Source organism: Mesorhizobium sp. B1-1-1, from assembly GCF_006442955.1.
In the GTDB taxonomy this organism is placed as follows: domain Bacteria; phylum Pseudomonadota; class Alphaproteobacteria; order Rhizobiales; family Rhizobiaceae; genus Mesorhizobium.
On record NZ_VFWW01000016.1, the window covers coordinates 1 to 56,509 of the forward strand.

Genomic DNA, 56,509 nt, shown 5'->3' on the forward strand with positions numbered 1-56,509 from the left:
CCCAGCCTCCATCCGCTGGCGATAAAACCGGACAACTCACGTGCTACCTAATCCGGACAACTCATCTGCTTACGACATTGCAACCGGATGGGGTTGCGTTATTCCTTGCGGCGTGTAGGATAAAAAAGATGCTGGGAGGTCGATCGCGACGATCGTCCAACGCAGATGGCGCCCTCTGCTTCTTTAGCCTTAGTCAGCCTCACCGCGTTGATGGAACGCGGCAGCGGTAGCCCGGAAGTGAAGATCGGGCTCATCGATGGACCTGTCGTTACCCAACATCCCGATCTGACAGGCGAACACCTCCACGAGATCCTCGGAAGCAGCGGTGGCACATGCACCCAAGCTAACAGCGCGGCGTGCCTACATGGAACGTTTGTGGCCGGCATCTTATCGGCCCGGCGGAGTTCCGCTGCGCCCGCCATTTGCCCCGATTGTACCCTACTCATACGCCCTATTTTCACCGAGACGACCGCCGGGCGCGAACATATGCCCAGTGCAACACCCCGGGAGCTTGCCACGGCGATTGTCGAATGCATTGGCTCAGGCGCGCGAGTAATCAATTTAAGCCTCGCCCTTGCGCAACCTTCGGTTAAAGACGAGCAGGCGTTGGAAGAGGCGCTCAATCTCGCCGTCAGCCGCGGCGTCATAATCGTTGCAGCTGCGGGCAACCAAGGCACGCTTGGAAGTTCCGCCATCACCCGCCACCCGTGGGTCATCCCGGTGGTGGCCTGTGATTTTCGAGGTAGGCCGATCGACGAATCGAACCTGGGTAGTTCCATCGGCAGGCGGGGTTTTCGCGCGCCCGGCGACAGCATTACCAGTCTCGGCAGCGAGGGCCAGTCGCTTGCGCTCGGTGGAACAAGTGTTGCGGTGCCCTTTGTGACCGGTGCGATTGCACTTCTATGGTCGGAATTTCCTTCTGCGACCGCGGTACAAATCAAGCTCGCCCTGACCCAAGCCTCCACCTCGCGACGTGCTTCCGTCGTTCCACCTTTACTGGATGCCGCGGCGGCCTACCAAGTACTATTGGTGACAAATGGGAGGAGGCGAACAGCGTGACAAAGGCAAATGAAGGCAACGACTCGCCAAACCAGAGCGAACATCCGCCTTACCGGGTACGCCTGCCTGGATTTATCACCGACGAGGAAATCGGGTTAGGCGATGCGGTTGGACGAGCTACCTCCTATCTGGGGATACAATCCTGCGGAGGCTGTGAACGCCGGGCGGCCGCGCTAAACCGCCGGTTTGTCTTCACCGGCCGTGCCCATTAACCCAGATCCATTGATCTGTGATGTGATGAATGAGGATTACTATGGAACAAGAATCGACAGAACGGTCGACAGGTCATGATGAGGCAAGATGCGATGCCGCTGTGTTCACGGCCGCCTACGGTCCCGCTGGGGAGGAAAACCTCCGATCGTCGTCGACCTCTCCACTCTCGAGGGAGACGCCCTGCCCAACCTGCGCAGGAGGCGCGAACTCCATGTCCCTCTCTTATGTTTACGCCATTGGTCGGGTCGAAGCGCGTTTCCCGAACCTCGCCGCGGAAAAGGAATTTGCCCAGGCGACAGGACGCACGGAGACCGCCGGGAAGACCGATCAACAGACCTTCTACGCCGTGCTATCCAAGCGCGAGCACCGCTACCTAGTGCGCCAACTATGCTGGGTCCTGACCATCCAGGGGCTGGAAACTTACCTACTGCAGCCACGCGATCCGGCGGACATTGATCTGCTGGTGGAAGCCACTCGTCCCGCCCCTAGCCCTAATGACATCGATGTTGTCATCGGTATGCGCGGTCCCATCGCGCCGCCGCAAATGTGTAATGGCCTGATGGTACCCATCGTCGCATTCGATCAAATCTACTCCTTCGACCGCGACGCCCTTATCAAAGCCATCCCGAAGCCGGAGAAAACCACTGCCCAGCAGTTCGGACCGGCGGCCGAGGAACTGTTCGGCAGGATCATGCAGCTGACGGACAATGCCGGCGCGACCGACGAGCACCGCGCCTTGAACTACCTGGCCATGCGCTATCCCGCTATCTATGGCAAGGCCGCTGAGGAATTTGGGCGGGACTTTTCGTTGACCGGGGTGGAAGTGCGCCCCTCGCCCTTGAGCGCCACCCGCAACATCGTTGACGTGATCTTCTCTTATACCAACCGCAACAGCGATTTTACAGAGAAGTTCTCTACGCGCTGCGACGTAACCGAAGAATTTCCGTTCCTCGTCGCGAAGATGTCGCCGTACTATGACCGTTAAATCTAGCTAAGTGTAAGGAGATACAAAATGAATATGCCTGGATTTACTGCAGAAACATCGCTATGCAAGACGAGAGGTCACTACCAATCTGCAATAAACCAACCCTACAACAATATTGGAGAAGGAGTGATGGCTCAATTGCGCGGCGGCGGCGGAGGCATGATTGGGGGAGGTGGTGTGCTCTTTGGGTTTTGGTCATGCCTTGCATGTACTACTGCTTGTTCAATACTTACTGCTGGCGATATACCGGCATGTTTGACCGCATGTTATGCGTCTGGCTTCTGCTAAGCGCAATTCAGAAGGTTCGTTCGCAAGATCCGGATCGCCCGTTCATGCGGGCGCTCCTTGGTTAAAGCGTTCCTGCATGTTGGCGGACTGAAGTTTGTGTCGACAAATCGGGAGTTAGTCTGGTCAAATGCTATGATCGATAAAACCAACAAAGGAGGCGATCAAAATGAATATTCCTGGATTTGCTGCAGAAGCCGCTCTCTTACAAGAAAGAACCGGGCGCTACCGACTCATGCGATTTCCGATTCAAGCAGGGCCAATTACGCCGAGTCATGAAGGACGTTTGCGCAAACCGGTGAATCCCCAAGCGCTGAATTGGGGAGGAAGTCGACCGGGGAGCTGTGTGGACCGTTGTTTGGCGTCGTGCCCAAGGGACTCCGTCGGTGGAATCGAGGTCGCGTGTGCCCTCAACTGCCTTTGGATCTGCTCCGGATCTCGAGTTCTTGGGTATGCTTCCTTTGCCGCCACCTGAGTGCCGGTGCCCGTGGGCAAAGTTGGCGTCCGCGGACCCCACCCTAGTGGCAATCCGCATCGACATTTTCTTTTGAGGTATTTTGATAGTCACTTCCTCCTCTCGGCCAGCCAAACCGGTTGAGAACCGCTTCTCCATGCCGATCTCGATGTCGACCATGTTGAGCCAACTGGCGTGCTTGGGCGCATAGTGGAATTCGATGCGCCTGAGCAGGCGGCGCGCTTCCGATGACGGGAAGGCCGCATAGAGGACGGCGGGCGTGTGTCGACAGATTGACCAGCACGATCTGATGTACTCGGCCTTTGGGAAGTGGAGATCGACGAGTGCATGCAGAGCGCGAAGTCATCGGAGGTTCGCCGCTCGGTCACCTTGACGTTCCCCCATGACCGATGGGCATCGAGGCAAACGAAGAGATTGGCGGTGCCGTTGCGGCGATACTTCGTAATCGATACGCTGCGGCTTTCGCGATGCGGCGCCGTTCGGCTGGCGAAGTTCGCCGATGAGCTGGATCGGGCTCTTGTCGAACAAACGACCGGTCGTCGGGGGATCGGGAGCTGAGACGCTCGAGGCGCAGCGCCAGATGACGCATGATCCCGTCCGGTTGCAGATTTCCGACGCCGAATTCCACCACGCCATCTGTCGGGCCGGCGGCAATCCGCTTCTGGCCGATTTTCTGCACAAGATGTATTCGTTCGGCCTGGAATTCCGCCGCCGGGGCTTTTGGCGAAGGGCGCCGTGTCACTGAGCGTCCGCGATCACACCCGAATACTCGACGGCCTTGAAAAGCGCGATGCCGCCGCAGCCGTTGGAGCAATGGAGAAACACCCTTATCAGAATCCGCCGCAAGACGCTGGATGGGATGAACTCCTGATCGGATTACGGCCATTTTCCTGGCGCGATGGATCGGCACCAAGTTCAAGGCCAGGATACTGCGCGTCGACGCGCTTCATATCGGTGGTGAATTCGGTATCTATCCAATCGCAGATCTCGGAAACTACAGGAGTCTCCTGCTTGCGGGCGATGACCAGTTCGCAGGTCCGGCCGGTCTTCATGACCGGGCCTACCGGCACCAGGACACCGCGCGCCAGGTGATGCGACACGACGTTGAGCCAGCCGAGAGCGACGCCCTGCCCGAGCAGGGCGGCCTGGACCACGACTGTATAGTCCGAAAACTGCAGCCCGCCCGCCGTGCCATTTGCCGTGTTCTCCGAAAACAGGCCCGACCAGTCCGGTTCTGCCGTGCTGAGATTGATGATCCTGTCGAGCGCCGGCATGAACGTGCCGGTGGGCGCCTGTTTTTCCGGCAGGTGAGGAGCGCGGATCGGCACCAGCAATTCCGGCATCAGCTTGCGCGCGACGTGCCGGGCGTTGCTGCCATGATCGAAGCGCATCGCAATATCGACACCGTCCACGGCTCCGCCAAGCGGTCCGCTGATCAGCTGAAAGCGGATATCGACTTTCGGGAATCTCGACTGGAACAGCGCTAGCCTGGGCATGAACCAGTGCGTGGCGAAGGCAGACGACACCGAAAGAACCACTGTCCGCATTCCCGACTGCCTTGACTGCTGCACCCGCAGGACTGTTCGCTCGATTTCGTCGAAGCTGCCCGAAATTCCCGAAAAAAGCACGCTGCCCTGCTCCGTCAGGACGGCGCCGGAAGCGGTCCGGTGGAAAAGCGCGACGCCCAGATGGGCCTCCAGCCGCCCGATCGTGCGACTGACAGCCGGGCCGGTGACGCAAAGTTCCTGTGCGGCACGAGCAAAGGTCCCGCAGCGTACGGCCGCCTCGAAGGTCACGAGCGCATTGAGCGAAGGAAGCAGGTGTCGAAGGCGGGACATTACAAAATGTAAGCTCCCCGATCAGCATTTGTGGAATTGCGGCGACGCATCCTCTTCTGTTCATTGAACGCAAGCTTCCGCCGGTCGGAAGCCGGTTTCAGCGAGGAAGAGAGGCAGGTCTGATGTCCTTCAAGCAATTCAAAATTTTGACATTCGACGTCGTGGGGACGCTCATCGATTTCGAGAAAGGCATTCTCGACGCGTTCCGCTCGATCGGGGGAAAGGCTGCCGAGGGGCTGAGCGACGACGATCTCTTCGCCCCCTATCTTGAAGGGCGCGTCGATCATCCCGGCCGCTCCAGCCAGGTGATGGCGGACGTCTACCTCCATGTGGCCCATAAGCTCGGCCTGCCTGCGGACCAGCGCTCGGCCGACGCTTTCCAGATTGCCGTGCTGCGCTGGCCGGCATTCGAGGATTCCGCCGAGGCACTCAAGCGGCTGCGCCGGCATTTCCGCCTGGTCGCCATGACGAACGCCGACCGCGTTGCCTTCAGCGCCTACTCGCACACGCTGGGGACCCCTTTCCACGACGCCGTCACGATGGACGACGCCAGATGCGCCAAGCCTGACCCACGCTTCTTCTCGCATAATCTCGGGCGGCAATCCGCCTTCGGCTATCGCCAGGAGGACATGCTGCACGTTGCACAGAGCCAGTATCATGATATCGGCGTTGCCCGCTCGCTCGGTTACAAGGTCTGCTGGATCGAGCGGCGGATGCACCTGGAAGGCTATGGCGGCACACCGCATCCGGGCGAAGTGACGAAGCCGGATTTCCATTTCGCCACACTGCGCGACCTCGCCGACGCCGTCGAGCGGGAATAGCTCCGCCGGCGCCCAAGGGAGGACGATGCCGATGCAGGACCTGGCACATCCACGATCGCTGTGGCTGGAAACGGCCTCGCCGGCGCCGCCGCCGGTCGCGCTTGGAAACGCGGTCCAGGCCGATATCGCCATCATCGGCGGCGGATATACCGGCCTCAATGCCGCCTTGCGCGCCATCGAGCGCGGCCTGCATCCCGTCGTTCTGGAAGCGGTCGAAATCGGCTGGGGCGCTTCCGGCCGCAATGGCGGGGTCGTTTCCACCAAGTTTCGCGCCTCGCTAAGCGACATCGCGGCGCACCATGGGCTTGAAGCGGCGCGGCGCATGCACCGCATCGGCCATGATGCGATGGATCGCGTCGAACGGAATATCCAAGAACTGGGTATTGCCGACGCCGGCTTCATCCAGACCGGCAATTTGCGTTGCGCCCACAACGAACTTGCCCAGAAAAGGCTCGTGGCCGAAGCGGAGACGGCGCGGGGTATGTTCGGCGATGCCAGCCTGACCATACTCAACGCCAGCGCGGTGCGCGAGGAAACCGGTTCGGCCGATTTCGTCGGCGGCGTGCTTTCCACCCATGCCGGCATCGTTCATCCGCTGAACTATGCGCGGGGGCTTGCCGGCGCAGTGCGCAGCGGGGGCGGCGAGATCTTCGAGAATTCGGTCGTGGTGGCACGCCGGAAGGACGGCGACCGCACCGTTTTGACGACGGCGCGGGGCCAGGTCGCAGCCAGGCATGTCTTGATCGCCACCAACGGCTATTCCGACATTACCGCCGCCACTGCGCCGGTGCGCGGAACGGTGATCCCCTTCCGCAGCGCCATGATCGCGACCGAGCCGCTTGGCGCCGACCTCAGGGCCACGCTGATGCGGCACTGCCGCAGCTACAGCGAGACGCGGCGCATGATGCGCTGGTTTCGACCCGCCGGCGACCGGATGCTGTTCGGCGGGCGCGGGGCCTTCGGGCGCGAAGATTCCGCCTCCGCCTTCCAGGCGCTCGAAAGGGCGCTGAAGGAGATGCTCCCCCAGCTTGCCGGCACCGCGATCACCCACCGATGGTCGGGGCTCGTGGCCATGACCATGGATAGCCTGCCGCAGATCGGCATGCTCGACGAGCGGACCGGTTTCGCGCTCGGCTACAACGGGGCCGGCATCGCCATGTCGGGCCTCATGGGCCGCCGCGCCGTCGACCTGATGCTGGGAGACAGGCCGGAACTCAGCCTGATGCAACGCAACGAGCCGCAATCCATCCCCTTCTATTTCCTGCGCGAGCCGGCGGTGCGCACAGTGGCGGGCTGGTATCAGTTTCTCGACCGCATCGGCCGCTGACACCGCCGGCGCGCGCACCGTCACAGCGCGCTGCATATGCGCAAGGCGTCCAGCACCGCGGCATGGATGTTGCGGCTCGAAACCGCGTCGCCGATACGGTGCAGTTCGAAGCCGCTTTCCCGCAGGCGCGGTTGCGGCGCCGCCTTAACCATGGCGTCGAGATCGGTGACGCCATCATTCGCCGAGTGGCTGCGCAGCGCAAAATAGGTTTCGTCCATGGGAATGCTGCCCTGCTCGACGATGACCTGGTCGACAAGGATACTCGTCACCTCCCGCGAGATTTCATTGACAAAGCTGGCTTCCAGCCGGTTGTCCTTGCGCTGAACCGCGAAGAGTCGGCTCTCGAAGACTGGCCTCACGCCAAGCTGCAGGAAGCGCTTCTTCCAGCGCAGCCGCTCGGCATAGGTCAGTTCCTCCGAAAGCTGCGCGTCGATCGAGACATAGGCGACCTCCGCACCTGCATCTCTGGCTTGTTCGGCGGAAAGCGGGCCTGGATGCCGTCCGGTTCCGTCGTAAATCAGCACTTCGCCATGCAGCGGCACCTGTCCGGTCAGGACGTCCCATGTGTTGAGACAGAGTTCCGCGCCCTCCTGCAGGTCGATCTGCGGCAGGCCGCCCGTGGCGAGGATGACGACATCCGGTTCAAGCGCGGCGATATCGGCGCTTTCCATATAGGCGTTGGTATGGACGGCAACGCCGAGACGCTGCAGTTCGGCTTCGCGCCACTCCACAATGCCCATGAGGTCGCGACGCCAGGAGCCGGTCGCGCCGATCCGGATCTGCCCGCCGAGATCGCCAGCCGCCTCGTAGAGCGAAACGGCATGGCCGCGCTCGGCGCTGATACGCGCCGCCTCCAGGCCGGCCGGTCCGCCGCCGACGACGACTACCTTGCGGGCAGGTCCGTCAGTCTTCTGGATGATGTGGCGCAGCGTCAGTTCGCGGCCCGTCGCGGCATTGTGCAGGCAGGAGGGGCGATACGGCGACTGGCAATGCGTGGCGCCAACGCAAGGGCGTATCTCGGCCTCGCGGCCGCCGGCGAGCTTCTCCACCAGATGGGGGTCGGCGATCTGGGCGCGCGTCATGCCCGCCATGTCCAGCCTGCCTTCCGCCACCGCGAAGCGAGCCGAAGCGACATCGGCAATGCGCGCGGCGTGAAAGACGGGCAACCCGACCTCGTGGCGGAAGGCGCCGACCGGTTCGATCCATGGAGCCAGCGGCGAGCCCATGCCGGGCATGTTCTCCTCCGCAAGCGCGCGTGTCGTATCCATCGTGCCGTAAATGGCATTGAAGAAGTCAACGCCTCCCCCCGCCTTGAGCATCAGGGCCGCCTTGACGCATTCCTCGAAGTTCAGGCCGCCATCGGGGCCTTCGTCGACGACAAAACGTATGCCGACGAGGAAATCATCCCCCACGGCCTTGCGGATCGCTTCGTGGACCATCAGGCCGAAACGCAGGCGGTTCTCAAGCGCGCCGCCGAAACGATCCGTGCGGCGATTGGTCAACGGCGACAGGAATTGGCCGATCAGGTGCCCGGCCGCCAGGGTCTCGATCCCGTCCAGACCGCCTTCCTTGCAGCGCAGGGCAGCCTGGGCGTAAGCCTTCACGACACGGTCTATGTCGTGCTCGTCCATCTCCTTGGGGATGCTGCGGTGGAGCGTCTCGCGCACTGGCGAGGGTCCGATCGTAGAAAGCCGGTCGCCGGCATAAGGATCGCCGCGGCGGCCCAGATGGGTGATTTGGCACATCAGCGCCGCACCGAGATCATGCATGCGCGCGCTGAAGCGCTGGAAGTGCGGGATGATCGCGTCGGTGCCGACATTGAGCTGCCGGAAGATGTTGGGGGAATCCAGGTCGACGTTGGACGAGCCGCCGAACATCGATAGCGCCAATCCGCCGCGCGCCTTCTCCTCGTGATAGCGCTGATAAGCTTCCTCGGGCATGCCGCCGACTTCCAGGCCACAGGCATGACTGGTGCTTATGATACGGTTGCGCAATGTCAGCTTCTTGATGGTCAGCGGCTGCAGCAGCGGATCCCTGGTAATGGTCTTGACCGGCCCGTTCATTTCATTCTCCTGCCGAATTCCGGCCGAGCACGATCGCTCGCGCAGACGGATCGGTCCGCGCGTCGCCGTTGCCGGCCTGTTGGTTCAATTTCCGAGGCCCAAGGGTCTTGGGCCTAAACTCCTAGTCCGAGGGCCTGCGGCCCTAAAGAACCTGACTCAGGAACTGCCTCGTCCTGGGATCCTTCGCCTTGGTGAAAAACTCGTCCGGTGGGCCGTGCTCCACGATCACGCCCCGGTCGGTGAAATAGATGTGGTCCGCCACCTCGCGGGCGAATCCCATCTCATGGGTGACGAGGATGCAGGTCATGCCCTCTGCCGCCAGTTCCCTGATCGTGAGCAGCACCTCCTTCACCGTCTCGGGATCTAGCGCCGCCGTGACTTCGTCGAACAGCATGATGTCGGGGCGCATGGCCAGGCTGCGCGCAATGGCGACGCGCTGCTGCTGGCCACCCGACAGTTCTCCCGGATAGGCGTTTTCCTTGCCCTGCAGGCGGACTTTGGCGATCAGCGCGCGGGCGCGCTCCTCGACTTCCCTCTTCGGCTCCTTCAGCACCAGGACCGGCGCCATCATGACGTTCTGCAGGGCCGTCTTGTGCGGGAAGAGATTATATTGCTGGAACACGATGCCGACTTTCTTGCGCAGCGCGAGAAGATCGAGCTTGGTGTCGTTCACCTCCTGCCCTTCGACCTTGATCGAGCCCTTCTGGACAGGACTGAGCCCGTTGATGCAGCGGATCAGCGTCGATTTACCCGAGCCGGACGGGCCGATGACGCAGATCACCTCGCCTTTGCGGACATCGAAGCTGATCCCCTTCAGCACCTCCAGGGCGCCGAAGGACTTGTGCACGTCGCGCAGCGATATGATCGGCATGTCCGGCGACCAGCCTGATTTCAGCTTTGCTTCGTCGGTATTCGATTTAACTTGCAACGACATATTTTCGCTCGAGCTTCCGCGTCCAGATTGCGATCGGATAGATGTAGGCGAAGAACAGGCACAAAAGAAAAAGATAGAACGGAATGAGGAATTCCGGCCGCGCGCCCGCCGCTTCCATGGCGGCCTGGGCATTGCCGACCGCCTCGTGCACACCGAGGATCGAGGCCATCGGCGTCGCCAGCGCCAGCAATGCGTACCAGTTCATCCATGGCGGAATGGCGCGCCTGACGCATTGCGGCAGGATGATCCAGCGCAAGGTCTGGCCACGCGTGAAGGCAAGGCTCTCCGCCGATTCCCACTGACCCTTCGGGATGGAGTTGATGGCGCCGCGCAGCACCTCGCTGATATTGGCCATCACCGGTAGCGAAAAGGCGAAGGTGGCCTTGATCCAGTCCGGTATCGCCACCGTTCCGGCGCCGGGCAGGCGCATCTCGAACGGCACCAGCAGCATGACCGTGAACAGGATCACCAGCCACGGCGAATTGCGGAACAGATGCGTCACGAACCATGCGGGCGTTCGCAACAGCTTCGAGCGGCTGACCCGCAGCAATCCCAGCCCGATCCCCAGAAGGGTTGCGACCGCCATGGCGATGAAGCTCATCAGGAGATTGAGAGCGAAACCCTTGAGAATGAAAGGCAGCCACAGGATCAGCGTGGCGATGGCCGACGGGGCCTGCTGCTGGGGGTCCGATTGGGCATAGGCGAAGGCAAGCGAGCCGAAGAAGGCGAGCACCAGCCACAGCCCGTGCCGCCAATGGATGCGCGAGCAGAAGCTTTCTTCTGCGAAGCGGCCCCTTTCGATACGGAAAGCCGCGCCGCTCATTGGCCGTATCCCGGCAGGGTCAGCCTGTGCTCGATGAAATGGAGCCCGGCGGCCAGGAGCGAGACGACGAGCACATAGAACAGGAACAGGAGCAACATCATCTCCGGCACGTTCACATTGTCCGACCACACCTGGTTCAGCGTATAGGTCATCTCCGGGACGGAAATGACGTAGGCGAGCGATGTCGTCTTGGCGAGACTGACGAGATTGTTGGTGAGGGCCGGCAGGCTGATGCGGAAGGCCAGCGGTAGGGTGACATACAGGTATATCTGCCACTTGCTCATGCACAGGCTCTCGGCTGCTTCCTTCGTCGATCCCGGCACCGCCTCCAAGCCGGCGCGGAAGATCTCGACATTGAAGGCGCCGCCGAAAATGCCGAGCGAGATGATCGCCCAGGCGAAGGACGAGATCAGCGGCTGGTAATAGCCGCCAACATCGACCTGCGGCGTGAAGGCGCCGAGAGCGAAATAGAAGAACAGGAGCTGGATCATCGGCGGCGTGTTGCGGAATGCCTGGATATAGGCATCCATCAGCACCCGCAGGACGGGAGACCGGGCGCTTTGCGCCCAGGCCCCCAAGACGCCGATCACCAGCGACACGACGATCGACCAGAAGATCAGCTGTAGCGATATGCTGATGCCGGACAGGAAGCGCCCATATTCATAGCTGTCGTAGAAGACGATGAAATTGAGGCCCGTGCGGTCGTAGAGATCCTGGAAGAAGGGCGCGATCAACTGGAACATTTTAGCTCCGGCAGCCGGTCATCGATCAGCGTTTCGCAGAGCATCGGCTCAGTTGCCGCCCTTCAGGTAGCTCGTGTCCCACTCAGCCTTCTTGTGCTGCTCGGCGATCCACTGCGACGGCTTCACCTTCCATTTCTTTTCAAGCTCGACCAGCTTTCCGGACGCTTGCCAGCGATAGGCCATGCCTGCCATGAACACGCCCAAGGCCTTGTCCACTTCCGCCACGGGCACCGCGGCCGCCCAGGGATTGTCGAAGAGAACGGAAACAGGCATCTCATAACCCTTCCACTCGCCCGAAGCGAGGTCGGCCATAATGCTCGCATCGTCATAGACCCAGGCGATGCACTTGCCGGAGCGCAAGGCTTCCTTACCCTCCGTGTTTCCGGTGAAGGCGACGACCTTGGCGTGATATTCCGTCTCCACCAGCTTGTTGTAGTAGACGCCCTGCTTGGCGCAGACCGGCTTGTCGGCGATGTCCTTCCAGTCCTTGATGACACCCTCCTTGGCCAGCAGGGTCGGACCGGACGTCCAATAGGCCGGCTCGATGATGCCGACCGCCTTGCGCCGCTCAGTGGTGTCGTACATGCCGCCGATGATGACGTCGATCTTGCCCTGCTGCAGGAACTGCATGCGGTTGGCGGACGTGACCACGACCGGCTCAAGCTTGACGCCGAGCGCATCGGCTACCGACTGGGCGAGGTCCACCTCGATGCCTTGCATCGAACCATCCGGCGATGGGAAGGACCAGGGCTTGAACGCGCCGAGAACGCCGACACGCACGGCGCCTCGTTCCAGAATCTGCTGCAGATGCGATTCGGCCGCCTGCGCGCTGCTGGCGGGAAGGATCGCACTTGCGGCCAGCGTGACTGCAAGGGCGGCGATGGTTTTCAGTGCTGATCCGATTTTCATGCTTCTACATCTCCCATTTTGTGTGTTGTCGGCTGAATTGGAAGGTCCGATGCGGCGCGGAACGCCGTCTTCTGGTATCGGATGAACCCGTCGATTTCACTGACGGTCCGCTCCGGCGCCCAGCCGACCAGATCGGCAATGGCATCGGCAGCCTCCTCAACCTCGGCGCGGTCGAGATGGCGGCGCCAGGCGAGGCCTGTCCTCGTATAGAGAATACCTTTCAGGTCGCGGGCATGCTCGACCGAAACCGCTGTGCGGAAAGCGGCGCGCCTGCCTTGCGAAAGCGGCCTCGAAATTGCGAACTCCGCACCGCTGTCGCCTGTCTCCGGGATCCGCCTCGCCACGGACTTGCGCGTCGGCTTCAGTTGCTTCTCGACGATCCGCAGCATCTCGCGCCCTGCGCTCAGATGGCTCATGACCGGCCCTGCCGTCATCGCGAAGATACCCGGCCTGCCGGCAGATGCGAGATCGTGGATCTGACGCGTGCGCCGCCCCATCGGCTCGGCTGCATCGAAGGTGAGCGGCCGCACGCCGGCCCAGGTGAATTCGACGTGGCGGCGGCCGAGCCGCAGGCCGGGAAGCATGTGACTGGCTTCCGCAAGCAGGAAATCGATGTCTTCGTTGGTGGCTGCGGCACCGGCGGCGTCGCCGTCGAAAGGCGTCTCCGTCGGCCCGAAATAAAAGCAGTCGTCATGCGAAGGCAGACAATAGAACGGCATACCGCTGCGGTTGATCGTGGCGATGCCGTAGCCGCGATAGGAATCCGGCAGCCTGACCGCGATATGAGCGCCCTTGGTGCCGCGAACAAGGCAGGGCGCTGGCTTGCCGGCGACGGGATTGGCGTTCACCGCGTCCACCCAGGTGCCGGCCATGTTCAGCACGACGGACGCGCGAACCTCGGCCGCTTCCCCCTTACCGTCGCGCAGTTCGACGAGCCAGCCTTCCGGCTTCCTACGTATAACGGAAGCTTCGCAGAACAGGCGTATTTCGGCGCCGTTTCGCTCGGCGTCGAGGGCGGCATCCACGCACAGCCTGTCCGGCCAGTCCATGATGTATTCACGGTAGGTGGCAATCGACCGCAGACTTTCGGGGTCCCGCAGGTCGTTTGCGAATGGCAGGTGGGTTTCGAAATCACTCTTCAGCCGACGATAGGCGAGCGCCGGTTCCGGTGGCCCGAGACGGCGCAGGATGCGGAAACCGAGATCCAAATGCCAGCCGCGGACGGGGCTCTCCGGATAAATCGGAAAGCACATGGTGAAGGGCTTGCACCGTTGCGGGCTCCGCCCGACAAGTTCGGTTCGCGCTTCCATCCCCGCCCGCGCCATGCGCAAGGCCGCGGCGAAGCGCTGCGGATGAAACGCAAAGGTGCGGATCGGGTTGGGCGTTTCGAAATATCGAAGGCCGCAATGCAGGATGCGCGAGGATCGGCTGGAGGCGCCGGCGGCGAAATCGCTCCTGTCGACCAGGAGGACGCTGTAACCCGCTGCGGCCAGTTCTCGCGCCGCGCTCGAACCGTTGATGCCGGCGCCGACCACGACGACATCGTAGTCCCGGCCCTGCATCTCGATAATTCTAGGCGACATTGGCGGCCTGTTTTCCTGGACGGTCGATCACGCCAATAAAGCGCTGATACCGAAATGTTCAAAATAGAATTATCGGCGATTGATATGCGTAGTGTGCATATCGTCCTGGTCCGGCAATTGTCTCAGGATCCGATCGCGCTTTTGCGCCATCAGCTCCAGCAGGGCATCGGCGGCGGGGTTGGGCCCGCGCGACTCCGGGCGCAGCAGGGCAACGTTAAACGGGATCTTCGGCGCGAAGGGGATCAGCCTGACCCGGTCGTCCAACTGCTCGACCGCGGTGTAGGGATCGATGATCGCAATACCGATCCCGTGCTTGACCATTTCATAGGCCGACACCGAAAAGGTCGTCTCATAGGCGGCATCCACCTTGACGCTACTGGACAGCAGCGCCTGATCGAGGAGATGCCGTGCCGAGACGAAGGAAGTCCAGGAAATGAATGGCCCCTGGCGCAGGTCGGCCGGGCCGAGCCGGCTGCGCCCGGCGAGCGGATGATCGCGCGGAACAGCCGCGATATAGGGCGCGTCACTGAAGACTTCGGTCCGGAACCCGGAGCGCTTGAACGGTGTTTCCGCCAGTCCGAAATCAATCTGCTGCGCGGCCGCCCATTCCTCGATCTTGACGGACATGCGCACGTTCAGCGTGACCTTGGTCTTCGGCCAGTTCTTCCTGAAATCGGCCAGCAGATGCGGCACGAAATTGATGCCCAGCGCCGGCATGACCGCAAGGCTGATCTCGCCGCCTTCCCCGCTTGCCAACCGTGCTGCGAAGCTGCTCAACGCGTCCAGCGAGACATAGGCTCGCTCGATCTCGTCGAGTAACAGGTGTGCCACGGTGGTCGGCGTGATCAGGCCCCTGCGGCGCTCGAAAAGCGAAACGCCAAGCTCGTATTCCAGCTTGTCGAGAAGCCGGCTGACGGCCGGCTGGCTGCGCCCCAGCAATTCGGCCGCGCCGCTGACGGTGCCGGTGAGCATGACGGCGCGAAATGCCGAGTAGTGCAGAAGGTTCAACGTACTTGTCATGGCGCACCGGTCTTCCCCGGACTCCCTGCAAAGCCATTCGTCCCGTAATCGCGATTCCCGCGATCGCGTACCGGCTGTGTAGCATCTATCCATCAGCAGGCTGTCATTATCTTTGACGGCTTCAAGGCGCGGACTGTCCTGCAAAGAGGGCATGAAACACTGCCTCTGGTGGCAGGTGGGCCCGATATTGGGTCAAGCGGGCGGATCAATGTGCAGCCGATGGGCGATAGCCTCCCGGGCGGAAGCAGCCTCCTGCCGCTTCCTCTGCGCCGACCATGAGCGCGCCTTGGCAAGCACCTCGGCTGCCAGGTCCACGTCTTCGCCAAGCGGGTCGTCGTTCCAGACGAGGCCGCTGCGGCGTACCAGCAGATCGTCGATGGTCTCGGCATGCTCGCTCTCCACGCCCCGTTGCATGATCGAAAGCTTGTCCTCGCGTGAGCTGTTCCCGGTTTCGCGCGGAACGCTCCTGGAAGCGAAATCCGGCTGCTGGCTCGGCCGTGACGGTGCCAGTCCCTTGCCCAGTGCCGTCAATGCGAGCTGCCCTGCCGAGCGATGGCTCATGATCGGCCCTGCCGTCATGGCGAACAGGTTGGGCGCTCCTTCAGGACCGAAGTCATGCAGTTGCCGCGAACGTGCGCCCATGGGCTGCGCCGGATCGTAAGTGAGCGGCCGCACGCCCGCCCAGCCATAGAGAATGTCGGACCGCCTGATATCGAGCGTCGGCAGGAGATGATTGGCTTCGCCGAGCAGGAACTCGAAATCCTCCTCGGTCGGATGGATGTCGTCGGGATCGCCGTCATACAACGTTTCGGTCGGTCCGAAATAATGCAGGCCACGCCACGGGATACAGTACAGCCCCTCATTCAGCCGGTTGAGCGTTGCGATGCCGAAACGGCTGCATTCGGGCGGCAGGCGGACCACGATATGCACGCCCTTGGTGCCGGTGATGCGACGACCGATCCGCCCAGCCTCGACGCGCGCATTAATGCGGTCGATCCATATCCCGCCCATGTTGAAAACACTGCGCGCGACGACGTGAACGGGCCGGGCGGCAGCATCCAGCGTATCGCCGAGCTCCAGCTGCCACAGATCGCCCTGCTGCGCCGCATGGGTGACTTCGGTATAGTTGCGTACCGACGCACCCAGACGCTGCGCTTCCAGCACCGCATCCACCACCACCCGTTCGGGCCAGTCGAACTGGTATTCGTCGAACATGGCGACCGACTGGAGCGCCTGCTTGTCGCGCAGATGCTGGAGAAGCGGCATCTGCGCGACTTCTGCGCCCGATAACCGGCGGTAATTCAGCGGCACCTCGCGGCCGCCCAGGGATTTCAGGATGCGGAACGCCGCATCGATCTGCCACCCGCTATAAGGGCCTCCACGGTAGACGGGAAAGCAGAACCTCATGGAGCGTATACGGTCGGGCGTGTCGCGGACGAATTGCGCCCGTGACTGCATCGCCGCCCGGGCCATCCGGCACGCGGTCAGGAAGCGCTGCGGCTGGCGCACGAATTCCCAGACGGATTTTCCGGGCGCGAGATAACGCAGACCACAATGAAGGAGCCGCGAAGACCGTCCGCTGGCGCCGGCGGCGAAATCACTCTTGTCGACGAGCAGCACCGAATAGCCGGCAGCACTGAGGCAACGCGCTGTTTCGGCGCCGTTGATGCCGGCACCAACGATGGCGACGTCGAAGACTGATCCGGAAAGTTCATCGAGTGAAAGGCGCATGATATCCCTGCTTGTTTGCAACTATGGATCCGCTTGGCGCAGGCGCCCGCGCCGGGCCGATCGAACCAAGAGTTGAAAAAAATCGACCGGAGGACCGCGTCCACCGGTCTCAAAATGGAGCTTTTCCGTCTCCGGCCGGCGGCTCGACAAAGGCTGTCTGTCGACCGCCAACCGGCCTGGCGGCGCGCCTGTCGCGTTGAGACTACTGGCTGTCCATTTTCGTGTTGTCAGCCTCAAGCAGCTTTTCGTGTTCGGCTTCGAACCACGGATCCGCGACCACTTTCCATTTCTCGGCAAGTTCGATGAGCTTGCCGGAGGCATGCCAGCCATGGCTCATGCCGGTCATGAATTTTCCCCAGATGCCGTCGCGCTCCTCCAGTGGAACGCCTGCCGCCCAATAGCTGTGATAACGGGATTTCAGGGGCATTTCGTAACCATCCCAGCCTTCGGTTCTCAACGACTGCTGGATCGCCGTATCGTCCGACAGCCACGCTGCGCATTTGCCGCTGCGCAGGGCCTGTTTGGTTTCCGTATTGCCGGAAAAGGAAATGATCTTGGCGTCATAGGCCTGAGCGATCACGGTATTGTAGAAAAGGCCTTGCTTGGCGCAAAGCGGCTTGCCGCTGAGATCCTCCCAACTCTTGATCAGTCCGGCCTTGGCCATGACATTGGCGCCCGATACCCAATAGGCTGGCTGCACCATCCCGACGACCTTGCGTCGCTCCGGCAGGTCGGACATCGCCCCGAGGATGAGGTCGATCCTTCCCTGCTGCAGGAGTTGCATGCGGTTGGCGGATTCGATCTGAACCAGTTCCAGCTTGACGCCCAGCTTTTCGGCGACATCCGCAGCGAGATCAGGCTCGATCCCGACGAGCCTGCCATCGGGGTCACGATAGGACCAGGGCGGATAGGCACCCTGCACTCCGACCCGCAGCGTGCCGCGTTCAAGGACTTCCTTGAAGCGATCATTGGCCGCGTCCGCCTTTGCGGCAACTCCCGCAAGGACCGCGCCAGCCACGACGGCGATCGACGTGAACTTCACCCATAAATCCATTGCCCAATCCTCCCATTGCAATTATTGGCGACAAATGTCGCGGTCCGGCGATTGGTCACCGCCTCATCAATCGGACTTCGCGCCGATCCCATTGTCAAATAAGGGGAATTATGGACGCTATGCAGTTCCGTTATAGGCTGCAAAGGAGAGGCGGCTTGAACATCAGGCAACTCGAAGCCTTCAAGGCAACGATGACTGCAAAGACCACCATCGGGGCCGCGGAGCTTCTCGGCGTTTCCCAGCCGGCCGTAAGCCGGCTTCTGGGTCAATTGGAAACATCTTTGTCAGTGACCCTGTTCGACCGGTCCGGCGGGCACCTCAATCCCACGCCGGAAGCCCTCCTGCTGCATGAGGAGGTTCTTCGTGCCTTCGTGTCGATCGACAAAATCCGCGAGATCGCCCGCGAAATGCAGGTCGCCAATTCCGGGATGGTCTCGGCGGCGTCGCTGCCGATGCTGGCAATGGACTTCATGCCTTCGGCGATCGCCCGCTTCACGGCAAGCCGGCCGGAGAGCCGCATTTCGCTGCGTATCCAGATGTCGCCGCGCATAGAAGAACTCGTCGCCAGCCAGCTTGTGGATGTCGGCATCGCCGAATATCCCTTCGACCGCTCCGGCATCGAAATCGAGGAATTCTGCTCCGCGCATTATCTGATGGCGGTTCCAAGCCATCATCGGCTGGCGCAGAAGGCACGGCTGACGCCGGAAGATTTACGCGACGAACGCTATATCTCCATCACCCACAATCATCTGGGGAGGCAACTCGCCGACCAGATTTTCGACCGCTACGGCGTTAAGCGCCGCATTGTCCTTGAAGCCCAGCTTTTTAGCACCATCGCCAACATGGTGGCCAAGGGGCTGGGAATCGGATTGATCGACCCCTTCACGGCGTTCGATTTTCGCGAGCATCCGGGAGTGCGCTCCATTCCCTTCGAGCCCGCGGTCAGCCTGCGTCTCGGCATGCTTTATCCGACACACCGTTCCCCCTCGCGCGTCGCGCGCGAATTCATTTCCAGCCTCAAGGCATCGCGCCGCGATGTCCTGCGTCAGATCGACGATATCTTCCACCGCAATTGAAGCCGGGCGCGCATCTATGCCGATCCGGCATAGCCCTATGCCACGCGCGGCTGCCTTCTCCTGTTATTGTCGCGGCGAAGGATCGGGCAAGGAACATAGATGGGCACCTTTCAAACGGACGTGGCCATTGTCGGTGGAGGAATTGTCGGCTGCTCGACCGCTCTTTCCCTAGCCCGCAAAGGGAGGTCGGTAACAATCTTCGAGCGCGGCAAGATCGCTTCCGAACAATCCAGCCGTGCCTGGGGTTTCATCCGCCGGCAAGGACGGCATGAAGCCGAGCTGCCGCTCGCGGTCGAAGCCTTGGAACTGTGGGCGGACTTGACCTCGAGATACGGCACACAGGCGACGCAGTTCACCCGCAGCGGAATCCTGGTCCCCGCGGAAACCGCTGCCGATGAGGATCGGATCCGCAGCGGCCACGATATTGCGCGCAGCTTCGGCCTTTCGACGCGCCTGCTGGATGCCGCGGACGTTCGTCAGACAATCCCCGAATTGGCTGGGCAATGGCGCGGCGGACTTTTCACCGCCGACGACGCCCATGCCGATCCGGCTCTTTCGACCCGGACCATCGCGGCTGCGGCACGCGAAGCCGGAGTCACTATCCTGGAAGATACACCGGTTTTCCGGCTCGACCTCGACAGGCAGGACAGACCGAGGCTCCTGGCGTCTAACGGGATCTTCGAAGCAAAAACCGTCGTTTTGGCAAACGGCATCGGCGCACCGGTGCTGGCCGCTTCGGCCGGCCTGCACCTGCCTATCCAGATCGTCAAATCCTCCGTCGGCCGCACCCGGAAGGCAGCACCCTTCACCCGCATCGCGATGTGGGGTCCCCGCGTTGCATTCCGCCCCTCTATGGGCGGCGATTTCATTATCGGTAACGGCTATCGCGGCATGGGAGTCGATTACGAAATCACCGTCGACTCATTTCGCTGCATGCGCCATTTCATACCCGCCTATCGCAACAACTGGCGTCAACTGCACCTCAGCATCGGAGCCGATTTCCGTCATCAATTAGCCGCGCGCTTCAGCCGCCGCAATGCCGTGCAGGCGCTGCCGGAGCCGAAGCCCAATATGCGCAAGGTGATGGCCAACCTTGCTGGCTTCCGGCAGATCTTTCCGCATCTGAATACGATCGAACTGCAGAACGCCTGGGCCGGCAGGCTGGATATCACGCCCGACGTCATTCCAATCATCGATCGGCCCAAGCCAGAGCTCGAACTCTTCGTGGCGGCCGGCTTCAGCGGCCACGGCTTTGCGCTTGGACCTTCCATCGGCAAACAACTCGGCGAATGGGTCACACAGGGCAGCCCCTCGATCAATCTTTCCGCCTTTGCTCTTTCCCGGTTCGAAAAGGGCATCGTTCACAAAGCGCAACAGGCGCTTTGAGATCGTGTTCGTTCACGCGGCCTCGCCTTAGACTTAACGGCGGAGCCGGGCTTGACGGACTTGTCAGACAGGCCGGAGCCGAGCTCACCGCGATAGGAAGCGCGGCCGGCAGCATGCGGCTCGCCGGCCGCGCCGAGGACGCCCTGCGCGACCCCTGGTACCTGCGCCCGGCCGGCGCCGATCCCGGCCCCGCCGGCGCGGTTCTTGGCGCCTGGCGGCAGCTGTCCGTGCAGCCGCCCGCTGGCAGCGCCGACCGACTCGAAAAGATCGTCGACCAGCTCGGGCTCCATTGCCACCGCGCGGCGCTCGCCGACCTTTGCACGGAGATCGAAAAACTGGCGGGATCGCAGCGGCCGGTGCCGTTCGCTGCAACGGCAATCGCCGCCCGCGTCGCCGCGATTCGGCCCGACCCCGAGCTTTTGGCCTGGTGGCTTGCCGACCTGGTGCTGGCAGCACCAGCCCACCCTGGAGGCTGTCGTTTCCTGTGACAACTCAAATCGCTTGCAGTATCGTTCCCGGCGTCGGCTGAAGCCGATCCGGACCCGCAAGAGTAAATACCTGAGTAACCGGATCGAACAGGACCATCGGCGCATCAAGCGCCGCATCGGGTCAATGCTCGGCTTCAAATCACCGGGATCAGCCGCGATCATCCTAAACGGCATCAAAATGGTTCACATGATCAGCGGCGGTCACGCGGTGCCTGATTGATCGGCGCGGCTCCAGCATCGTTGGCGGTAGCATTGGCCAAAGCCGGGCGCATCGATCGCCATGTGTGGCATGACGGGTCTGCGTGAACCCTGGATGATGCGGCGGCGTTATAAGATTTCTGCAACTGTCTTATAACCACCGCTTGCGTCGCTTGAGTTCATCCTGTTATAAGAGAAACTCATTTTTCTTATAACGGAGCCGGCGCATGAAGACGGTCGATCTCGTTTATCGCACGATGTATGCGGAACTCGTTCAGCGCTGCCTTGGTGCATCGTTCGAAACCGACTTCTCAACGGCGGGAAATTTCGTTCGGGTTCCGGTGAAGGGGCGGGATTATTGGTATTTTGAGGAGACCCAACCCAAGAAGACGCGGAAGTATGTCGGCCCGTCCGATGATCCCGAGATCGCGAAACGCGTTGCAGCCTTCCAAGAGATCAAGGAAGACCTCCGCGGGCGACGGAAACTCGTCTCCACGCTGACTCGCCAAGCAGGGCTGACTGCACCGGACCGGTTCACTGGCGATGTCGTTGGAGCAATGGGAGCAGCAGGAATCTTCCGCCTGAGAGGCGTGCTCGTCGGTACGGTTGCCTTCCAGACGTATGCGGGACATCTCGGCGTGAGATTGCCCGGTGCCTCATTGCAAACCGGCGATGCCGATTTCGCGCAGCACTACTCGATCTCCTCGTCAGTCGACGACAGCCGGCCGCCGATCTTGGAAATCTTGAGAGAGATTGACCCGACCTTCAGGGAGATCCCGCACAGATCGGATCCCGCACACGCGACGCAATTCGAGAATGCAACGAGATACAAGGTCGAATTCCTCACGCCGAACCGGGGATCCGATCACTACACCGACCATGCCACTCCGATGCCAGCACTGGGCAGAGCTTCGGCGCAGCCCTTGCGTTTCCTTGATTTCCTCATCCACGAGCCCATCCGGACCGTGATGCTGCATCGGTCAGGGGTGCCTGTAACCGTGCCGTCGCCGGAACGCTATGCAGTTCACAAGCTCATCGTCGCCTCTCGCAGGCAATCAGATGCAAACGGCGTCGCCAAGCGCGAAAAGGACGTCTATCAGGCCAGCCTCCTTATCGAGGCACTGGAGGCCACCCGTCGCCAGGACGACCTTGCAACAGCGCTCGCGGAAGCGTGGGGCAGGGGGCAGCACTGGCGCGAGGCGATGCTGAAGGGGCTGAGCCTGATGCCGCCGAAGAAACGACAGGAAGTTGAGGAGACAGTCAGAAAGGCCCTTGTCGAGATCGGCGAGGAGTTGGACGGCTTCAACTCGGCCGTGAAGTCGTCGCCAGAAAAAAGTGCGACCCGAAAGCCGCCCTGTCGCTTGGACTGAGGAATATCCTCGTTGATCAGGATCGCGTACGAGGGAATATACCGTAGCTGAGGTCTGTTCGCCGTGTTCGTCTAAAACAAGGCACTAAGGAACTATAAGCTGGATTGCCTCGGGCGATCGCTTGCCTACCTGGCCAATACGGTAAAGAACCCTGCCTGACCAGCCGGAAAAGTGCGTAGATCGCACCACGACCGCAGCGGCCGTATGGTGGTTTTGCGTCTTCACCACGCTGGCGAGTTGGAGCGCGACCTGACCCGTGAATGCGCCAGCTGGTCTTCCTACCGCCAGAGCACGCGGCCGCAAAGGCGGACGGAAATTCGCGCTCACCAAAGCGCGGATACGCCTCGCCCAAGCTGCCACGGGCCCGCCAGTTCCGCAATAGCATTCCGAACAGCCCGATCGACGAGAATGCTGCGCTTCGGTGGAGACGAGCGTTTGCTTTTTTCAACCCATAGCCGTGCCAGACAGCTCTACCGACCCTGCGGGGAGCCGCGCAAAAGTGTACCAATTATAGATCTGCTCGCCCGTCCAGAATGCCACGTCGCGATGAGAGGAGATATAATCCAGCAATTCCTCCAGATAGCCAATCCGATGCGGAACACCGCTAAGATAAGGATGGACGCTGATGGACATGATCCGGGGCGAGGTCGCGCTCTCCCGATACAGCCGGTCGAACTGGCGCTTGCCGCGCTCGAGCAGTTCCGCCGACGAGTGCTGCGCCACAGCCATTATTGCGACATCGTTAATCTCCACCGTATAGGGGAGTGTCACCAGCCGGCCGGCCGTCGTCTTCAGTTCGCAAGGCAGGTCGTCCATTACCCAATCGGCGACGTACCGAATTCCTTCTTCAGCGAGGATGTCGGCCGTGTCCGAGGTCTCCGTAAGCCCTGGGCTTTCCCATCCCACCGGCGGCTTACCGGAAATCTTGGACAGCGCGCCGATTGTGCGCCGAATTGCAACGCGCTGGTCTTCGAGGTTGTGCATCGGCCCTTGGAGCCAACCGTGACCCATCAGTTCCCATCCGGCGTCGTGCGCGGCATGCGCGATCCTGGGATAGACCTCGCACACTGATCCATTGATGGCCAACGTCGGAACAATTGTTCGGGATGTCAGGCTCTCGTGGATGCGCCAGAAGCCGACCCGCATGCCGTATTCGTGCCACGACCAATTCGGAATATCGGGTAGCATCGGCATGCCCATCGGCGGCGGCAAGACGGTGCGCGGCATCGGCCGCCTCGCGTCCCAATGTTCGACATTGACGATCAGCCACACCGGCATCCTGACGCCGTCAGGCAATTTCAGCGGCTGTCTATCGACGATGGCCTGGTAGTCTATTCGTTCGCGAGGGCTCAGCGGCATGCGACGGTCCTAAGGGCTTGGAACGCACTTGGATTGATCAGCTTCATAGGGTGACTCGCCGTCAACCCAGTCGCACCACCAGTGGGCCGATACGTATAGACCTCCACCACGCCGCCGCCAAGCGGATGCAACGTGGGGCGCCTTGGCTTGGCACAAAGGACGACCAGTTGCACAAGCAAGCAGACGCATGATGATGTTTAGCCTTGTTTGATCGTCAGCCCGCCGTCTACCAGCAAAGTCTGGCCCGTCACGTATCGCGCTGCGTCGGAAGCCAGAAACAGGATTACATCCGCCACCTCGTCGGGTTCGCCGATGCGACGCAATGGAATGGAAGGAGCCTGAGCCACCAGCCGCGCTTCACCCATCGAGTGCTCCTCGGAGAGGGATTGTGCCGTGCGGATGAAACCGGGCGCGACGCCGTTGACCCGGATCCCGTCGCCGCCCAACTCGGCGGCCAAGCCTCGCACCAAACCCAGAACGCCGGCTTTGGCGGCGGAATAATGGACATGCTCGGCCCAGCCATAGCTCATGCCTGAAATCGACGATACCGCCACGATGGCGCCTTTGCGACGCTCTCGCATGCGCGGCGTGGCAGCGCGTGCCATCCGGAACACGCCTTTTAGGTCAATGTCGACTGTGATGTCCCACTTGGCATCGCTCATCTGCGCCAGCGGCACCTTGTGGGCGATACCCGCATTGGCCACCACGACGTCCACGCCGCCATACTGCTTGTCGATTTCCCCCACGACGTCGTCGACCTGATCCGATCTGGTCACATCGAGTTTGCGGAAATAAGCATCCCCGCCGCCCGCCTTGATCTCTTCGGCCACCTGCTTGCCTTCGGTCTCGAGAATGTCGGTCACGCAGATTCTGTAGCCAACCCTGGCGAAAGCGAGGGCCGTGGCGCGGCCAATGCCGATGCCGGCGCCGCTGATGATTACGGTAGGCTTGGTCATGACGATCTCCCGGACACTGCGTGGTTCGATGCGATTGTGGACATGAGGCGCATCACTCGATGACGCCGATCTTGCCGTGTTCCAGCGAAAGAAACACCGCAAGGATGAGAATTAGGCCGGTGATGATCTTCTGCTTCTCGCACGAGATGCCGAGAATGATCAGGCCATTGCTCCGCATGGCCATTATGAGGGCCGATATCACACTGAGTTCGAAGGAGGTTGCGGTTGTCGGCGTCGCCGCACCCAATCTTGCGGCGACGACGCGCGAAGTCACCGAAGCAGTCTGCAACGCCATAGGCGGGTGCAACGTCCTGACAGGCTGAAAACTGTCGTTCGGCACGGCCGGCGTCTCGCTCACGGCTGGTGCAATTGTCGGAACAGCTTGAACAGTTCGGCTTTCTTCTCGAAGCCGACACCGGGAACATCGGGTAGCCCGACATAGCCATCTTCGACCGCGATGTCGTCGGCGAAGCCGCCAAAGGGCTGGAAAACGTCGGGATAGGATTCGTTGCCGCCCAGATGCAGCCCTGCGGCAATGTTGAGCGACATCTGGTGTCCACCATGCGGCACCACGCGTCGTGACGACCAGCCAAGCGCCTTCATCACCTCCAGCGTGCGCAGGTATTCCACCAGGCCATAGGAGAGGGCACAGTCGAACTGAAGATAGTCGCGGTCGGGCCGCATGCCGCCGTAGCGCAAGAGGTTGCGCGCATCCTGGTGCGAGAACAGGTTCTCGCCTGTCGCCATCGGCCCACCGTAGTGGTTCGCCAGTTCCGTCTGCAACGCATAGTCCAGCGGATCGCCGGCCTCCTCGTACCAGAACAGGCCGTATGGCTGCATCGCCTTGGCATAGGCGACGGCGGTCTTCAGGTCGAAGCGTCCGTTGGCATCGACAGCCAGATACTGGCCCCCACCGACCACCTCCAGCACGGCCTCGATGCGGCGCAGATCCTCATCCAGGGGCGCCGCGCCGATCTTCATCTTCACGACCTTGTAGCCGCGGTCGAGATAGCCCCGCATCTCCGCCTGAAGCTTCGAGTGATCCTTGCCGGGATAATAGTAGCCGCCTGCCGCGTAGACCCAAACTTTCTCGTCCGCCACGCCCGCCCGGTAACGGTCCGCCAGCAGGCGCCACAGCGGGACGCCGGCGACCTTGGCGACGGCATCCCAGACGGCCATGTCGATGGTGCCCACCGCCACGGACCGTTCGCCGTGGCCTCCGGGCTTCTCGTTGGTCATCAGCGTCTTCCAGATGGCGAACGGGTCAAGGTTGTCGTTCTCATGGTCGATCAGTGTTTCGGGATCGGCCTCGAGGACGCGCGCGAGGAAACGGTCGCGCATCAGCGCGCCCTGCCCGTAGCGGCCATTCGAGTTGAAGCCGTAGCCAACCACCGGCTTGCCATCACGCACCACGTCGGTGATCACGGCGACGGCCGAGCAAGTCATCTTCGAAAAGTCGATATAGGCGTTGGCGATGGGGGAGGCGATCGAGACGGTCTTTTCCCTGATGTCGACGATGCGCATGCTTGGTCCTATCCTTCGAGTGCCTCCGCCACCGCCTTGCCGCAGGTGACGGTATCGGCCTTGCCCCCGAGATCACCGGTGCGGGTGGCTTCGCTCTTCAGCGTGGCTTCGATGGCTTCCACGATCGCGCGGCCAGCCTCCTCGTGACCAAGATGGTCGAGCATCATGGCGGCCGTCCAGATCTGTCCGATCGGATTGGCGATGCCTTTCCCGGCGATGTCCGGAGCCGAGCCGTGTACCGGCTCGAATAGCGACGGAAAGCGGCGTTCCGGGTTGATGTTGGCCGACGGGGCGATGCCGATCGTGCCGGTGCAGGCGGGTCCGAGATCCGAGAGAATGTCGCCGAACAGGTTCGATGCCACCACAACGTCGAAACGGTTCGGATTGAGCACGAAATGGGCTGCCAGAATATCGATGTGGTACTTGTCCCAAGAGACATCCGGGTATTGGGCGGCCATCGCCTCGACGCGCTCGTCCCAATACGGCATGGTGATCGAGATGCCGTTGGATTTGGTGGCCGATGTGAGGTGCTTGCGCGGACGCTTCTGCGCCAGATCGAACGCATAACGCAGGATGCGATCGACGCCGACGCGCGACATCACGGTTTCCTGGATGACGATCTCGCGCTCCGTGCCCGGATACATCCGGCCGCCGATAGATGAATATTCGCCCTCGGTGTTCTCGCGCACGACGTAGAAATCAATATCGCCGGGCTTGCGGTTGGCGAGCGGCGAGGGCACGCCCGGCATCAACCGGACGGGGCGCAGGTTGACGTATTGGTCGAACTCGCGGCGAAACTGCAGCAGCGATCCCCAAAGCGAGATATGGTCGGGAACCATGGCCGGCCAGCCCACCGCGCCGAAGAAGATGGCATCATGGTTTCCGATCCGGGACTTCCAGTCCTCCGGCATCATGCGGCCATGCCTGGCATGGTAATCGCACGACGCAAAGTCGAAATGGTCGAGCTGTAGGTCGATGCCGAAGCGCCTTGCCGCCACTTCCAGTACACGAAGTCCCTCGGGGACGACCTCCTTGCCGATCCCGTCACCGGGAATGACCGCGATCCTGTGCTTCTTTGCTGACATCATGGTTCCTCGGCTGCAGGAATGGGACGGCGGCGATGGACGGCCGCCTTACGGAAATCAGGCGGTGGAAGAGCGGGCATCAGCCGCCGAAATATTCGATCTCCTGGCGCAGGCGTTCGCCCTCGATGCCCATGCCGAGCAGGACGGCCACGAGCACTCGTGCTTTCTGGCCGCTCAAGTCGCCGGCAAAGATCACGCCCCCGTCGGAGAGTGTCTTGCCGCCGCCATTGCCATAAATCGGCTTGACCCGGCCGCGCTGGCAACGACTGGTCATGATGACGGGAGTACCATTGGCGACAAGCGACGTCGCGGCGGCAGTGACGGCGGGCGTCGCGTTACCCCGCCCGAAACCCTCCAGAATGATGGCCTTGGCACCATCCTGGGCGGCGAAGCGGATGTAGCGGTCACCGATCCCCATGACCAGCTTGATAAGATCGACATCAGCGACAATGCCTTTTGCGTCGTAGGTGCGGCGCAGGACCGGCTTGCGGTGCAATACGATGCGGTCGCCGTCCACTTCCCCGAGCTTGCCGTGCTCGTAGGAGATGAAGGTATCGGTGCGTGAACTGTGCGACTTGCTCACGTCACGCGCAGCATGGAATTCCTGCTCGAAGCAGATCATCGCGCCCAGGCCCCGCGCAGTTTCGGACGCGGCTAGCCGGATGGCATCCGTGAGGTTGCGTGGGCCGTCGGGGTTCGCCTCATCGGCCGCGTGCTGTGCGCCGGTGAACACTATCGGCTTGTTAGTCGCGACAAGGAGATCAGCCAAAAAGGCGCTTTCCTCCATCGTATCGGTCCCGTGGGTCACCACGACCCCATCGAAGTCACCTTGAAGGTGGTGTGAAATCCGCTGGGCCAGTGCAAAGCCGAGCGGGAGGTCGATGGCATAGCTGCCGACGTTGCAGAACTCGTCGATGGCGATGTCAATGCCATCGAGCGGATCGTGCAGCATGGCGCGCAACTCCGATCCTGTGACGCTTGCGGTGACATGTCCGCTCTCGGCTTCCAGCTTGGATGCGATCGTCCCTCCTGTTGTCATCAGACAGATTTTTCGCATTTCGGTTCCTCGCTGCCGTACCCGACGTTGAATAATTTGGTCAGACCAAGAAATCAAGAAGCTATTTTTTTGTGCATGAAATGCACGAATTTTTCGCATTTTTTGTGATTGACGGTCAGGCCAATTTGTCCATTAATGTCAGTTACGCTCTTTGGTCTGTCCAAAAGCGGAAAGATAACGAAGCGTATTCGCGCAACCAATGGGGAACGAGAGATGGTTGATGATTTTACCAGAATTCGGTTGGCGCCCACGCGCCGTCAGTTCCTGAAAACGACTGCCGCCTTCGGCGGTGCCGCACTTGCTGCATCGACCGGCCGCTTGGGGGAAGCCTTCGCGCAGGACGCAAACAGTACGCTGGTGATCGCGGCGCCCGCGACGCCCCAGGGCCTCGACATCGAGTTCGACGTCAGCCTGGGCTCCATCGATTCCCTCGGTGCGCTCTACGAGTACATGCTTGGCTATGAGAAGATGGATGATCCCAATGCACCCGGCGTGCTGCGGGAGGATACCGGCGTCCATACCGACAAGCCGAACAACCTCGCCTTGCGCGGCCGGTTGGCGGAAAGCTGGGAAGTGGCCCCCGATGGCCGCAAGGCGACCTTCAAGCTACGCGAGGGTGTCGTCTCCAACTGGGGCAACAAGTTCACGTCCAAGGACGTAAAATGGACTTGGGACCGCAAGTTCAACCTCAAGGGGCAAGGCCTGTTCCAGACCGCGGTGCTCGGTCTCAAGACGCCTGACCAGATCAAGGTGGAAGGCGACTATGCGGTCTCCTTCAATCTCGAACAGCCAAATCCATTGCTTCTCAAGCAGCAGTGTAACCTCGCCAACCCGATCTACGACGCCACCAAATGCGCCGAAGCCGGTGGCTCCGACGACCCGTGGGCGGTCAATTTCCTCAAGAACGATAGTGCTGGCTTTGGCCCATATCGCCTTGCCCAGCTCGTGCGCGGTCAACAAGCCGTGTTCGAGGCGCGCGAAGACTACTGGGATGAAAAGCCCTTCATGAAGCGCGTCATCATGCGCGAAGTGCCGCAGTCGGCCAGTCGTTTCTCGCTGCTGCAGGGCGGCGCGGTCGACATCGCACAGTTCCTGCAGCCGCGCGAACTGGAGGCGCTGAAGAAGCAGCAGAACGTGGCGGTGGATGCCGTCAATTCGTCCTACATGATCTGGCTGGAGCTCAACTCCAAGATCGCTCCATTCGATAATGTCGACGTGCGCCGTGCCATCAACCTCGCTATCCCGCGCGACGAGATCATCCGCACCATCTACTACGGCTATGCCGACGAGCAGAAGGCGCCGATGCCCTATATCTACCCGATGGCGGATGAAAGCTTCTTCGCGTACGGCTATGATCTTGCCAAGGCCAAGGAGCTTCTTGACAAGGCAGGCGCCAAGAACCTGGCGACCACCTTGTCCTACAACGCCGGCGACCCGACGCAGGAGCCGATCGCATTGCTGATCCAGACCGCGCTAAAGCAGATCGGCGTGGAGCTGACGTTGGAGAAGCTGCCGGCCGGCGTGTTTTACGAGAACGTCACCAAGCGCGCCAAGCCGATGATCTTCTATCTGGATTCGCCGTGGACGCCGGATCCGGGCTACTCGACCTACCTCTACTTCAACTCCGAAAGCTACGTGAACTATTCCAATTATGACAACAAGAGCGTCGATCAGATGATCAAGGACGGTCTTGCCACGCTTGATGACAATGTGCGTAAGCAGAAATACTCGGAGGTGCAGAAGACGTTGATGGACGAAGCGCCCTGGGGCTTCATTGCTTATCCGAAATACACGCTGGCGCGTAAGGCGAACCTCAAGGGTTACACTTACTACACGTCCAATAATCTTCGGTTCCAGGATTTCAGCCGCGGCTGATGAGGTCTTGTCCCTGGAGGCTGCCGCCTCCGGGGACAAGTTAGTGTATCGGAAAGATCTTAGATGTCTTCGAAGCTTAGCCTTCTCCTGAGGCTGGCGGTCATCCGGCCGAGATTTGCGATCGGCTATCTGATCGTCATCGCGATCACCCTGCTGGCGATCTTCGCGCCGGCCATTGCACCCTATTCGCCGACCGAGGCGGATTCGGCCAGCTTCCTGCAGCCGCCGGATGCCACCCATCTCTTTGGCACCGACAATGTCGGCATGGATATTTTCAGTCGTTCCATCTACGCGCCCCGCATCGACCTGACGATCGCGATACTGGGCACGCTCCTGTCGGCGCTGATTGGCGGCTCGATCGGTGCTGTTGTTGGTTTCTACAGCAGCGGGCGCGGCATTCGCGTGTGGCTATCCTTCGCCGTCATGCGCGCGGCCGACGTGCTGCAGGCATTTCCCATTTTCGTCTTCGCCATCGCCCTGGTTGCCAGCCTCGGTCAGAGCATCCAGACGGTGGTTCTGGCCATAGCCTTCGTCAATGCGCCGATCTACTTGCGTCTCATGCGCTCGCAGGTGCTCAGCATCCGCTCCATGCGCTATGTCGAGGCTTCGCAGGTCAATGGCCTGTCGGACATGCAGACCATTCGGCGCCACATCATTCCCAATGCGATGGCGCCGGTGCTGGCGCAGCTATCGGTCAATGTCGGCTGGGGCATCCTGCTGACCTCGGCGCTGTCCTTCGTTGGTGCCGGCGTGCGCGCGCCGACACCTGAATGGGGCAGCATGATCGCCATGGGCTTTCAAAACGTGGTGACCGGCCAGTGGTGGCCGTCCATGTTCCCCGGCGCGATGCTCGCGATCACCGTATTCGGCTTCTCGTTGGTCGGCGCGTCCATCGAGGTCCTGGCCGATCCGTCCAAGCGCCGGCAGCTGCTGAGCGATGCACGCGAGCATCGCCGCCGGGTCGACCGGCCGGCGGAGGGCGCCTGATGCGCATCCTGGCCTATCTCGCCAAGCGCCTGATTTTCGTGATCCCGCAGTTGCTGGGCATTGTGCTCGTGAGCTTCCTGCTGGTGAAGAGCATTCCGGGTGACCCCGCTGTGCTGATGCTCGGGCCCACGGCGACGCCTTCGGCCATCGCCTCACTGCGCCAGCAGCTCGGGCTCGACCAGCCTCTCTACATGCAGTTCCTGATCTATGTGCGCAATCTCTTGCATGGCGACCTGGGAACCTCCTGGCAGACAACGCGGCCGGTGCTCGAGGATCTGCTTCAGCGCTTCCCGGCGACCCTCGAACTCGTCACGCTTTCGCTGCTCCTGGCTATCATCGTTGGGGTAACGCTGGGCGTCTATGCGGCGCGCAAGCCAAACGGCTGGATCGCGCGCCTGTCCGATCTCTATGGCTTGAGTGCCGGTGCGCTACCGGACTTCTGGTTCGCCCTCGTGCTGATCTTCATCTTCTATACCGTGCTCGGCTGGGCGCCTGCGCCTCTCGGCCGTATCGACATGATCGTCATACCGCCGGCGCCGGTCACCGGAGCCCTCACCATCGACGCGCTTCTCGCCGGCGACCTGCAGGCCTTCTGGTCTGCCTGCGCGCATCTGGTCCTGCCGGTGATGACGCTCGGGCTCCTGAATGCCGGTCCCATCCTCAAGATGACGCAGGCGACGATGGAGAAGATGCTGGACTCCGATTTCAGCCGCTTTGAAGTTTTGTGCGGGGTGCCGCAGAACCTTGTCGTGCGCCATGCGCTGCGCAATGCGTTGCCATCGATCGTCACCATTATCAGCGTGCTCTACGGCTTCCTGATCGGCGGTGCGGTGCTCGTCGAGATCGTGTTCTCGTGGGGAGGGGCGGGGCAATACGCGGTGCAAGGTGTGCTGAATTCGGACATCTATCCGGTTCTGGGCTTTGTGCTCTTCTCCGCCATCTTCTCCCTCATCGTCTACATCGCGGTCGACCTCATCTATTTCCTGCTCGACCCGCGGATCAGCAATTAATGTGAGAATGTCATTGGGCGCAGCAGAAATCATAAGCAAAACGCGCAACGCGTCCGGCGGCGACAAGCCGCCGTTGATCGACATCAGGAACTTGCGCGTGACGTTCCCGTCCGGAAGCGCCGAACCGAAGGCGGTGCTGAAGGGCATCGACCTTGCAGTACAGCCTGGCGAGATCGTTGGCCTGGTCGGTGAGAGTGGCGCGGGCAAGACGACGCTCGCCCGCTCCATCCTCGGGCTGCCGCCATCGCCGGGCCGCATCGCCGGCGGCGAAGTCCACTTCGAGGGCCGCCAGATCCTCAGCCTGTCCGAATCCGAACTCCGCCGTCTTCGCGGCCGCCGTCTCTCGGTCGTGGTGCCGAATCCCCGCGCTGAGCTCAATCCGCTGCTCAAGGTCGGCGACCAGATCGCCGCGATGGCGAGGATCCATCTCGGCGTCGGCGGCAAGGAGGCGCGGCGCATGGCGTTGAAGATCCTGCACGACGTGCAGATACCGGACCCGGAACGGCGCATGGATGCCTATCCTCACGAACTGTCCGGCGGCATGGCGCAGCGCGTCGTCATCGCCATGGCGCTGATCTGCAGCCCGGCCTTTATCATCTCGGATGACGCCACCAGCGGACTCGACGTCACGGTGCAGGCGCAGATCCTGGCCCTGCTGACCAAGCTTGCCTCGGAGCATGGCAGCGCCATGCTGTTCATCACCCGCGACGTCGGCATCACCGCGCATTTCTGCAATCGCATCGCTGTGCTGTTCTCGGGCGAAATCGTCGAAATCGCGCCGCGCGAGGCTCTCTTCCTCGCGCCCGCGCATCCCTACACATTGATGCTGCTTGCAGCCTTCTCCCATAGCCCCAGGCTGCGCGACAGCTGGAGCGTGCCGGACACTGGCCGGCGGCGCGAACCGCCCACCGGCTGCCAGTATGCCAACCGCTGTCCCATCTCTCAGCCGGTTTGCCGCGCACAGCGGCCACCTTTCGCCGAGATCGGTCCGGGCCACTTCGTCCGCTGCCATTTCCCCGTGAGGCACGCATGAACGCCGTCCTGACCATCGACAACCTCTACAAGCGCTTCCCCATTGCCGGCTCCAAGCAGGTGGTACAGGCGATCAACGGCGTCAGCCTGACCATCGAGCCGGGTGAGACACTGGGGCTCGTGGGCGAGAGTGGCTCAGGCAAGACCACGGTCGGCCGCTGCATCGTCGGCCTGATCGAGCCGACCGCCGGAAACATTCGCTTCCGCGGCACCGACCTGGCGCAGCGCCATCAACACAAGAGCAAGCTGGCTGGCAAGATTCAGCTTGTATTCCAGGAACCGAACGAGTCGCTCGACCCGCGCATGAAGATCGGCGACACGATCTGCGAGCCGCTCCTGCCGCTAAAGCTCGACCGCGAAACGAGGCGCCGCCGCACGGCCGACGCCTTGCGCCTGGTGCGGCTGGATACCGACTTGCTCGACGCCTATCCTTCCGAGCTGCCTTCCGGGCAACAGCAGCGTGTCGGCATAGCGCGCGCCATGGTCACGGAGCCCGAACTCGTCGTCCTCGACGAACCGACCTCGGCGCTCGACCCGACCGCCCGCGCCGAGATCATCGATTTGCTGCGGCGCATCCAGAGCGAACGCAACACCGCCTATCTGTTCATCTCCCACGACCTCTCCACGGTGCGCTTCATCAGCCACCGCGTCGCGGTGATGTATCTCGGCATGATCGTTGAGCAGGGCAGCGCCGAAACGGTCTTCAATCGCCCGCAACATCCCTATTCCAGTGGTTTGCTGTCGTCGGTCATGCTGCCGCATCCGCATCTCAAGATCGAAAGCAGCGTCAGCCTCAAAGGCGAGATCCCGAGCCCGATCAATCTGCCCCAGGGCTGCTTCCTGGCATCGCGCTGCCCGTTCGTCATCGATCGCTGCCGCCGTGAGATGCCGCCGGCTGAGACGGTCGGCGAACGGCACACGGTCCATTGCTTTCGCCACAAGGACGTCGCCGCTTCGGTGCCGGCCTCCGACACCTTCAACGTGTTCATGAAGGAAGCCGAACGCATCCTCGGCCGGCCGGCGCCCGGTGGTCTCGCGTCTTCGCTACGATAGTCAATCAACCAGGAAATGGGAAACCAAGCATGTCAGGACGTCTCGCTGGAAAGAAAGCACTGGTCACGGGAGGCGCACGCGGCATCGGTGGCGCGATTGCCACGGCCTTCGCGCGCGAGGGCGCCGACGTGGCCGTTCTCGACCTGAAACTCGAGGCCGCCGAGGCGCGCATCTCCGCCCTTGCTGATTTCGGTGCAAGGACCTTCGCCGTCGCGGCCGACGTCAGCGACGAGGCGCAGGTCGAGGCAGCCGTCAAGAAGGTGGAGGCGGCGCTCGGCCATATCGACATACTGGTCAACAATGCCGGCATCGACACGACGTCCGTCGTCGCCGAAATGAGCACCGGCATGTGGGACCAGATGATGGCCGTCAACCTGCGCAGCGTCTTTCTTTGCACGCGCGCGGTGCTGAAGCCGATGATTTCCCGCAAGTTCGGCCGCATCATCAATATCGCCTCGCAGCTCGGTCACAAGGGCGCGCCGGAAATGGCGCACTATGCGGCCGCCAAGGCCGGTGTCATCGGCTTCACCCGCTCGCTCGCCTATGAGGTGGCGCGCGACGGCATCACCGTGAATGCCATCTGTCCCGGCCCGATCGAAACGGAGCTATTCAAGGCGCTGCCGGAGGAATGGAAGAAGCGCAAGCTCGGCGAACTGCCGATCGGCCGCGCCGGCCATGTCGACGAAATCGCTCCCACCGCCGTGCTGCTGGCGTCGGAGGAGGGCGCTTACTACATCGGCGCGACCATGAATCCGAACGGCGGCGATGTCATGCTCTGATCAACCGCGGGCTGAATGGTTCCATCCAAATGTATCTTGTTCTAGCTATGTGGCGACAATTCCTGCTGACGCTGGGGCCTAGCCATGATGAAACGCAATCTTAGTGATGATGGAAAGACGGCGGCCTTACAGCCGCCCGACCTGCGGCGCGAGCGCCGGGAAGCCAGCGGCGGTGTGGCCCAGGCAACGGTGGCCGCCTTGCAGTCGATGATCCGCGACGGCAGGTTGCGACCAGGCGATACATTGCCGCCGCAGCGCGACCTGGCCCGCGACCTCAATGTGAGCCGCGCCACGCTGCGCGAGGCTCTGTCGATCCTCGCCACCATCGGCGAGATCGTTGCGCGCGAGGGAGGGCGGGGCTTCGTTTGTGCCGACCCTTCCGGCGCACCGGCAACTCCGTCCTGGCGCTTCGCGGCGCGTTATTCGCTGAGCGAGGTCTATCAGTTCCGCTACATCGTCGAATCCTACGCCGCCGAGCTCGCGGCGCTGACCCATACCGATCAGGAGATCGCCGACCTGAAGGAATGCACGATCGCCTTTCGCAACGCGGCGCGCGAAAAGGACCTCAATTCCTACGCGCAGACGGACTTCGATTTCCACAACCTCATCATGCGCATCTCGCGCAACAAGCTGCTGGTGGACATGCACCAGACATTCGCGAGCGTGCTGCTGGAGAGCCAGCGCCTGCCCACCGAGCGGCGGGGCAATCTGCTGTTCGCGGTGCAGGAGCATGATCGCATCCTGGAGGCGATTGCCATGGGCGATCCCGATGGCGCCAACTACTACATGCGCAAACATATCAGCATGGCGGGAAGCCGGGCCGGTCTTCCACCCTCGCAACTACCCTAGACGCCCTTCGGCCGGGGACATGAACAACGAAAGGAAGAGAGATGCCGAAAGAAATGTTTGTATCCTACGGAGTGGACGTTGACGCTGTCGCCGGCTGGTTGGGTTCCTACGGCGGTGAGGACAGCCCTTGCGACATCTCTCGCGGCGCCTTCGCAGGCAAGGTCGGCAGCCTCCGGCTGCTTCGGATGTTCGAAAAGTGGGGGATCAAGACGACATGGTTCATCCCCGGTCATTCCATCGAGAGCTTTTGGGACGAAATGAAGGAAGTGGCGGACGCTGGCCACGAGATCGGCATGCATGGCTACAGCCACGAGAACCCGATCGCCATGTCGCCCGAGCAGGAAGAGGCCATCTTCAACAAGTGCGTCGACCTGATCACCAAGCTTTGCGGCAAGGCGCCTCGCGGCTATGTCGCTCCCTGGTGGGAGTTCGGCTCGAAAACAAATGAGCTTTTGAAGCAGAAGGGGCTGCTCTACGACCACTCGCTGATGCATAACGACCATCACCCCTACTATGTGACGGTCGGCGACCAGTGGACGAAGATCGATTATTCCAAGCATCCATCCAGCTGGATGAAGCCGTATTCGCAAGGCGAGGAGACCGATCTCATCGAGATACCGGCATCCTGGTATCTCGATGACCTGCCGCCGATGATGTTCATCAAGGCCTCGCCCAACAGTCACGGCTTCGTCAACCCGCGCGATATCGAGCAGATGTGGCGCGACCAGTTCGACTGGGTCTACGAGAACTACGACTATGCCGTGTTCCCGCTGACGATCCATCCCGACGTGTCGGGCAAGCCGCATGTGCTGAAGATGCACGAACGGCTCCATGACTATATGAAGGGCTTCGAGGGCGTGAAGTTCGTCAAGATGGAAGAGATCGCGGCCGATTTCGGCAAGCGCTTCCCGCGCAGCGGCAAGGCACGTCCCAAATCCTGAGCGGCTTCGGCGTACTATGCCGGGATCGCCGCGCGGTCTCCGGCCCGGTTCGCTTGAGTGGTCAGACCCGATAGATCGGATTGATTATACTTTCTGTGTCATCTCGCCGATGGCAGCTCCCGTCAATTCTGCTGGAAACAGCAGAATTGATGGTGGATTTGGTGCCCTTCGCATTGCTTTTCGACCACCCATTTCCGGTCAGACCAAATGTGCTGAAAATTCAAGCTTTCTTGCAAGTTTTCTTAATTGTCATGGCGGGTAAGGCGTGCTAGCTCCAATCTTGGTCTGACCAAATAGGGAAGACTGGGAAGAGGTGGAATGAAGGATAGAACGCACAACGTCCTTGATTTCCGATCCGTGTCCAAGCGCTACGGTGCCACGATTGCGCTTGAGGATATTTCGTTTGAAATGCGCTCCGGCGAAGTGTGCGGTCTGCTCGGCGAAAATGGCGCCGGCAAGTCGACACTCGTGAAGATACTGAGTGGCGTCGTCACACCTGATACCGGCTCCATCGAATTGCGCGGCGCTCCTTTCAAGCCGCAGGGCATTGTGGACGCCCGCTTGGCCGGCATAGCAACCGCCTTCCAGGAACTCAGCCTGATTCCGACATTGTCAGTGGCCGCGAACCTGTTCCTGCCGCGCCCGGCACTCAACCGCCTTGGTCTGGTGTCGGCGCGCAACATCGAGCGTGAGGCGGCTGAGATTCTTCAAGCCCATGACGTGGCGGATATCGCGCCCCGGCGGCTGGTCGAGGATCTGCCGCTCGGCATGCGCCAGAAGGTCGAGATCGTGCGTGCGCTGCGGCACCGCCCGGCCGTGCTGGTGCTCGACGAAGCGACCGCCGCGCTCTCCGACCGTGAATGGCTTTTCAAGCTGGTCGATGCCGCTGTTCGTGGCGGCACGTCAGTGCTCTACATAAGCCACAAGCTCGACGAGATCCGCCGCTTGTGCCAGCGCTGCGTTATCCTGCGTAACGGCCGCAAGGTGCTGGAAAGCGATGTTGAATCCATGAGCGACGAAGCGATATTCAGCAGTATGGCCGGTCGCTCCGTGGTTGAATCCGCGGAGAAGGCGCCGTCGGCGGTTCGCGTCGGCGCCACGCCGGCGCTGGAGGTCGGTCACCTGATCGGCCCTGGCGTCAATGATATCAGCTTCTCGCTGGCTCCCGGCGAGATTCTTGGTGTGGCGGGTCTGGAGGGTCACGGGCAGTCCAGTCTCTTCAAGTCGCTGGTGGGCTTGTCGACGCTGCGAGAGGGCACGATCTCGATCGCAGGCAAGGCGACTTCGGTCGGCTCGCCTCGCGCGGCGCGTAGGCTCGGCATGGTGCTGGTGCCGGAGGAACGAAAGTCCGAAGGACTGTTTCACGATCTCACCACGCAGGCGAATATCTCGCTGCCGGTGATAGACAAGGTGAGCCCATTCAAGCTCGTAAACAGATCTTCCGAGCTGCGGCTGGTGGAGCAGGTAACCCCGGCAGTGAACCTTTCGAAGCAGCTCCTGCCCCTCAACGTCGGCGCGCTTTCGGGCGGCAACCAGCAGAAGGCGGTGCTGGCGCGGGCGCTGATAACGGGCGCGCGGTGCCTGCTGTTGTTCGATCCCACGCGCGGTGTCGATGTCGGCGCCAAGCGCAACATATACGCCATGATGCGCGCGTTCGTGCGCGATGGCGGCTCGATCCTGTTCTATTCGACTGAACTGGACGAACTCGTTCAGCTCTGTGATCGCTGCCTCGTTCTCTACCGCAATTCGATTGCCGGCGAGCTGGGCCGCGACCATCTCTCACAGGACCGTATGCTGTCGCTGGCATCCGGTTATCGCGACGGGTCGCGGCGGCCTGCCGCCCAAGGGGCGTAACGATGGCATCCGATACGCCTCGCGGCCGCTTGACAATTCTAGGCAACGGAGCGGTCGCCGCCATCGGCCTGCTTATCGTCATGTTCGCCGTCTATGCCGCCCACGAGCCTTCGGCACTCTCGCTGTTCGGCATCGGTAACCTCCTCAACAACGCCATCGTACTCGCCCTCGCCGCAACGGGACTGACGCTCGTCGTGGTATGCGGCGAGCTGGACCTTTCGGGCCCCGGTGTGATCGCCATCGCGAATGTGGTGGTGGCGACGGTGAGTGGCGGCGATGCGGGCGCCCTTGGCAGCTTCGGCCTGGTTCTGTTGGTCGGCCTCGTGGTCGGTGGTCTCAACGGCATACTGGTCGCCTATTTTGGACTGCAGTCGCTCGCCGTGACGCTCGGTTCTCTGATCGCATGCCAAGGCATCGCGCTCCTCATCCTTCCGGCACCTGGCGGCGAGGTGGTGGAATCCATCGCTTATGGCATCACCGGCGACATTCTACGCATTCCCGTGCCGGCGATCCTGTTGGTGCTGGTGCTCGTCTTCTGGTTTCTGCTCAAGCATTCGCGCATGGGCATAGCAATGTACGCGGTCGGCACGGATCAGACGGCCGCGCGGCTCTCGGGGCTCAATATCCGCGCCACCAGGCTATTCGCTTTCGTGGCCGCCGGCCTGTTCTATGCCATGGCCGGCTTCGTTTTCAGCGCCGAGATCGGTTCGGGCGATCCACGCATCAGCGATTCCTTCTTGCTGTTCATGTTCGCGGCGGTCGCGATCGGCGGCACGTCCCTGTTCGGCGGTCGCGGCGGGGTGGTCGGCACGCTGGCCGGTGCAGGTATTTTGACGGTGTTGCAAAAGATGCTGTTCGCGCTCGGCGTGGCTGACTTTTACACCAACATCTTCAACGGACTTATCATGATCTTGGCAATCCTTTTCGGCCAAGCCTCCGTCTATTTGGCGCGCCGTTCCGCGAGAAGGGAAGCCTGATGACCGACAAGGACATTACGACCCCGGCACAGACGTCCGAGCACGGCGCGCAGAGCGCGCGCCGCGCACTTGTCTCATCGGACCTTGTGCCGCCGATCACCGTGTTCGCCGCCACGGCGCTGCTGGTCATCGGCACGAAGATCGCCAGTCCCAATTTCGGTTCGTTCGACCAGCTCACCGCCATACTGGTTACCGCCATCTTCCTGGTGGTCGCTTCGTTCGGGCAGGGGCTGGTGATCCTTCTGGGCGGCATCGACTTGTCACTGGGCGTGGTCATCGGTGTCGGCGGCATGATGATCGCGGAACTTACGCGCGGCAGCAACGACGCGCTGCTGTACGCCATTCCGCTTACCCTCTTGTGCTGTCTTGGCATCGGTCTCATCAACGGCATCGGTGTGGCGATTGCCAAGATCCCGCCCTTCATCGTGACGCTGGCGTCCGGCATCACATTCTTCGGGGTGGCGCTGGGTTTCACCGCGGGCAATTCGCAACAATCGGTCGCTCCTGCGATCCAGCAGTTCATGAGCTCCCGCTGGCTGGGGGTACCCTACCCCGTCTATTTCATAATCGTCTTTGCGGTGTTCGCCTGGCTGTTCCAGAACAAGAGCGCGGAAGGCCGCAAGCTCTACGCCATTGGCAGCAGCCCTGGCGCGGCCAACGTGCTGGGCCTGCCGATCGCCGCGCTCACCATCGCAGTCTATGCCATCAGCGGCCTTTGTGCCGGAATGACCGGCATCCTCTTGGCCGGCTATTCCTCGAGCGCGACGCTTGACATGGGCGATGCGCTGCTGATGCCCTCCATCGCCGCCGTCGTCATCGGCGGCGCACGGGTCACCGGTGGCTCCGGCATCTATCTCGGAACTCTTGCCGGCGCGCTCTTCCTCAGCACGTTGTCCACCGTCATCACCACGCTCAGCCTCTCGCAGGGATTCCGCGACCTGGTGCAGGGCGGGATCATCATCATCGCTTTGCTGCTCCAGCGTGGGCGGCTCAATCTGCGAAGCCGTTAGTCGGCGGTCGCTTCAAATGGGAGAAAGAACATGAAGAACGCTTCGCGTAGACTGACTTACGGCCGGGCGGCCATCGCCGCCACGTTGCTTGGTCTGGGGACATCCAGCGCGAATGCCCAGGATACCTACAAGGTGTTCCTGAACATGAGCTACAGCGGCAACACCTGGCAGGCGAGCGCCGCCAACGGCATCAAGGCACTGGCTTCGACCCCGCCTTACGACAACCAGGTAGAGTTCAAGACCATTATCTCCGGCACCGACGTGCAGAAGCAGATATCTGACCTCCAGAGCATGATCGCGGCAGGCGCCAACGCCATTCTTCTGTATCCGCTCTCGCCGACTGCGCTCAACCGCACCATCAAGCAAGCCTGCGATCAAGGCGTCGTGGTGTTCACATACGACAGTACGGTTACGGAGTCCTGCGCGCACAACGTCTCCAACATCACCGCCCGTTACGGCGCCAATACGGCGCAGTGGATGGTGAACCAGATGGGCGGCAAGGGAGAGCTGATCTTCAACCACGGCGTCGCCGGCACGACCGTGACCAAGACCTATGACGAACAGGCCTATGGCGTGTTCAAGAAATATCCCGACATCAAGATCGTCGGCGATTTCTATGGCAACTGGAACGACGCGACCTCGCAGGAGGAGGTTGCCAAGATCCTAGCCGCGCACCCCAACGTCGACGGTATCTGGACGGTTGACGGCACCTTTGGCTCTTTGCAAGCCGTCATCAACAGTCGTCCCGACAAGCTGGTCGTGATTGCCGGCCAGTCCAACAACGGCTATCGTCTCGCGATGGCGGATCCGGCAATGCAGGCCAAGGGCCTGAAAGGCGTCTCCTCGAGCGCGGGTCCGGCCGTTGGCGGCTACGCCTTCAAGCTCATGATGGAAGTCGTGACCGGCAAGAAGAAGCTAACCGCTAACAACATCGAATATCCGCTGCCATGGGTTGAGCCGCAGGATGTGAAGCTCTGCCAGGGTGAGACCTTCGTTGACGGCTGCAACACTTTCCCTGCCGACAAGGTGCCACCGCTCTTCATCGACACCTCGCTGAACGGCGATCTGCTGCCCGAACTCAGCTTGAAGTCGGTGCAAGATGGTACGCCCACGCCGGGCGCAACCATCAAGGATCTGCCCGACGTGACCTACGCCGACAATTTGCCCGGCATCAACTGCGGAAAATGTGAGCCGACCAAGGGCTGGCTGGAGCCAAACAAGGTTAAGCCGATCCCGGCCCCTTGAGTTCCTCGACAGAAGAACGCGGCCTCGGCATTTCCGAGACCGCGTTCTTCTTCTGGTCGAAGCCTGCGGTAGACCAGGCAGGGGGGACTTGGCATCGCCAGGCAGGGCAACCACCTACAGAGGAACTGTAAGGCCCTGTCGGGGTCAAACGGTCTCCGAAGACGGTCATCCAAGGAGCAGATCATGTGCTCGCTATGCGGCGTTCTAGGCAGCAACGAACATTGGACCGATGCCGTGGCCCGGCCCGGCGTTTACACGCGCAACGTCGAAAACGTTGACCGGCGCCGTGAGCGCGCCAATCGCGTCAGGATAGCTAATCTCATCCTGGCCTCCTTCGGCATGCGGCTGGCGGACTGGCAGGGGACGGCCTTTGTCATTTCAACGCGAACGGGCAAGACCGAGATCATCAACGATCTCGGACACCTATGGCAGGCTGCGGAGCGTCTTTCGGGCAGGACTTGCGATCCGTTGGAGGCCGATGTCATCGCAAGCTTCGAAGCCGGTCGCGATGGCTGAACTACCGCCTTTCACCCCGGTCCACCTGCTGACAGGTTTTCTCGGCTCGGGCAAAACGACGCTTCTGAAACGGTTGCTTGATGACCCTGATCTATCGGACGCGGCCGTGCTCATCAATGAATTCGGCCAGGTTGGGCTCGACCACCACTTGGTGGAACGAATTGACGAAACCATGGTACTGCTTCAGTCCGGCTGCGTGTGCTGCACCGTGCGCGGTGAACTGGCCGACGCGATCCGCGATCTATATTCGAAGCGGGAGCGAGGCCAGATATCCCCGTTCCGGCAGGTAGTGGTCGAAAGTACGGGGCTGGCTGACCCATTTCCGATTCTTTCGACGCTAAAATCCGATCCGATGCTGAAGCACCATTTCATCGTGGGAAATGTGGTGACCACCGTCGACGTCATGAACGGGATTGCCAACCTCGACCGATATATCGAATCCAATCGTCAGGTGGCCATTGCCGACAGGCTGGTCATGACCAAGACCGATCTCGCTGACGACGCCAAAATCGGGCGACTTGCAGATCGGCTGGAGCGCATCAATCCGGATGCCCCGATACTGAATGTCCGCTCCGGGTTCTGCGCACGAGATCTGTTCGAGCAGGAGACTGTAGCCCGTGCAAGCCAGCTGCAATCGCAGTCAGGCTTCTTCTGCGAGGAGGCTGCCGTGTTGGCGACTGCCGACGGACAGGCGCATCAAGCGGCGATCGCATCCTGCGTCCTGGTCTGGGACGAGCAAGTCGATTGGACCGCGTTCGGCTTATGGCTCACCATGCTGCTCAACAGACATGGAGAGCGTGTCCTTCGGGTGAAGGGCATCCTGAACATCGCAGGTGAAGACCGCCCGGTCGCGGTCCACGGTGTGCAGCATCTCGTTCATCCTCCTGTACATATGGAGGCGTGGCCGAGCCAAGACCGCACATCGCGGCTGGTCATCATTGCCGACGGCCTCGATTTAGAACGGGTGCAGCGCTCATTCGCTGCATTCGCATTGGCCAGCCAGCCCAAAGTCATGGTGATCGGCGGCGCGTAGCCGAGCGCCAATGTACCCCACACGGACCAACCGACCGCGGCGATGGTCATTGGCATGCCGATCATGATGATCATCGTGGCGATGCTGGTGCTGCTGATGATCATGCGTCATCGGCGACCGAAGCGCGGCGGCGATGATCAGCATCACGCTGCCTTCGTCCCAAGCGAAAGCCGCTCCCCGCTCAGAAGACACAAACCGCCAAGCGCGGCGCGGCCGACGCGATGTTGAGCGCCTCTCATACACGCTGCGGCTCGGTGCGGCATCCCAGAACCACGATCACGCCCAACTGCGTCGGCATCTTGCCGATTTGGTCGCGGCCTACAATTTCGGTCGCAGACTCGAAACCCTCAAAGTCTCACCCCCTACGAGTTCATCTGCAAGGCATGAGCTTCCCAGCCCGAGCGCTTCACTCTCAATCCGCTCCAGCAAATGCCGGGACTTCTCTATTCGGTGTGTTGAAGTCAATCGCTTTCAAGCTTCCTCTACCATGGGCATTTGATGTCTTTCGCGAGGCCCTGCTTCTCTTCGGGATCGGCGCTTTGGCCCTCCCAGCATGGGATCAGTTGGAATGAAGGGGACAATCTAAACAGCGTTCTCACCACGTTGCCGCGGTGGAAACGAGTCCCGGCACGTCCTCTCTTCATCCTCCGTCCCGCGAAGGACATGTATCCGCCCTTGGCGGATCCCGTTATCGGATCTTCTCCCTTTCGTTTGGTGGACCCGGCTATATCACCCCCGTCGCTTCCTCTCGCGCCCAGCGGAACTCACCGCCGTCGGACCATATTCTGTGCATGATGACAGCCATTCTGCGAGCAAGGGCAACGGTCGCCCTTTGCCGGCCTCGACGTTTGGCGATGTTCATCCCCAAGTTTTCAGCCATGACCACTTTTTCACCACCGTCAGCAAGACTTGCGCGGCTTCATAAAGCAGCGTCCGCATCATGGCGTCACCGCACAGGGAAACACGTCCGACGCGATTGTCCTCGCCTGATTGATGCAACCGCGGCGTCAACCCGAGAGCCGGACCTACGGCTTTCGAGTTCTTGAAGCGTGCAGGAACGTCGACCGTGGCATTGAAAGCCAGCGCAACGACAGGGCCGATACCAGGCACGGTCATCAACCGCCTGCAGAACCGTGTCATCCTTCACGATCGACAACAACCTTTCATGCAGCACCGTGAACTGCTCGCGAAGTTTCTGTCGGGCGGCAAGCAACGCCTCCATAATGTCACATAGCTCCGGAATGTCGTTGGAAAGGTCCTGGATGCGATCTGCAAATTTGGCAGCGCCGACAGACTGGTGCAGCCATGGGTATCTCCCCTCGACAACCCCCTTCAGAAAAAACGCATCCAGCGGCCATTTCTCCTGAATTCCCGCACTTTGGCTTTCCAGCGATAAACTGGCCTTGGGCGATGAATGGAAACGGTCAGGTGTCTGTGCTCGAGAAGGTCCACATAATTGGCACTGTTGAATTTCGATTTCGGTCTCGAATTAAGAAAGCTGGTGCAAATCCAGCTTGATCGGCCTCTCGGGCTTCCGGACGAAAAGCGCAGATCCTGTTGCATTGCGCGCTGGATCGCCGATCGCGCTATCGCCCAGGCCCTAGCGAAGTAAGCAAAGGTACGTTCGCCTCCTGCAATCTGGGAGTTCTTGCCGACATCGGCGCGAAGGGCACTTGCGCCTTCGTAAAGCGTTCTCCTGTCAGAGATGCGGTGAAGGCTCCATGATCATGAAGAGAACGGATGGATCAGGTTCGAATGACAATGTCTCAACGGGCGTGCCGGCGTCCTTCCCCTTTGATCGGACCACCGTCGAACGCTTCCGGAAGAGTTTTCCCCGGGCCCGCTGGAGCGATCAACTCAAGGCCTGGTTTGTCCCGGGAAAGACCGCAGCTCGGCGCGTCAATCGTTGGATGGAGCAAGAACTCGCCGGATCGAGCGTGCATGCTGACAGCAGAGGACGCGACGCCTACGCCTTCGATCCTATCGTTTCCAAGTACCTGTTCGTGCACCAGGATCGGCTGGAGGTGCAAACACCATATTCTCGCTCGGTGGTGAAGGTGATGCGCGACGTGCCGTTTGCGTCCTGGGATCCCGACAGGCACGCTTGGAAAGTGCCATATCGCTCCTATGAACAACTGCATCGACGCTGGGCGGAAATTGAGGCTGCCGCTCTTCGCAACGAGCCCGAAGCGCGAAAACAGCGCGCGGCGCAGAGGCAGGGGTCTCCGCAAGAACTGGCGTCTCGCGCCCATGCCACGGAACGCCGCCGCAGGCGCTATCCGCTGGATCCAAACGATCTTCCGCCGCTTGGCCGGCCGGTAATGACACGGGGCTACGGTGTCATCGTCTTCATCGGGTGCGATGGCGAGCCCGTCGATGGCGACATTCTTGGTACCCAGTACGCCGACTTTCCAGACCACCATGACTATGTCTGGGGTCGGTGGCGTCCCGCCGCCTTCGATGAGCTCATCAAGACCTGGCCCTCGCGAACCAAGACGGAGATTGGTGACGCGCTTTGGTGGCAGCCAACTCTCGATGACCTCAGGGTCGCACGAAAGGCGGCGCGTGGGTTGGAAAGACGGCGAGGTCGAGTGTGACCCTGTTTGCCACCGTTGAGGCTCTTCTCGATGCCTCCACCGAAGTCTGCAAAGTCGGCGGGTCCATACCTCGTCGGGTTTGGACTCGATCCGTGCAAGCACGCGCGTACGGAAATTGCTGTCAGGCTCAACCAAGGACATGTCCGAAATATGCGACAAGTTTCGGACAAAGGCGTGAACCTGCTGACATCTGAACTTGGCCCCGTCAAAATCGACTAGTCGAGCTCTATCCAAGCCGGCGCATGATCGCTGGGCTTTTCCCACCCTCGCGTCCCAACATCCACGCCGGCATCGCGAAGCCTGGGCGACAACGATGGACTGACGAGCAGATGGTCCATTCGCAGGCCAGAACTCTTGTCGTAGCCGCCGCCATAGGAGTGATTCCAATAAGTATAGACCCCCTTCTCCGGGCGGATGCGCCGGACCGCATCGATCCAGCCATCCTCAAGCATCTCGGCATAGGCTTGCCGGCTCTCGGGGAAGAAAACCGCATCGCCGAGCCATCGTCGCGGCACCACGGCGTCAATCGGAGTTGGAACGACGTTGTAGTCTCCACACAGCACTGTCGGCGCTCCCGCTTTGAGCAAGTCCTGGCCGTGGCTGATCAAGCGGTCGAACCAGCGCAGCTTGTAGTCGAACTTGGGACCAGGCGCTGGATTCCCATTGGGCACGTAGAGACAGCCGACAACGAGCCGGTCCACCTGGGCTTCGATGTAGCGGCTGTGAGTGTCATCAGGATCGCCAGGCAAGCCGCGCCGGCGTTCAACCGGGTCCATCCCTCGAGTTACAATGGCCACTCCGTTGTAGGATTTCTGGCCATGCCAGATGGCGCCGTACCCCGCCTCGCGGATGGCCTCGATCGGAAATTTCTCGTCGGACGTTTTTAGTTCCTGGAGGCAGACGATGTCGTAGTTGGTGGCCGAGAGCCACTTGAGGAGCACGGGCAGCCGTCCATTGACACCGTTCACATTGAAGGTGGCAATCCGAACCATTTGTCGTGGCTCATTTCTTTCCGAGTTTGTCCTTGACCTTCTTGCGACTGTTGCCGACCGATTTCACGGCCGATTTGACGTCGGCTTTGCTTGCCCCACTCTTGCCCGCCTCGTATTTCACCTCATGATTCTGCCCGCCAGCGACCTTTGCGCGGTCCTGGCTGCGCCCGCGAGTTGTTTGAGTAGCGGCCATTTCTTCCTCCAAGGATTACGTTTCGATTTCCCAACAACGCGGCCGGACTCTTCCGGTTCAATTCATCGGCGCGTAGTGTGGAACTGAAAGTCAGGGCCGGCTATTGGATCGAACTATGTGTTCGGGTTCCGCATGCCGGCCGTAGAGGCCGCCCTCTACCCGGACATTACCCCCTGCCTCAGTTTCGTCCGTTCCAGCGCTGCGCGCTGATCGACGACATACCGGTCCATACGGGAATGACGAAGTGCAGGTGAAATGAATAGGAGATCGCGGCGATCTCTCCTCGATATACACATGGCGAGGCGAGCGACCGCGAGAAGCACGAATGTCCTCTTTGGAAATCCGGTACCCATCCGGTGAAGCAGCCTTGCTGACATAGGCTGAAGGGCTGCAAGTTCTAGTGCCAGCACTAGGAGTAGCCCTATGACGAAGCATCAGATTGAAGTGATCACCTCGGTCGAGCGGCGCCGGCGCTGGGCCGGAGGAGAAGGAGCGGGTGGTCGGCGCGACATTTGAACCGGACGCCAATGTTTGGAGCTTGCGCGATCGGCCGGCATTCAAGGATCGATGACGGACGCTTTGATCGCATTGGTAGCCGCGGCCACAGAGCGCACGGGACTGCCGCTCCCGGGTCCAGCGGCTTCACTTCGTCCAAGTTTTCAGGCTCTCTCACATTCTCCCGAGCAGCCAGATCAGCCCAGCGTCCGGCTCGGCCTCAGTGCTGCTGGTACCTGACGCCCTTTCGAGGGCGCAATGGATGTTTCGCAAAGTCGAGGTGCATGACTATCATAGTTAATTGTAACTGCTGGTAACCTTGCGTAACCGGTAGCCATCAGTAGCTTTTGAGCAGAGAACGGTATGTTGTATCCTGGTCGTTTTTTGGGGCCGAGCGATATTGTTATGCTTGCCCACGTTTGTCACTCCGTCTGCAAAGAGCGCGGCGTAGCCCCTGCTTCGAACGAAGCAGCGCGCATTGCTGCGCACGTCCTCAGGCTCTTTATGAACGGCCTGACTGAGGAGGATGAACTGCTCGATGCTGAGAGGAACTGGGCTCGACGGCTCGACCCGTCATACCTGCAGAATCCCGTCAATTACGCTGAGACGGAAGAGGCCGCGTAATCCCCAGGCGCTTGTCAAAGGTGAAATTATGTCGGTCGTGCAGACCGATTAGATCAATCACCAGCCGCGAGCTCCGGATCGGCCGGCTCAAATCATTGGACGAAGATGCGTTGCCGCTAACGGGCAAAGAACTCTGCTAGCGGTCAATTGGGTGGGCGAAATTCTGTGGGCCCACAACGCCAGCAGGATCGCCTCGTACGCACTGCCGATCTCCCAGTCGAGGTAATTTCGGCTGTCATAGCCGATGATTTGCTCCATTGCTTCCTTATCTCGGGCATTGAGAGCTCTTGGGTTCGCGGTCAATCGGACCTCCTGCGCAACCAGCCGCCCAGCCATTCGCCATCCCGTGGAGAAAATTCGCCATCCCGTGGAGAAAAGATGACATGGCGGCCCTCCTCGGGCTCTCTCGATCGGACCAAGGAGCCTTATCAGGCCGAGGCGGTTCGGACGTTTCACGCGCCTCGGAGAAGTCGAATGACCAAAGACCGTCCCCGTTCATTGTCCCGACGTGAAGTCATGGCGGCAGCAGGAGTCGGAATAGCGGCCGGCGTCTCGGGTACGGCCAGCGCCCAGCAAACAACGACCAAAATCTCAGAGAACGGACCCGCGATGCAAGATCCCCGCTCCAAGTACCCGAAGCCGCCATTCGAAGCACAGACGCAGCCCTGGCCCGGCCTGGCACGCGACATGAAGCCGAAACCCGACCACGGAGAGACCAGCTACAAGGGTTCAGACCGGCTTGCGGGTCGCAAAGCTCTGATCACGGGAGGCGATTCCGGTATGGGCCGGGCCGCCGCTATTGCTTATGCGCGCGAAGGAGCGGATGTCGCGATCAACTTCTATCCGTCGGAAGAGCCCGACGCGAGTGAGGTGATCCAACTTATACGAGATGCCGGCAGGACCGGAGTCGCGCTTCCCGGCGATTTGCGGGAGGAGGCTTTCTGCCAGAAATTGGTTGCCGACGCCCTGCAGCAGCTCGGCGGGCTCGATATCGTCGTCTGCAATGCCGGCCGGCAGCAGGCGAAACCCTCCATCCTCGACATAACGAGCGAGGACTTCGACGCTACAATGAAGACCAACATCTACGCGCCGTTCTGGATCATCAAGGCGGTGCTGCCGCATCTGAAGCCAGGATCCTGCATAATCGGAACGACCTCGGAACAGGCCTACGATCCTTCGCCCGAGCTCTACGACTACGCTCAGACCAAGGCCGCGACTATGAACTACGTGAAGTCGTTGGCGAAGCAGCTCGGACCTAAGGGTATTCGCGTAAACGGCGTGGCCCCGGGACCGATCTGGACGCCCCTGCAGATAAGCGGCGGCGCGTCGGAGGAAAAATACAAGAAATTCGGCAGCACAACTGCGTTGGAACGGCCGGGTCAGCCGGCGGAACTGGCCTCCATCTATGTGCAGTTGGCAGCCAACGATGCAAGCTTCGCAACCGGAAATATCTACGGGTCCGGCGGCGGCCAGGGGCAGCCATAAGCAAACAAAGGGGCAAAGGTGATGCTCCCAAGCGGATCCTTCATCACCTCGTCGCCCGCAAGATCCGCTGAGCGGCTGAGCGATGCCATCAGCTCCGCCTGCGGGGATATTCGCCGTGCAGGAGGAACATTTCGCGAGGGGGGCAGTTTGCGATCTGTGTCTTCCACTTCCACGAAACAGGTGCGAAATGACCGTTCGCGAGCTTTTAGAGCAGATCAAGGATTTACCGCCGGACGCTGGTCTGCAGCGCCGAAGTGGACGAAGCCTTTGGCATGAATCCTACTGCGGTAGAAATCGTTGACGACGCTCAAATTGGTAGCCGCAAGTCCGATGGCACCGAGGCGATCCAACTGGGCGGCGGGAGAGATAAGGTGATCGTCATTCGCTGGTGAGGCGCCGAGGGCAGCTTCCGTTCTTCAATAGAATTCACGTCAGCCATCGACGGCAAAGGCAAAACCGAGTTTGGAAGGAGCTTTGTCATGGCCATGCAGTCGAAAGCGCCGGCCTCGTGAAGCGCAGAAGGAGACCGTTCAGCGGGTGACGCACGAGTACAACCACGGCCCGCTATCGCGCCTGGAACTGGAAAGCCCGAAGGGAAGGGGGCCCGGTCTCATCGATGCTCTCAGCACGAAGGGGAATGTCGGCGGCATGATATGTGTTTCGCAGGACAGACCACGTTCCGTGATCCGGCCCCGAGGGCTATCGAGCTTCACACAAACCTTTGAACCCGGTCGGGCAAGCGCGGGATCGCCTGGCGAGGGATGCCGAGTTCGGGACAACTTGCAAAGATCGCAGCTTTCTCTTCACCGAACTGGTCTCATCTCTGCTTCGAATGATGCGAACCCGACCGGGCGCGAGCCAGTGCATGCTTCGTGTGTGGCACGCTCGACTTGAGCGCCGGTTGATGCTTTCCTATCTGGCTGGAGAGGCAAGGAATTGCATGGCAAGACTCGTTCGTCTCATAATCTGGCTGTTGATCGCGCCCGGTGACATTATCTCGATCTCGGATCGGCTTGGCGTTACCAAGGACCAAAACCGCGACCTTGTTCGCATGCTCTTCAATTCGCTCTTTTGGATATTAATCGTCATCATCGGCTTGGCGATCTGGACGTCACGAATGCCGGCGTTTGGCTCGCGCTAAGATATGGTAGTGTCTCGGCCGTCTAATCGCGGACCGAAATGCAAATTTGTATTGGGATGTCGTTTGCCGGGAGCACGGTCGAAATAAGCCTGCTGCTGCCAAGCCGTGCACGACGCGGACAAGACCGACGTAACTAGCCGCACGGGCAGTGGCCCTCCGGGAAGCGTATCCGTACGTTTCGCCTCCCTGCGATCGTTTGGCAGAGCAAGTAGCCAAGCTCGCAGCTATGGAAATCGATCAAGGATGACTGGTGAGTGGACAGTTCGCCCCCCGAAACTGATCTTTGACATCGCCACAAGGCGACTAAGCCATCGAGGCCGAGCCCTTGCAAATACGCATGAAGGCTTCGCCCGGAACACCGGCACCGTATCGGGATGAGGTCACGATTTGGTTGATCATAGGAATCGGACTTGCTGTCGATACAGGGGACAGCAATGATCATCGTCTACTCCGCTGGGCCATCGAAGGCTTAAAAGGCCGGTTGTCCAAGCCGTCGGCAGGAGATTGTCATGAAGAAGCATACTTCTCGTGAGGACACATCCGCCGTCCTGTCGAACATGGGCAGGCTGCTGCCCGATCTTGAGGCGCTCTACAAAGACATTCACGCCCATCCGGAACTGTCGATGCAGGAGACGCGAACAGCGGGCATTGCCGCTGAAAGGCTCAAGAACGCCGGTTACGAGGTAACAGCCGGGGTGGGCAAGACGGGTGTGGTGGGATTGCTCCGCAACGGCAAGGGGCCGACGGTGATGCTGCGGGCCGACATGGACGCGCTCCCGATCGCCGAGAATACGGGCCTCGCCTTGGCCAGCAAGGTCACGGCGACGGACGCCGAAGGGAACACGGTGCCGGTAGGGCATATGTGCGGCCACGACATGCACGTCGCCTGGCTTGTCGGTGCGGCCACGCTGTTGGCGCAGACGCGCAAAGACTGGAAGGGTACATTGATGGCCGTCTTCCAGCCTGGTGAAGAAACCGCCCAAGGCACCCAGGCCATGATCGATGACGGTCTGCTTAAACGCTTCCCCACGCCTGATGTCGTGCTTGGCCAGCATGTCATGGTCGGTCCCGCCGGCACCGTCGCCGGCAGCGCCGGGCCAATCACCTCCGCGGCGGACAGCCTTCAAATCCGGCTGTTCGGACGAGGGGCCCATGGGTCGATGCCGCAAGCGAGTATAGATCCCGCCGTTATGGCGGCATCCGTCGTCCTGCGACTTCAGACCATCGTGTCCCGCGAGGTTGCCGCCACCGATGCGGCAGTGGTCACGGTCGGTGTGTTGCAGGCCGGCACCAGTTCACGCCGGGCCTGATCACGGACGGCGGCGAAGTCACAGTCGAATCCACGCAGGAGTTCTTGCGCAACTACATGGCCGAGTTCCATATGTTCATCGCACGGGTCCTTCAGGTGCTTCCAAAGGATGCCTGATGTTGTCACGGAGCCCCTAGACGGCTGCGATCCGGAGGCTGAGGGAAGGGCGGCCTGCTTGCTGCCTTTCGCAACAATGCGAGAGTGATTGATGGCGGATGGCCCACACCGAAGATATCTTCAAGGGAACGGGTAACCCAGAAATGCCACTACGAAGGCATAGTCGTGGAAATGCACTACCACAATCTGCAGTGGCGTCTTTCGGTCGCATTGTGGTGCCGCAGTCAGCTCAATGCGTGGCCAGCCAATCCATAAACCCACGGTCCGTTTTCTTCCCGGTTCAGGAAGCGACGCCCTTTGGACATGGTCGTAACGGTTTCGGCAATGCCAAGGCCGCACTGCTCGAGAAACGCGGCAAACATGCCATCCTTCTCCCGGGTATCGACTCGGGCGAACCGTCCTGCAAGATTTCTCAGATGGACGGCTGTGAGATGGACCGCGTCCAGATCACTGCGCGCGACCATCGGGCCGATCACGTAGCCACGCCCGAACTCGCGACACATGGAGTAGCCGACGATCTCGCCGCCACGGCTCAAAGTGCAGATCGAGGCATCCGCTGAGAGCAATGCGAGCAGCCTCTCGCGGTTTGTTCCAAACGCGCGCGTATCCAGCTCGATGATCTCATTCAGCCTGTCGCTCGGCAGCGTCTGCAATTCACCTTCCAAATCAGCCATGGCCGGGAGTACCAGCGGAACCTCCCCCTGTCGCATATATACGATGGCCTCGGTCGTGAAGCCAAGTGAGACATAGAGAGGATAGGCGACATGGGTGGCGTTGAGCGCCAGATTGCGATCGCCACACTGCTCAAGCACTTGGTCCATAAGCCATCGGCCACCGCCTTGCGCTTGCGTGCGGGGCGTTGTGATCACTACGCCAATGGTGGCGAAATCGTCCCCTTGCGGAAACCACATCGCGCTGCCGAAAACCCGACCAATGCCGTCTACGGCAACAATGCCGCGGCCGGCGCGGCGCAGAATATCCCAGTCCTTTGGCCGATGCGGCCAGCGGACTGAGATCGACAGCGCGTGCAGCAACTCGACGTCAACATCATCGATGTCCCGCGCGACCAGTTCGAAAGACTTCAGGCGCACTGATCTCTGCATTTCAGTCGACCTGCTCCTTATATCCAACTCGCGAGCACGTCCTGTCGTCGCTGACGGTGCCGCAGCCGTCTTTTGCCTTATGATTACACCCGAAAGCCAGCAGGTTTCGCTGGTTCCGGGCCAATATTCGAAATCTTCGGCCAAAGCATAGCTTCATTCGGCACGGAATGCTCTCGCCTGCTGCCACACTTGTCGCATCCAGCGAACTGCGAGTGGAGCGGCGCCCGGTGAATGTCGAAGAAATTCTAGCGACGCTGATCGCGTTCCCCTCGGTCGTGGGCTCGCCCAACGGCGCGATCGTCGACTGGGTGCGTGAATATTGCGAGGCGGCCGGAGCAGAAACGACCGTCCTTTGCGGCCCCGAAGGCGACCGGTCCAACCTGTTTGTCACGATCGGGCCGCGGCGTGCCCGCGGCTACATCTTGTCGGGCCACCTGGATGTCGTGCCGGCCGGTGAGCGGGAATGGAACTCGGATCCCTTTGTTCTGCGCCAAGATGGTGCCAGGCTTCATGGCCGAGGCACCTCCGACATGAAGGGCTTTCTTGCCTGCGTGCTGGCTGCGCTGCCGCGGCTTGCGGCGACGAACTTGCAGCGGCCCATTCATCTCGCATTCTCCTATGACGAGGAGGCGGGTGCCCGTGGTGTGCCGCATCTCATCGCCGCCCTGCCAAGCCTGTGCGAGAAGCCGCTTGGCGCGATTATCGGTGAGCCGAGCCGAATGGAAGCCGTGCGGGGGCACAAAGGCAAGGCGGCCGCGCGGCTCGAGGTGATAGGCAGGTCCGGTCATTCTTCACGGCCCGAGCTGGGACTGAATGCCGTGCATGCAATGTCAGGTCTCGTCACGCAGATCGTGGCCTATGGTCAGACCCTTGCGGATGGGCCGTTCGACACGGATTTCGCGCCTCCATACTCGTCATTGCAGGTTGGTGTCATCGCTGGCGGCCAAGCCGTCAACATCATCCCTGATCGCTGCACCGCCGATATCGAGCTCCGTGCCGTGCCGGGTGTTTCCCCATCATCATTGCTTGAGCCGGTAAAGGCCCAGCTAATCGCTCTCCGTGACAGCGGCTTTGACGTGGCGTGGCATGAGTTGAGCGCGTATCCCGGTCTTTCGCTCCCGCAGAAGAGTGAACTGACAACCCTTCTGGCCGAGTTGACGGGGCAAGAGCCGCTGCCTGCGGTAAGTTACGGCACGGAGGCTGGCCTCTATCAGCAGGCCGGCATCGACGCGATCATCTGCGGTCCCGGCGATATCAGCCGGGCTCATCGTGCCAACGAATATATCGAGATCGGCGAACTTGTTGCCTGCCGGAGCATGATCGAGCGTCTCGGCACGCGCCTAGCCGCATAGCCGGAGAGGGCGGTTTCATGGCTTTTCTTTTCAATTCCGACCCGGTGCGCGCAGCGGTCTTCCGCAAGGTTTTCGCACGCGAGCTCCCGGACGTCGAATTGTTCCACAGCAGCGAATGTGTCGACCCGGAGAAGGTGCGCTACCTCCTGACTTGGACGGCACCAGATGACATCGCGCGCTATCGCAATCTCGAAGTGCTGTTTTCGCTTGGCGCCGGCGTCGACCAGTTCAAGCGTGAGAGCCTGCCTCAGCAGGTGAAGCTGGTGCGCATGGTCGAGGACGGCATCATTCGCATGATGCAGGAATATGTCGTTCTCGGCGTGCTGAGTCTCCACCGGGATATGGTGGCGTATCGTGAACAGCAGAAGCGCCAAGCGTGGCTCGGTCTTGCCGCTCCGCAAGCCGCCGAGCGCCGCGTGGGCTTTCTCGGCCTCGGCATGCTGGCGCAGGCGGCTATCGAGCGATTGCTGCCGTTTCGCTTTCCCCTCGCTGCCTGGAGCCGAAGCAGGAAGGAGATCGACGGCGTCACCTGCTTTTATGGAGCGGATCAGCTTGCCGGTTTCCTCGCGCGCACGGACATTCTCGTTTGCCTGCTGCCGCTGACGGAAGAAACCCGTGGCATCCTCGATGCGGCCCTCTTCTCCCGGCTGCCTGCCGGGGCGAGGCTGCTGCATGTCGGCCGCGGGCCGCAGTTAGACCAAACCGCCCTGCTTCAGGCTCTCGATAGCGGGCACCTTGATGCCGCAATGCTCGATGTCACCGATCCCGAGCCGCTGCCGGACGGCCATCCGCTCTGGCGGCACCCGAAGGTGATGATCACGCCGCACATCGCTTCCGTAACGCAAGCAGATTCCGCGGCGCAATCCGTCGTGGACAATATCCGGCGCCACCGCGCCGGGGAAGAACTGATCGGCCTCGTCGATCGGACACTCGGCTACTAACAGGGAAACATGACATGTCACTTCTGATCACGATCGACACAGATCCAGCCTTCGCGCCGAAGGAGGCATTGCCAACTCCAGAGCGGCTCATTTCGGGCAATCCATCCTTCAAGACGTGGGCGCAGGATGCCTCGAAAGGCGAAAAGGTCCTGACCGGCGTCTGGGAGGCGACGCCCGGCGAGACGCATTCGATCAAGGGCACTACCTGCGAGTTCTGCCACATCGTTTCGGGTCTCGTCGAGATCGAGGAGAAGGGCGGTGAGACCAAGACTTACCGTACCGGAGACAGTTTCGTGATGAAGCCCGGCTTTGTCGGCGTCTGGCGCACGATCGAAACCGTGCGCAAGATCTACGTCAGCGTTTACGACTGAGCTCAACGCTCAAGGTCCGGCCGAATAGCGCGCGCGGCGGTTCCAGAACAATCGACTTTCCAGATTCCGCCCGACGCGATTCGACGCGGTCGGGCGGCTCATTCTCGGCGAAAAATGCGGCGCGCTGTCGACTATTGTTCTGATGAAACCAGGTACGAGATGCCGAATGTCGCTGCAATGTTGAGCAAGCTGCGACCTTCGGTGCCCGTCGGTCTCCAGGAGGACCTCAATGAAGGCTTACACGATAGCGCACATCCCAGGCGACG

53 protein-coding genes and 4 pseudogenes (1 of these 57 cut by a window edge) are annotated in these 56,509 nt (G+C 61.2%); 35 read left to right on the forward strand and 22 right to left on the reverse strand.

What is annotated here, in order from left to right; translation table 11 throughout:
- The first annotated feature begins 210 nt into the window (after positions 1–210).
- Both FJ986_RS27135 and FJ986_RS27145 read left to right on the forward strand, forming a co-directional pair.
- A complete protein-coding gene (locus tag FJ986_RS27135) occupies positions 211–1,059 on the forward strand; it encodes a S8 family serine peptidase (protein WP_224656360.1) in 849 nt (282 codons plus the stop codon).
- Positions 1,060–1,483: 424 nt separating this feature from the next.
- Complete coding sequence (locus tag FJ986_RS27145) at positions 1,484–2,257, forward strand: hypothetical protein (protein ID WP_140499601.1); 774 nt, start codon at positions 1,484–1,486, stop codon at positions 2,255–2,257.
- Positions 2,258–3,152: 895 nt separating this feature from the next.
- Here FJ986_RS27145 and FJ986_RS31015 read toward each other — a convergent pair.
- Positions 3,153–3,542 (reverse strand): annotated as a pseudogene (locus FJ986_RS31015) (transposase); the annotation flags it as partial.
- Here FJ986_RS31015 and FJ986_RS27150 point away from each other — a divergent pair.
- Complete coding sequence (locus FJ986_RS27150; protein ID WP_140523216.1) at positions 3,517–3,762, forward strand: FCD domain-containing protein; 246 nt, start codon at positions 3,517–3,519, stop codon at positions 3,760–3,762. The pseudogene FJ986_RS31015 and the gene FJ986_RS27150 overlap by 26 nt on opposite strands.
- An 85-nt stretch (positions 3,763–3,847) precedes the next feature.
- Here the strand turns inward: FJ986_RS27150 and FJ986_RS27155 are convergent, their stop codons facing one another.
- Complete coding sequence (locus FJ986_RS27155; RefSeq protein ID WP_140523218.1) at positions 3,848–4,855, reverse strand: LysR family transcriptional regulator; 1,008 nt, start codon at positions 4,853–4,855, stop codon at positions 3,848–3,850.
- A 122-nt stretch (positions 4,856–4,977) separates the two neighbouring features.
- Here FJ986_RS27155 and FJ986_RS27160 point away from each other — a divergent pair, with 122 nt between their 5' ends.
- Positions 4,978–5,676 (forward strand): HAD-IA family hydrolase, encoded by a 699-nt coding sequence (locus FJ986_RS27160; RefSeq protein ID WP_140523221.1) that lies wholly within the window; start codon positions 4,978–4,980, stop codon positions 5,674–5,676.
- Between the two features lie 31 nt (positions 5,677–5,707).
- Positions 5,708–7,003, forward strand: coding sequence for an FAD-binding oxidoreductase (locus FJ986_RS27165; RefSeq protein ID WP_140523224.1), 1,296 nt, complete (start codon positions 5,708–5,710; stop codon positions 7,001–7,003).
- Between the two features lie 20 nt (positions 7,004–7,023).
- On the opposite strand, the gene FJ986_RS27170 is transcribed toward FJ986_RS27165, so the two are convergent.
- The 9 genes from FJ986_RS27170 to FJ986_RS27210 form a co-directional block, all read right to left on the reverse strand.
- Positions 7,024–9,066, reverse strand: a complete 2,043-nt coding sequence (locus tag FJ986_RS27170) for an NADH:flavin oxidoreductase (protein WP_140523226.1) — start codon at positions 9,064–9,066, stop codon at positions 7,024–7,026.
- 142 nt (positions 9,067–9,208) lie between these two features.
- A complete protein-coding gene (locus FJ986_RS27175; RefSeq protein ID WP_281405127.1) occupies positions 9,209–10,000 on the reverse strand; it encodes an amino acid ABC transporter ATP-binding protein in 792 nt (263 codons plus the stop codon).
- On the reverse strand, positions 9,984–10,823 hold the full coding sequence (locus tag FJ986_RS27180; protein WP_140523229.1) for an ABC transporter permease subunit: 840 nt from the start codon (positions 10,821–10,823) through the stop codon (positions 9,984–9,986). Before FJ986_RS27180 ends, FJ986_RS27175 begins: the two co-directional genes overlap by 17 nt.
- Complete coding sequence (locus FJ986_RS27185; RefSeq protein WP_140499588.1) at positions 10,820–11,566, reverse strand: amino acid ABC transporter permease; 747 nt, start codon at positions 11,564–11,566, stop codon at positions 10,820–10,822. The genes FJ986_RS27180 and FJ986_RS27185 overlap by 4 nt, the downstream gene beginning before the upstream one ends.
- Before the next feature lie 48 nt (positions 11,567–11,614).
- Positions 11,615–12,475, reverse strand: a complete 861-nt coding sequence (locus FJ986_RS27190) for a transporter substrate-binding domain-containing protein (protein ID WP_140523232.1) — start codon at positions 12,473–12,475, stop codon at positions 11,615–11,617.
- Positions 12,472–14,058, reverse strand: coding sequence for an FAD-dependent oxidoreductase (locus tag FJ986_RS27195; protein WP_140523234.1), 1,587 nt, complete (start codon positions 14,056–14,058; stop codon positions 12,472–12,474). Before FJ986_RS27195 ends, FJ986_RS27190 begins: the two co-directional genes overlap by 4 nt.
- Positions 14,059–14,127: 69 nt before the next feature.
- The gene (locus tag FJ986_RS27200) at positions 14,128–15,078 is read right to left on the reverse strand and encodes a LysR substrate-binding domain-containing protein (RefSeq protein WP_224656359.1); all 951 of its coding nucleotides are present in this window, start codon (positions 15,076–15,078) and stop codon (positions 14,128–14,130) included.
- A 192-nt stretch (positions 15,079–15,270) separates the two neighbouring features.
- Positions 15,271–16,809, reverse strand: coding sequence for an FAD-dependent oxidoreductase (locus FJ986_RS27205; protein ID WP_140523237.1), 1,539 nt, complete (start codon positions 16,807–16,809; stop codon positions 15,271–15,273).
- 202 nt (positions 16,810–17,011) lie between these two features.
- On the reverse strand, positions 17,012–17,863 hold the full coding sequence (locus FJ986_RS27210; RefSeq protein WP_140523240.1) for a transporter substrate-binding domain-containing protein: 852 nt from the start codon (positions 17,861–17,863) through the stop codon (positions 17,012–17,014).
- 155 nt (positions 17,864–18,018) lie between these two features.
- Here FJ986_RS27210 and FJ986_RS27215 point away from each other — a divergent pair, with 155 nt between their 5' ends.
- The 5 genes and pseudogenes from FJ986_RS27215 to FJ986_RS27235 all read left to right on the forward strand — a co-directional run bounded on the left by FJ986_RS27215 (position 18,019) and on the right by FJ986_RS27235 (position 22,381).
- Complete coding sequence (locus tag FJ986_RS27215; RefSeq protein WP_181165427.1) at positions 18,019–18,939, forward strand: LysR substrate-binding domain-containing protein; 921 nt, start codon at positions 18,019–18,021, stop codon at positions 18,937–18,939.
- A 99-nt stretch (positions 18,940–19,038) separates the two neighbouring features.
- Positions 19,039–20,325: an FAD-dependent oxidoreductase gene (locus FJ986_RS27220; RefSeq protein ID WP_140523245.1), complete on the forward strand. Its 1,287-nt coding sequence runs from the start codon at positions 19,039–19,041 to the stop codon at positions 20,323–20,325.
- Positions 20,229–20,813, forward strand: a complete 585-nt coding sequence (locus tag FJ986_RS31120) for a DUF1403 family protein (RefSeq protein ID WP_140523247.1) — start codon at positions 20,229–20,231, stop codon at positions 20,811–20,813. The genes FJ986_RS27220 and FJ986_RS31120 overlap by 97 nt, the downstream gene beginning before the upstream one ends.
- Positions 20,794–21,033: pseudogene (locus tag FJ986_RS27230) on the forward strand (DDE-type integrase/transposase/recombinase); the annotation flags it as partial. The gene FJ986_RS31120 and the pseudogene FJ986_RS27230, both read left to right, overlap by 20 nt.
- Positions 21,034–21,238: 205 nt before the next feature.
- A complete protein-coding gene (locus FJ986_RS27235; RefSeq protein ID WP_140523249.1) occupies positions 21,239–22,381 on the forward strand; it encodes a GSU2403 family nucleotidyltransferase fold protein in 1,143 nt (380 codons plus the stop codon).
- A 444-nt stretch (positions 22,382–22,825) separates the two neighbouring features.
- Here the strand turns inward: FJ986_RS27235 and FJ986_RS27240 are convergent, their stop codons facing one another.
- The 6 genes from FJ986_RS27240 to FJ986_RS27265 form a co-directional block, all read right to left on the reverse strand.
- Complete coding sequence (locus FJ986_RS27240) at positions 22,826–23,740, reverse strand: polysaccharide deacetylase family protein (protein ID WP_140523252.1); 915 nt, start codon at positions 23,738–23,740, stop codon at positions 22,826–22,828.
- A gap of 197 nt (positions 23,741–23,937) precedes the next feature.
- Positions 23,938–24,696 carry an SDR family NAD(P)-dependent oxidoreductase gene (locus FJ986_RS27245; RefSeq protein ID WP_140523255.1) on the reverse strand — a complete coding sequence of 253 codons (759 nt, stop codon included), beginning with the start codon at positions 24,694–24,696 and terminating at the stop codon, positions 23,938–23,940.
- A 52-nt stretch (positions 24,697–24,748) separates the two neighbouring features.
- Positions 24,749–25,054, reverse strand: coding sequence for a hypothetical protein (locus FJ986_RS27250; protein WP_140527984.1), 306 nt, complete (start codon positions 25,052–25,054; stop codon positions 24,749–24,751).
- Positions 25,051–26,220, reverse strand: coding sequence for a mandelate racemase/muconate lactonizing enzyme family protein (locus tag FJ986_RS27255; RefSeq protein WP_140523261.1), 1,170 nt, complete (start codon positions 26,218–26,220; stop codon positions 25,051–25,053). Before FJ986_RS27255 ends, FJ986_RS27250 begins: the two co-directional genes overlap by 4 nt.
- Positions 26,221–26,228: 8 nt before the next feature.
- The gene (locus FJ986_RS27260) at positions 26,229–27,305 is read right to left on the reverse strand and encodes a tartrate dehydrogenase (RefSeq protein WP_140523264.1); all 1,077 of its coding nucleotides are present in this window, start codon (positions 27,303–27,305) and stop codon (positions 26,229–26,231) included.
- Between the two features lie 79 nt (positions 27,306–27,384).
- Positions 27,385–28,362 carry an asparaginase gene (locus tag FJ986_RS27265; RefSeq protein ID WP_140523267.1) on the reverse strand — a complete coding sequence of 326 codons (978 nt, stop codon included), beginning with the start codon at positions 28,360–28,362 and terminating at the stop codon, positions 27,385–27,387.
- Between the two features lie 213 nt (positions 28,363–28,575).
- On the opposite strand from FJ986_RS27265, the gene FJ986_RS27270 reads away from it, so the two are divergent.
- From FJ986_RS27270 to FJ986_RS30585, 15 genes are all read left to right on the forward strand, one after another.
- Entirely contained in the window at positions 28,576–30,237 is a 1,662-nt protein-coding gene (locus FJ986_RS27270; RefSeq protein WP_140560030.1) for an ABC transporter substrate-binding protein, read from the forward strand.
- 63 nt (positions 30,238–30,300) lie between these two features.
- Positions 30,301–31,224: an ABC transporter permease gene (locus FJ986_RS27275; RefSeq protein WP_140523273.1), complete on the forward strand. Its 924-nt coding sequence runs from the start codon at positions 30,301–30,303 to the stop codon at positions 31,222–31,224.
- Positions 31,224–32,234, forward strand: a complete 1,011-nt coding sequence (locus FJ986_RS27280) for an ABC transporter permease (protein ID WP_210239621.1) — start codon at positions 31,224–31,226, stop codon at positions 32,232–32,234. The genes FJ986_RS27275 and FJ986_RS27280 overlap by 1 nt, the downstream gene beginning before the upstream one ends.
- A gap of 97 nt (positions 32,235–32,331) precedes the next feature.
- Entirely contained in the window at positions 32,332–33,267 is a 936-nt protein-coding gene (locus FJ986_RS27285; protein WP_181165428.1) for an ABC transporter ATP-binding protein, read from the forward strand.
- Positions 33,264–34,319 (forward strand): ABC transporter ATP-binding protein, encoded by a 1,056-nt coding sequence (locus FJ986_RS27290; protein WP_140523278.1) that lies wholly within the window; start codon positions 33,264–33,266, stop codon positions 34,317–34,319. The genes FJ986_RS27285 and FJ986_RS27290 overlap by 4 nt, the downstream gene beginning before the upstream one ends.
- Before the next feature lie 29 nt (positions 34,320–34,348).
- Positions 34,349–35,098: a 3-oxoacyl-ACP reductase FabG gene (gene fabG / locus FJ986_RS27295; RefSeq protein ID WP_140523280.1), complete on the forward strand. Its 750-nt coding sequence runs from the start codon at positions 34,349–34,351 to the stop codon at positions 35,096–35,098.
- Between the two features lie 84 nt (positions 35,099–35,182).
- Complete coding sequence (locus tag FJ986_RS27300) at positions 35,183–35,947, forward strand: FadR/GntR family transcriptional regulator (protein ID WP_224656196.1); 765 nt, start codon at positions 35,183–35,185, stop codon at positions 35,945–35,947.
- Between the two features lie 41 nt (positions 35,948–35,988).
- Positions 35,989–36,888 carry a polysaccharide deacetylase gene (locus FJ986_RS27305; RefSeq protein ID WP_140523283.1) on the forward strand — a complete coding sequence of 300 codons (900 nt, stop codon included), beginning with the start codon at positions 35,989–35,991 and terminating at the stop codon, positions 36,886–36,888.
- A gap of 318 nt (positions 36,889–37,206) precedes the next feature.
- On the forward strand, positions 37,207–38,742 hold the full coding sequence (locus FJ986_RS27310) for a sugar ABC transporter ATP-binding protein (RefSeq protein ID WP_140523285.1): 1,536 nt from the start codon (positions 37,207–37,209) through the stop codon (positions 38,740–38,742).
- A gap of 2 nt (positions 38,743–38,744) precedes the next feature.
- Positions 38,745–39,719 (forward strand): ABC transporter permease, encoded by a 975-nt coding sequence (locus tag FJ986_RS27315; protein ID WP_140523288.1) that lies wholly within the window; start codon positions 38,745–38,747, stop codon positions 39,717–39,719.
- Positions 39,719–40,729: an ABC transporter permease gene (locus FJ986_RS27320; protein WP_140523290.1), complete on the forward strand. Its 1,011-nt coding sequence runs from the start codon at positions 39,719–39,721 to the stop codon at positions 40,727–40,729. The genes FJ986_RS27315 and FJ986_RS27320 overlap by 1 nt, the downstream gene beginning before the upstream one ends.
- A 30-nt stretch (positions 40,730–40,759) precedes the next feature.
- A complete protein-coding gene (locus tag FJ986_RS27325) occupies positions 40,760–41,974 on the forward strand; it encodes a sugar ABC transporter substrate-binding protein (RefSeq protein ID WP_140523293.1) in 1,215 nt (404 codons plus the stop codon).
- A gap of 183 nt (positions 41,975–42,157) precedes the next feature.
- Positions 42,158–42,490, forward strand: a complete 333-nt coding sequence (locus FJ986_RS27330; RefSeq protein ID WP_140523295.1) for a hypothetical protein — start codon at positions 42,158–42,160, stop codon at positions 42,488–42,490.
- Positions 42,483–43,523, forward strand: coding sequence for a GTP-binding protein (locus FJ986_RS27335; protein ID WP_140523298.1), 1,041 nt, complete (start codon positions 42,483–42,485; stop codon positions 43,521–43,523). Before FJ986_RS27330 ends, FJ986_RS27335 begins: the two co-directional genes overlap by 8 nt.
- Positions 43,524–43,577: 54 nt before the next feature.
- Positions 43,578–43,751 carry a hypothetical protein gene (locus tag FJ986_RS30585; RefSeq protein WP_181167739.1) on the forward strand — a complete coding sequence of 58 codons (174 nt, stop codon included), beginning with the start codon at positions 43,578–43,580 and terminating at the stop codon, positions 43,749–43,751.
- A 496-nt stretch (positions 43,752–44,247) separates the two neighbouring features.
- Here the strand turns inward: FJ986_RS30585 and FJ986_RS27345 are convergent.
- Positions 44,248–44,685 (reverse strand): annotated as a pseudogene (locus tag FJ986_RS27345) (transposase); the annotation flags it as partial.
- Between the two features lie 559 nt (positions 44,686–45,244).
- Between FJ986_RS27345 and FJ986_RS27350 the strand changes: the two are divergent.
- Positions 45,245–46,120, forward strand: a complete 876-nt coding sequence (locus tag FJ986_RS27350) for a hypothetical protein (protein ID WP_224656195.1) — start codon at positions 45,245–45,247, stop codon at positions 46,118–46,120.
- Between the two features lie 215 nt (positions 46,121–46,335).
- Here the strand turns inward: FJ986_RS27350 and xth are convergent, their stop codons facing one another.
- The 3 genes from xth to FJ986_RS27370 form a co-directional block, all read right to left on the reverse strand.
- Complete coding sequence (gene xth, locus FJ986_RS27355) at positions 46,336–47,112, reverse strand: exodeoxyribonuclease III (RefSeq protein ID WP_140523301.1); 777 nt, start codon at positions 47,110–47,112, stop codon at positions 46,336–46,338.
- A 10-nt stretch (positions 47,113–47,122) separates the two neighbouring features.
- Entirely contained in the window at positions 47,123–47,305 is a 183-nt protein-coding gene (locus FJ986_RS27360) for a DUF3606 domain-containing protein (protein WP_140523303.1), read from the reverse strand.
- Positions 47,306–48,511: 1,206 nt separating this feature from the next.
- Complete coding sequence (locus tag FJ986_RS27370; protein ID WP_140523309.1) at positions 48,512–48,727, reverse strand: hypothetical protein; 216 nt, start codon at positions 48,725–48,727, stop codon at positions 48,512–48,514.
- A gap of 171 nt (positions 48,728–48,898) precedes the next feature.
- Between FJ986_RS27370 and FJ986_RS27375 the strand changes: the two genes are divergently transcribed.
- The 5 genes and pseudogenes from FJ986_RS27375 to FJ986_RS31025 all read left to right on the forward strand — a co-directional run.
- Entirely contained in the window at positions 48,899–49,909 is a 1,011-nt protein-coding gene (locus FJ986_RS27375) for an SDR family oxidoreductase (RefSeq protein ID WP_140555432.1), read from the forward strand.
- Positions 49,910–50,163: 254 nt separating this feature from the next.
- Complete coding sequence (locus tag FJ986_RS27380) at positions 50,164–50,301, forward strand: hypothetical protein (RefSeq protein ID WP_224656193.1); 138 nt, start codon at positions 50,164–50,166, stop codon at positions 50,299–50,301.
- 512 nt (positions 50,302–50,813) lie between these two features.
- The gene (locus FJ986_RS27385; protein WP_140523311.1) at positions 50,814–51,050 is read left to right on the forward strand and encodes a hypothetical protein; all 237 of its coding nucleotides are present in this window, start codon (positions 50,814–50,816) and stop codon (positions 51,048–51,050) included.
- Between the two features lie 623 nt (positions 51,051–51,673).
- Entirely contained in the window at positions 51,674–52,360 is a 687-nt protein-coding gene (locus tag FJ986_RS27390) for an amidohydrolase (RefSeq protein WP_318013174.1), read from the forward strand.
- Positions 52,342–52,476, forward strand: a pseudogene (locus tag FJ986_RS31025) (ACP phosphodiesterase); the annotation flags it as partial. The gene FJ986_RS27390 and the pseudogene FJ986_RS31025, both read left to right, overlap by 19 nt.
- A gap of 224 nt (positions 52,477–52,700) precedes the next feature.
- Here FJ986_RS31025 and FJ986_RS27400 read toward each other — a convergent pair.
- Positions 52,701–53,579 (reverse strand): GNAT family N-acetyltransferase, encoded by an 879-nt coding sequence (locus FJ986_RS27400; RefSeq protein ID WP_140523314.1) that lies wholly within the window; start codon positions 53,577–53,579, stop codon positions 52,701–52,703.
- 227 nt (positions 53,580–53,806) lie between these two features.
- Between FJ986_RS27400 and argE the strand changes: the two genes are divergently transcribed.
- The 4 genes from argE to FJ986_RS27420 all read left to right on the forward strand — a co-directional run.
- Positions 53,807–54,931, forward strand: a complete 1,125-nt coding sequence (gene argE / locus FJ986_RS27405) for an acetylornithine deacetylase (protein ID WP_140523316.1) — start codon at positions 53,807–53,809, stop codon at positions 54,929–54,931.
- 17 nt (positions 54,932–54,948) lie between these two features.
- The gene (locus tag FJ986_RS27410) at positions 54,949–55,872 is read left to right on the forward strand and encodes a glyoxylate/hydroxypyruvate reductase A (RefSeq protein ID WP_140523319.1); all 924 of its coding nucleotides are present in this window, start codon (positions 54,949–54,951) and stop codon (positions 55,870–55,872) included.
- A gap of 14 nt (positions 55,873–55,886) precedes the next feature.
- Positions 55,887–56,243: a cupin domain-containing protein gene (locus FJ986_RS27415; RefSeq protein WP_140523322.1), complete on the forward strand. Its 357-nt coding sequence runs from the start codon at positions 55,887–55,889 to the stop codon at positions 56,241–56,243.
- 229 nt (positions 56,244–56,472) lie between these two features.
- Positions 56,473–56,509: the start of a tartrate dehydrogenase gene (locus FJ986_RS27420; protein ID WP_140523325.1), read on the forward strand. It continues 1,007 nt past the right edge of the window; the window shows 37 of its 1,044 coding nt (coding positions 1–37); the start codon lies at positions 56,473–56,475; its stop codon lies off the right edge, out of view.

Excerpts from the sequence above, each read along its gene's own strand:
- FJ986_RS27410 (WP_140523319.1), top strand. The coding sequence starts at position 54,949 with ATGGCTTTTCTTTTCAATTCCGACCCGGTGCGCGCAGCGGTCTTCCGC.
- FJ986_RS27325 (WP_140523293.1), top strand. The coding sequence starts at position 40,760 with ATGAAGAACGCTTCGCGTAGACTGACTTACGGCCGGGCGGCCATCGCC.
- FJ986_RS27300 (WP_224656196.1), top strand. The coding sequence starts at position 35,183 with ATGATGAAACGCAATCTTAGTGATGATGGAAAGACGGCGGCCTTACAG.
- FJ986_RS27175 (WP_281405127.1), bottom strand. The coding sequence starts at position 10,000 with ATGTCGTTGCAAGTTAAATCGAATACCGACGAAGCAAAGCTGAAATCA.
- FJ986_RS27220 (WP_140523245.1), top strand. The coding sequence starts at position 19,039 with ATGGGCACCTTTCAAACGGACGTGGCCATTGTCGGTGGAGGAATTGTC.
- FJ986_RS27310 (WP_140523285.1), top strand. The coding sequence starts at position 37,207 with ATGAAGGATAGAACGCACAACGTCCTTGATTTCCGATCCGTGTCCAAG.
- fabG (WP_140523280.1), top strand. The coding sequence starts at position 34,349 with ATGTCAGGACGTCTCGCTGGAAAGAAAGCACTGGTCACGGGAGGCGCA.
- FJ986_RS27335 (WP_140523298.1), top strand. The coding sequence starts at position 42,483 with ATGGCTGAACTACCGCCTTTCACCCCGGTCCACCTGCTGACAGGTTTT.
- FJ986_RS27375 (WP_140555432.1), top strand. The coding sequence starts at position 48,899 with ATGACCAAAGACCGTCCCCGTTCATTGTCCCGACGTGAAGTCATGGCG.
- FJ986_RS27240 (WP_140523252.1), bottom strand. The coding sequence starts at position 23,740 with ATGCCGCTGAGCCCTCGCGAACGAATAGACTACCAGGCCATCGTCGAT.
- FJ986_RS27275 (WP_140523273.1), top strand. The coding sequence starts at position 30,301 with ATGTCTTCGAAGCTTAGCCTTCTCCTGAGGCTGGCGGTCATCCGGCCG.
- FJ986_RS27160 (WP_140523221.1), top strand. The coding sequence starts at position 4,978 with ATGTCCTTCAAGCAATTCAAAATTTTGACATTCGACGTCGTGGGGACG.
- FJ986_RS27255 (WP_140523261.1), bottom strand. The coding sequence starts at position 26,220 with ATGCGCATCGTCGACATCAGGGAAAAGACCGTCTCGATCGCCTCCCCC.
- FJ986_RS27320 (WP_140523290.1), top strand. The coding sequence starts at position 39,719 with ATGACCGACAAGGACATTACGACCCCGGCACAGACGTCCGAGCACGGC.
- FJ986_RS27305 (WP_140523283.1), top strand. The coding sequence starts at position 35,989 with ATGCCGAAAGAAATGTTTGTATCCTACGGAGTGGACGTTGACGCTGTC.
- FJ986_RS27210 (WP_140523240.1), bottom strand. The coding sequence starts at position 17,863 with ATGGATTTATGGGTGAAGTTCACGTCGATCGCCGTCGTGGCTGGCGCG.
- FJ986_RS27265 (WP_140523267.1), bottom strand. The coding sequence starts at position 28,362 with ATGCGAAAAATCTGTCTGATGACAACAGGAGGGACGATCGCATCCAAG.
- FJ986_RS27190 (WP_140523232.1), bottom strand. The coding sequence starts at position 12,475 with ATGAAAATCGGATCAGCACTGAAAACCATCGCCGCCCTTGCAGTCACG.
- FJ986_RS27415 (WP_140523322.1), top strand. The coding sequence starts at position 55,887 with ATGTCACTTCTGATCACGATCGACACAGATCCAGCCTTCGCGCCGAAG.
- FJ986_RS27390 (WP_318013174.1), top strand. The coding sequence starts at position 51,674 with ATGCAGGAGACGCGAACAGCGGGCATTGCCGCTGAAAGGCTCAAGAAC.
- FJ986_RS27270 (WP_140560030.1), top strand. The coding sequence starts at position 28,576 with ATGGTTGATGATTTTACCAGAATTCGGTTGGCGCCCACGCGCCGTCAG.
- FJ986_RS27145 (WP_140499601.1), top strand. The coding sequence starts at position 1,484 with ATGTCCCTCTCTTATGTTTACGCCATTGGTCGGGTCGAAGCGCGTTTC.
- FJ986_RS27205 (WP_140523237.1), bottom strand. The coding sequence starts at position 16,809 with ATGCGCCTTTCACTCGATGAACTTTCCGGATCAGTCTTCGACGTCGCC.
- FJ986_RS27385 (WP_140523311.1), top strand. The coding sequence starts at position 50,814 with ATGCTTTCCTATCTGGCTGGAGAGGCAAGGAATTGCATGGCAAGACTC.
- FJ986_RS27165 (WP_140523224.1), top strand. The coding sequence starts at position 5,708 with ATGCAGGACCTGGCACATCCACGATCGCTGTGGCTGGAAACGGCCTCG.
- FJ986_RS27150 (WP_140523216.1), top strand. The coding sequence starts at position 3,517 with ATGAGCTGGATCGGGCTCTTGTCGAACAAACGACCGGTCGTCGGGGGA.
- FJ986_RS27350 (WP_224656195.1), top strand. The coding sequence starts at position 45,245 with ATGATCATGAAGAGAACGGATGGATCAGGTTCGAATGACAATGTCTCA.
- FJ986_RS27200 (WP_224656359.1), bottom strand. The coding sequence starts at position 15,078 with ATGACAAGTACGTTGAACCTTCTGCACTACTCGGCATTTCGCGCCGTC.
- FJ986_RS27290 (WP_140523278.1), top strand. The coding sequence starts at position 33,264 with ATGAACGCCGTCCTGACCATCGACAACCTCTACAAGCGCTTCCCCATT.
- FJ986_RS27260 (WP_140523264.1), bottom strand. The coding sequence starts at position 27,305 with ATGTCAGCAAAGAAGCACAGGATCGCGGTCATTCCCGGTGACGGGATC.
- FJ986_RS27185 (WP_140499588.1), bottom strand. The coding sequence starts at position 11,566 with ATGTTCCAGTTGATCGCGCCCTTCTTCCAGGATCTCTACGACCGCACG.
- FJ986_RS27180 (WP_140523229.1), bottom strand. The coding sequence starts at position 10,823 with ATGAGCGGCGCGGCTTTCCGTATCGAAAGGGGCCGCTTCGCAGAAGAA.
- FJ986_RS27235 (WP_140523249.1), top strand. The coding sequence starts at position 21,239 with ATGAAGACGGTCGATCTCGTTTATCGCACGATGTATGCGGAACTCGTT.
- FJ986_RS27135 (WP_224656360.1), top strand. The coding sequence starts at position 211 with ATGGAACGCGGCAGCGGTAGCCCGGAAGTGAAGATCGGGCTCATCGAT.
- FJ986_RS27280 (WP_210239621.1), top strand. The coding sequence starts at position 31,224 with ATGCGCATCCTGGCCTATCTCGCCAAGCGCCTGATTTTCGTGATCCCG.
- FJ986_RS27155 (WP_140523218.1), bottom strand. The coding sequence starts at position 4,855 with ATGTCCCGCCTTCGACACCTGCTTCCTTCGCTCAATGCGCTCGTGACC.
- FJ986_RS27330 (WP_140523295.1), top strand. The coding sequence starts at position 42,158 with ATGTGCTCGCTATGCGGCGTTCTAGGCAGCAACGAACATTGGACCGAT.
- FJ986_RS27170 (WP_140523226.1), bottom strand. The coding sequence starts at position 9,066 with ATGAACGGGCCGGTCAAGACCATTACCAGGGATCCGCTGCTGCAGCCG.
- xth (WP_140523301.1), bottom strand. The coding sequence starts at position 47,112 with ATGGTTCGGATTGCCACCTTCAATGTGAACGGTGTCAATGGACGGCTG.
- FJ986_RS27195 (WP_140523234.1), bottom strand. The coding sequence starts at position 14,058 with ATGTCGCCTAGAATTATCGAGATGCAGGGCCGGGACTACGATGTCGTC.
- FJ986_RS27315 (WP_140523288.1), top strand. The coding sequence starts at position 38,745 with ATGGCATCCGATACGCCTCGCGGCCGCTTGACAATTCTAGGCAACGGA.
- FJ986_RS27400 (WP_140523314.1), bottom strand. The coding sequence starts at position 53,579 with ATGCAGAGATCAGTGCGCCTGAAGTCTTTCGAACTGGTCGCGCGGGAC.
- FJ986_RS27245 (WP_140523255.1), bottom strand. The coding sequence starts at position 24,696 with ATGACCAAGCCTACCGTAATCATCAGCGGCGCCGGCATCGGCATTGGC.
- FJ986_RS31120 (WP_140523247.1), top strand. The coding sequence starts at position 20,229 with ATGGGTCACACAGGGCAGCCCCTCGATCAATCTTTCCGCCTTTGCTCT.
- FJ986_RS27360 (WP_140523303.1), bottom strand. The coding sequence starts at position 47,305 with ATGGCCGCTACTCAAACAACTCGCGGGCGCAGCCAGGACCGCGCAAAG.
- FJ986_RS30585 (WP_181167739.1), top strand. The coding sequence starts at position 43,578 with ATGCCGATCATGATGATCATCGTGGCGATGCTGGTGCTGCTGATGATC.